The organism is Tepidamorphus gemmatus (assembly GCF_004346195.1).
GTDB classification, from domain to species: domain Bacteria; phylum Pseudomonadota; class Alphaproteobacteria; order Rhizobiales; family Tepidamorphaceae; genus Tepidamorphus; species Tepidamorphus gemmatus.
Map to the genome: position 1 here is coordinate 1 of NZ_SMAK01000009.1, position 56,519 is coordinate 56,519.

The 56,519-nt window shown below is 67.0% G+C and carries 52 protein-coding genes and 1 other RNA gene (1 of these 53 running past the window's edge); 16 read left to right on the plus strand and 37 right to left on the minus strand.

All coding sequences use genetic code 11. The features are described 5' to 3' along the window. A partial coding sequence (locus EDC22_RS13760) for a GNAT family N-acetyltransferase (protein WP_132807256.1) occupies positions 1-419 on the minus strand: 419 nt, incomplete at its 3' end. A gap of 133 nt (positions 420-552) precedes the next feature. After that, positions 553-1,572, minus strand: coding sequence for a ketol-acid reductoisomerase (gene ilvC / locus EDC22_RS13765; RefSeq protein WP_132807257.1), 1,020 nt, complete (start codon positions 1,570-1,572; stop codon positions 553-555). Positions 1,573-1,905: 333 nt separating this feature from the next. Here ilvC and folP point away from each other — a divergent pair, with 333 nt between their 5' ends. The 3 genes from folP to folK are packed head-to-tail and all read left to right on the plus strand — an operon-like array spanning position 1,906 to position 3,621. Next, complete coding sequence (folP, locus tag EDC22_RS13770; protein ID WP_132807258.1) at positions 1,906-2,739, plus strand: dihydropteroate synthase; 834 nt, start codon at positions 1,906-1,908, stop codon at positions 2,737-2,739. After that, a complete protein-coding gene (folB, locus tag EDC22_RS13775; protein WP_132807259.1) occupies positions 2,732-3,118 on the plus strand; it encodes a dihydroneopterin aldolase in 387 nt (128 codons plus the stop codon). Before folP ends, folB begins: the two co-directional genes overlap by 8 nt. Then, positions 3,115-3,621: a 2-amino-4-hydroxy-6-hydroxymethyldihydropteridine diphosphokinase gene (gene folK / locus EDC22_RS13780; RefSeq protein WP_132807260.1), complete on the plus strand. Its 507-nt coding sequence runs from the start codon at positions 3,115-3,117 to the stop codon at positions 3,619-3,621. The genes folB and folK overlap by 4 nt, the downstream gene beginning before the upstream one ends. Here the strand turns inward: folK and EDC22_RS13785 are convergent. The 5 genes from EDC22_RS13785 to EDC22_RS13805 form a co-directional block, all read right to left on the minus strand. After that, the gene (locus EDC22_RS13785; RefSeq protein WP_132807261.1) at positions 3,603-4,736 is read right to left on the minus strand and encodes an ATP-dependent DNA helicase; all 1,134 of its coding nucleotides are present in this window, start codon (positions 4,734-4,736) and stop codon (positions 3,603-3,605) included. The genes folK and EDC22_RS13785 overlap by 19 nt on opposite strands. Before the next feature lie 148 nt (positions 4,737-4,884). Further along, the gene (locus tag EDC22_RS13790) at positions 4,885-5,799 is read right to left on the minus strand and encodes an aminotransferase class IV (protein ID WP_132807262.1); all 915 of its coding nucleotides are present in this window, start codon (positions 5,797-5,799) and stop codon (positions 4,885-4,887) included. Beyond that, entirely contained in the window at positions 5,799-6,314 is a 516-nt protein-coding gene (ilvN, locus tag EDC22_RS13795; protein WP_132807263.1) for an acetolactate synthase small subunit, read from the minus strand. Before ilvN ends, EDC22_RS13790 begins: the two co-directional genes overlap by 1 nt. Positions 6,315-6,327: 13 nt before the next feature. After that, a complete protein-coding gene (locus EDC22_RS13800) occupies positions 6,328-6,999 on the minus strand; it encodes a glutathione S-transferase family protein (protein WP_132807264.1) in 672 nt (223 codons plus the stop codon). 165 nt (positions 7,000-7,164) lie between these two features. Continuing rightward, positions 7,165-8,931, minus strand: coding sequence for an acetolactate synthase 3 large subunit (locus EDC22_RS13805; RefSeq protein WP_132807265.1), 1,767 nt, complete (start codon positions 8,929-8,931; stop codon positions 7,165-7,167). A gap of 65 nt (positions 8,932-8,996) precedes the next feature. Between EDC22_RS13805 and EDC22_RS13810 the strand changes: the two genes are divergently transcribed. Continuing rightward, a complete protein-coding gene (locus tag EDC22_RS13810) occupies positions 8,997-9,311 on the plus strand; it encodes a hypothetical protein (RefSeq protein WP_132807266.1) in 315 nt (104 codons plus the stop codon). A 114-nt stretch (positions 9,312-9,425) separates the two neighbouring features. On the opposite strand, the gene miaA is transcribed toward EDC22_RS13810, so the two are convergent. Next, a complete protein-coding gene (miaA, locus tag EDC22_RS13815) occupies positions 9,426-10,358 on the minus strand; it encodes a tRNA (adenosine(37)-N6)-dimethylallyltransferase MiaA (RefSeq protein ID WP_132807267.1) in 933 nt (310 codons plus the stop codon). A gap of 2 nt (positions 10,359-10,360) precedes the next feature. Between miaA and serB the strand changes: the two genes are divergently transcribed. Continuing rightward, positions 10,361-11,254, plus strand: a complete 894-nt coding sequence (gene serB, locus EDC22_RS13820; RefSeq protein WP_132807268.1) for a phosphoserine phosphatase SerB — start codon at positions 10,361-10,363, stop codon at positions 11,252-11,254. A gap of 46 nt (positions 11,255-11,300) precedes the next feature. Here serB and EDC22_RS13825 read toward each other — a convergent pair whose 3' ends face one another. The 8 genes from EDC22_RS13825 to EDC22_RS13860 form a co-directional block, all read right to left on the minus strand. Beyond that, on the minus strand, positions 11,301-12,818 hold the full coding sequence (locus EDC22_RS13825) for a DegQ family serine endoprotease (RefSeq protein ID WP_207903787.1): 1,518 nt from the start codon (positions 12,816-12,818) through the stop codon (positions 11,301-11,303). 118 nt (positions 12,819-12,936) lie between these two features. After that, positions 12,937-13,122, minus strand: coding sequence for a DUF2065 domain-containing protein (locus tag EDC22_RS13830; RefSeq protein WP_132807269.1), 186 nt, complete (start codon positions 13,120-13,122; stop codon positions 12,937-12,939). Next, positions 13,119-14,114: a protease modulator HflC gene (gene hflC, locus EDC22_RS13835; protein WP_132807270.1), complete on the minus strand. Its 996-nt coding sequence runs from the start codon at positions 14,112-14,114 to the stop codon at positions 13,119-13,121. The genes EDC22_RS13830 and hflC overlap by 4 nt, the downstream gene beginning before the upstream one ends. Next, positions 14,111-15,238, minus strand: a complete 1,128-nt coding sequence (hflK, locus tag EDC22_RS13840; protein ID WP_132807271.1) for an FtsH protease activity modulator HflK — start codon at positions 15,236-15,238, stop codon at positions 14,111-14,113. Before hflK ends, hflC begins: the two co-directional genes overlap by 4 nt. A 243-nt stretch (positions 15,239-15,481) precedes the next feature. Next, a complete protein-coding gene (locus tag EDC22_RS13845; protein WP_132807272.1) occupies positions 15,482-16,609 on the minus strand; it encodes an S-(hydroxymethyl)glutathione dehydrogenase/class III alcohol dehydrogenase in 1,128 nt (375 codons plus the stop codon). A 110-nt stretch (positions 16,610-16,719) separates the two neighbouring features. Further along, positions 16,720-17,238, minus strand: a complete 519-nt coding sequence (locus EDC22_RS13850; protein WP_132807273.1) for a dihydrofolate reductase — start codon at positions 17,236-17,238, stop codon at positions 16,720-16,722. Further along, a complete protein-coding gene (locus EDC22_RS13855; RefSeq protein ID WP_132807274.1) occupies positions 17,235-17,549 on the minus strand; it encodes a GNAT family N-acetyltransferase in 315 nt (104 codons plus the stop codon). The genes EDC22_RS13850 and EDC22_RS13855 overlap by 4 nt, the downstream gene beginning before the upstream one ends. A 16-nt stretch (positions 17,550-17,565) precedes the next feature. Then, positions 17,566-18,360 carry a thymidylate synthase gene (locus EDC22_RS13860; RefSeq protein WP_132807275.1) on the minus strand — a complete coding sequence of 265 codons (795 nt, stop codon included), beginning with the start codon at positions 18,358-18,360 and terminating at the stop codon, positions 17,566-17,568. 181 nt (positions 18,361-18,541) lie between these two features. Here EDC22_RS13860 and EDC22_RS17945 point away from each other — a divergent pair, with 181 nt between their 5' ends. Further along, positions 18,542-18,787 carry a PepSY domain-containing protein gene (locus tag EDC22_RS17945; RefSeq protein WP_165926906.1) on the plus strand — a complete coding sequence of 82 codons (246 nt, stop codon included), beginning with the start codon at positions 18,542-18,544 and terminating at the stop codon, positions 18,785-18,787. Between the two features lie 175 nt (positions 18,788-18,962). Here EDC22_RS17945 and EDC22_RS13870 read toward each other — a convergent pair whose 3' ends face one another. Next, positions 18,963-19,748, minus strand: a complete 786-nt coding sequence (locus tag EDC22_RS13870; RefSeq protein ID WP_132807277.1) for a crotonase/enoyl-CoA hydratase family protein — start codon at positions 19,746-19,748, stop codon at positions 18,963-18,965. A 58-nt stretch (positions 19,749-19,806) separates the two neighbouring features. Here EDC22_RS13870 and ssrA point away from each other — a divergent pair. From ssrA to EDC22_RS13895, 5 genes are all read left to right on the plus strand, one after another. After that, positions 19,807-20,163, plus strand: a transfer-messenger RNA (tmRNA) gene (ssrA, locus tag EDC22_RS13875). Positions 20,164-20,230: 67 nt separating this feature from the next. Continuing rightward, positions 20,231-20,809, plus strand: coding sequence for an SspB family protein (locus tag EDC22_RS13880; protein ID WP_132807278.1), 579 nt, complete (start codon positions 20,231-20,233; stop codon positions 20,807-20,809). Between the two features lie 95 nt (positions 20,810-20,904). Next, on the plus strand, positions 20,905-22,296 hold the full coding sequence (fumC, locus tag EDC22_RS13885) for a class II fumarate hydratase (RefSeq protein WP_132807279.1): 1,392 nt from the start codon (positions 20,905-20,907) through the stop codon (positions 22,294-22,296). Positions 22,297-22,379: 83 nt separating this feature from the next. After that, positions 22,380-22,583, plus strand: a complete 204-nt coding sequence (locus tag EDC22_RS13890; RefSeq protein WP_132807280.1) for a DUF4169 family protein — start codon at positions 22,380-22,382, stop codon at positions 22,581-22,583. Further along, positions 22,580-22,822: a ribbon-helix-helix domain-containing protein gene (locus EDC22_RS13895; protein ID WP_132807281.1), complete on the plus strand. Its 243-nt coding sequence runs from the start codon at positions 22,580-22,582 to the stop codon at positions 22,820-22,822. Before EDC22_RS13890 ends, EDC22_RS13895 begins: the two co-directional genes overlap by 4 nt. Here the strand turns inward: EDC22_RS13895 and EDC22_RS13900 are convergent. Both EDC22_RS13900 and EDC22_RS13905 read right to left on the minus strand, forming a co-directional pair. Next, positions 22,819-26,808: an AsmA family protein gene (locus EDC22_RS13900; protein WP_132807282.1), complete on the minus strand. Its 3,990-nt coding sequence runs from the start codon at positions 26,806-26,808 to the stop codon at positions 22,819-22,821. The genes EDC22_RS13895 and EDC22_RS13900 overlap by 4 nt on opposite strands. Before the next feature lie 54 nt (positions 26,809-26,862). Next, the gene (locus EDC22_RS13905) at positions 26,863-28,269 is read right to left on the minus strand and encodes an FAD-binding oxidoreductase (RefSeq protein WP_132807283.1); all 1,407 of its coding nucleotides are present in this window, start codon (positions 28,267-28,269) and stop codon (positions 26,863-26,865) included. 131 nt (positions 28,270-28,400) lie between these two features. On the opposite strand from EDC22_RS13905, the gene EDC22_RS13910 reads away from it, so the two are divergent. Beyond that, entirely contained in the window at positions 28,401-28,901 is a 501-nt protein-coding gene (locus tag EDC22_RS13910) for a thioesterase family protein (protein WP_165926907.1), read from the plus strand. Positions 28,902-28,939: 38 nt separating this feature from the next. Here EDC22_RS13910 and clcA read toward each other — a convergent pair whose 3' ends face one another. After that, the gene (clcA, locus tag EDC22_RS13915; protein WP_132807285.1) at positions 28,940-30,286 is read right to left on the minus strand and encodes a H(+)/Cl(-) exchange transporter ClcA; all 1,347 of its coding nucleotides are present in this window, start codon (positions 30,284-30,286) and stop codon (positions 28,940-28,942) included. A 341-nt stretch (positions 30,287-30,627) separates the two neighbouring features. On the opposite strand from clcA, the gene EDC22_RS13920 reads away from it, so the two are divergent. Next, on the plus strand, positions 30,628-32,247 hold the full coding sequence (locus EDC22_RS13920) for a peptide chain release factor 3 (protein WP_132807286.1): 1,620 nt from the start codon (positions 30,628-30,630) through the stop codon (positions 32,245-32,247). A 199-nt stretch (positions 32,248-32,446) separates the two neighbouring features. Here EDC22_RS13920 and EDC22_RS13925 read toward each other — a convergent pair whose 3' ends face one another. Then, a complete protein-coding gene (locus tag EDC22_RS13925; RefSeq protein WP_132807287.1) occupies positions 32,447-33,112 on the minus strand; it encodes an extensin-like domain-containing protein in 666 nt (221 codons plus the stop codon). A 70-nt stretch (positions 33,113-33,182) separates the two neighbouring features. Next, the gene (locus EDC22_RS13930) at positions 33,183-34,118 is read right to left on the minus strand and encodes a branched-chain amino acid ABC transporter permease (RefSeq protein WP_132807288.1); all 936 of its coding nucleotides are present in this window, start codon (positions 34,116-34,118) and stop codon (positions 33,183-33,185) included. A 90-nt stretch (positions 34,119-34,208) separates the two neighbouring features. Here EDC22_RS13930 and EDC22_RS13935 point away from each other — a divergent pair, with 90 nt between their 5' ends. Both EDC22_RS13935 and EDC22_RS13940 read left to right on the plus strand, forming a co-directional pair. After that, positions 34,209-34,841, plus strand: coding sequence for a CGNR zinc finger domain-containing protein (locus EDC22_RS13935; protein WP_132807289.1), 633 nt, complete (start codon positions 34,209-34,211; stop codon positions 34,839-34,841). Then, on the plus strand, positions 34,831-35,328 hold the full coding sequence (locus tag EDC22_RS13940; protein ID WP_132807290.1) for a hypothetical protein: 498 nt from the start codon (positions 34,831-34,833) through the stop codon (positions 35,326-35,328). Before EDC22_RS13935 ends, EDC22_RS13940 begins: the two co-directional genes overlap by 11 nt. Positions 35,329-35,346: 18 nt before the next feature. On the opposite strand, the gene EDC22_RS13945 is transcribed toward EDC22_RS13940, so the two are convergent. The 10 genes from EDC22_RS13945 to katG form a co-directional block, all read right to left on the minus strand. After that, positions 35,347-36,405 carry an extensin family protein gene (locus tag EDC22_RS13945; RefSeq protein WP_132807291.1) on the minus strand — a complete coding sequence of 353 codons (1,059 nt, stop codon included), beginning with the start codon at positions 36,403-36,405 and terminating at the stop codon, positions 35,347-35,349. A 635-nt stretch (positions 36,406-37,040) separates the two neighbouring features. Further along, a complete protein-coding gene (metH, locus tag EDC22_RS13950; protein ID WP_132807292.1) occupies positions 37,041-40,766 on the minus strand; it encodes a methionine synthase in 3,726 nt (1,241 codons plus the stop codon). A gap of 31 nt (positions 40,767-40,797) precedes the next feature. Beyond that, positions 40,798-41,703, minus strand: a complete 906-nt coding sequence (gene metF / locus EDC22_RS13955; protein WP_132807293.1) for a methylenetetrahydrofolate reductase [NAD(P)H] — start codon at positions 41,701-41,703, stop codon at positions 40,798-40,800. Further along, positions 41,703-42,704, minus strand: coding sequence for an ArsR/SmtB family transcription factor (locus EDC22_RS13960; RefSeq protein WP_132807294.1), 1,002 nt, complete (start codon positions 42,702-42,704; stop codon positions 41,703-41,705). Before EDC22_RS13960 ends, metF begins: the two co-directional genes overlap by 1 nt. Positions 42,705-43,131: 427 nt before the next feature. Continuing rightward, positions 43,132-43,773 (minus strand): DNA-3-methyladenine glycosylase I, encoded by a 642-nt coding sequence (locus tag EDC22_RS13965; RefSeq protein ID WP_132807295.1) that lies wholly within the window; start codon positions 43,771-43,773, stop codon positions 43,132-43,134. Between the two features lie 82 nt (positions 43,774-43,855). After that, the gene (locus EDC22_RS13970; protein ID WP_132807296.1) at positions 43,856-44,488 is read right to left on the minus strand and encodes a LysE family translocator; all 633 of its coding nucleotides are present in this window, start codon (positions 44,486-44,488) and stop codon (positions 43,856-43,858) included. Between the two features lie 345 nt (positions 44,489-44,833). Further along, a complete protein-coding gene (cls, locus tag EDC22_RS13975; RefSeq protein WP_165926908.1) occupies positions 44,834-46,297 on the minus strand; it encodes a cardiolipin synthase in 1,464 nt (487 codons plus the stop codon). 277 nt (positions 46,298-46,574) lie between these two features. Further along, positions 46,575-47,180: a 3-isopropylmalate dehydratase small subunit gene (leuD, locus tag EDC22_RS13980; RefSeq protein WP_132807298.1), complete on the minus strand. Its 606-nt coding sequence runs from the start codon at positions 47,178-47,180 to the stop codon at positions 46,575-46,577. Between the two features lie 85 nt (positions 47,181-47,265). Beyond that, positions 47,266-47,799, minus strand: a complete 534-nt coding sequence (locus EDC22_RS13985) for a hypothetical protein (RefSeq protein ID WP_132807299.1) — start codon at positions 47,797-47,799, stop codon at positions 47,266-47,268. Positions 47,800-47,958: 159 nt separating this feature from the next. Next, a complete protein-coding gene (katG, locus tag EDC22_RS13990; RefSeq protein WP_132807300.1) occupies positions 47,959-50,148 on the minus strand; it encodes a catalase/peroxidase HPI in 2,190 nt (729 codons plus the stop codon). Positions 50,149-50,414: 266 nt separating this feature from the next. Between katG and EDC22_RS13995 the strand changes: the two genes are divergently transcribed. Beyond that, positions 50,415-51,302: a LysR substrate-binding domain-containing protein gene (locus EDC22_RS13995; RefSeq protein WP_132807301.1), complete on the plus strand. Its 888-nt coding sequence runs from the start codon at positions 50,415-50,417 to the stop codon at positions 51,300-51,302. A gap of 32 nt (positions 51,303-51,334) precedes the next feature. Here the strand turns inward: EDC22_RS13995 and cydB are convergent, their stop codons facing one another. The 5 genes from cydB to EDC22_RS14020 form a co-directional block, all read right to left on the minus strand. Beyond that, positions 51,335-52,351, minus strand: a complete 1,017-nt coding sequence (gene cydB, locus EDC22_RS14000) for a cytochrome d ubiquinol oxidase subunit II (RefSeq protein ID WP_165926909.1) — start codon at positions 52,349-52,351, stop codon at positions 51,335-51,337. A 4-nt stretch (positions 52,352-52,355) separates the two neighbouring features. Continuing rightward, positions 52,356-53,762, minus strand: a complete 1,407-nt coding sequence (locus EDC22_RS14005) for a cytochrome ubiquinol oxidase subunit I (protein ID WP_207903791.1) — start codon at positions 53,760-53,762, stop codon at positions 52,356-52,358. 95 nt (positions 53,763-53,857) lie between these two features. After that, positions 53,858-54,418, minus strand: a complete 561-nt coding sequence (locus tag EDC22_RS14010) for an ABC-type transport auxiliary lipoprotein family protein (RefSeq protein ID WP_132807303.1) — start codon at positions 54,416-54,418, stop codon at positions 53,858-53,860. A gap of 100 nt (positions 54,419-54,518) precedes the next feature. Further along, the gene (locus tag EDC22_RS14015; RefSeq protein WP_132807304.1) at positions 54,519-55,844 is read right to left on the minus strand and encodes an MlaD family protein; all 1,326 of its coding nucleotides are present in this window, start codon (positions 55,842-55,844) and stop codon (positions 54,519-54,521) included. Positions 55,845-55,863: 19 nt separating this feature from the next. Next, on the minus strand, positions 55,864-56,519 hold the 3' portion of the coding sequence (locus EDC22_RS14020) for an ABC transporter ATP-binding protein (RefSeq protein ID WP_132807305.1). The gene runs 133 nt beyond the window's last position; the window shows 656 of its 789 coding nt (coding positions 134-789); its start codon lies beyond the right edge, outside the window; its stop codon occupies positions 55,864-55,866.

Here is a 56,519-nt window from a genome sequence, read left to right on the forward strand (position 1 = left end):
CCGACACGGCGCGGGCGGCATAGGCCACACATCCCGACGCCGCCCGCGCCATGTCGGATCGCGAAAACCGCTTGCGCAACGTGACGGCATCTCACGGCACTGGCACCGGCGGCCATGGCCAGCGCCTCGGCATGGCGCCAGAGCGCGCGCCCGACGCCGCGGCCGATCGCGTGCGGTTCGACGAAGCAGGCACGCACCTCGGCCTCGCTGTCCGCGATGGCGAGCTCGAGCACGCCAGCCGCCATACCGTCAAGCTCGGCAACCCACACGGCACCGGCAGCGATCTGCTCGCTGCGAACGCGCAGATCATCGCGGCAGGCCTCGAGGAAGGCCGCATCATAGCCCCAGTGGGCTTTCGCCCGCATCACGAGAGCCGACAGCTCATCGGCCTCGTTCCGGCGTGCGAGGCGGATCAGCATCGCGCCACCTTGCCCGGCCCCCTGCCTTCGGCCGCGGAAGTGTCTCGAACGACGGACGAACGGACGTTGCCAAGCCCGGTGCGCCCGACCGGAAGTCCGGCGCCGGCGCCGGACCTCGCTGTTTCGGTCGCGCTCAGTTCTTGGCCTTGTCGACCAGCGCGTTGGCCTTGATCCACGGCATCATGCCACGCAGCTTTTCACCGACTGCCTCGATCGGATGGGCGTCATTCATGCGCCGTGTCGCCTTGAACTTCGGCTGCCCGGCCTTGCATTCGCGGATCCACTCGGACGTGAAGGCGCCGGTCTGGATGTCCTTCAGCACGCGGCGCATCTCCGCCCTGGTCTCCTCGGTGATGATGCGCGGCCCGGTGAGATATTCGCCGAACTCGGCGGTGTTGGAGATCGAGTAGTTCATGTTGGCGATGCCGCCCTCGTAAATGAGGTCGACGATCAGTTTTACCTCGTGCAGGCATTCGAAGTAGGCCATCTCCGGTGCATAGCCGGCCTCGACGAGGGTCTCGTAGCCGGCCCGGATCAGTTCGACCAGTCCGCCGCACAGCACCACCTGCTCGCCGAACAGGTCGGTTTCGCATTCCTCCTTGAAGGTGGTCTCGATGATGCCCGAGCGCCCGCCGCCGATCGCCGAGGCATAGGACAGGCAAAGGTCGTGCGCGTTGCCCGAAGCGTCTTGGGCGATCGCCATCAGGCAGGGAACGCCGCCGCCACGCTTGTATTCGGACCGGACTGTGTGGCCGGGCCCCTTCGGCGCGATCATGATCACGTCGATGGTCGGCTTCGGCTCGATCAGATTGAAATGGACGTTGAGGCCGTGCGCGAACGCGATTGCGGCGCCGTCGCGGATGTTCGGCTCGATGTGGTCGCGCCAGATGTCGGCCTGAAGTTCGTCGGGCGTGCACATCATCAGCAGGTCGGCCCACTTGGCGGCATCGGCGACGCTCTTCACCTGGAGTCCTTCAGCTTCGGCCTTCTTCGCCGACGGCGAGCCCGGCCGCAGCGCGATGCACAGATCCTTCACGCCGGAATCGCGAAGATTGAGCGCATGGGCATGACCCTGGCTGCCATAGCCGACGATCGCGACCTTCTTGCCCTTGATCAGGTTCAGGTCTGCATCTCGATCATAATAGACGCGCATTGAACTGCCTTTCCTTGGGAGTCTGCGGTGTTGTGCGATGCGACCGGGACCTGGTCGCCCGAGGGTCGGGCGGTTTTTACCGTCGTCATCTGTGCGTTGGAAGAGGAATTTCCGCCCAATCGCGGTAAACCGTCGCGAAGCCATGCATGCGGCGCAGCCCTCAGACCAGTCGCTGCCGCGAAGCGATACCCTGGCTGGCGCTCCACAGCCTATGCAGACGCGATGCACCGACAGCGGTCGAGGCACCGACGTCAGCGGAGAGGAGCCTTGCAGCCGTCAGGCAGCCCGGCTACGCGTACGGCGCTCAGGACGTTTCGCCGATACGGAGCAGCAATGTTGGCACCGCCCGGTGAGGACCGATCGTCGTCGCTGCGCGGCGGCAATGGGCGTTCGCGCACGCGGATCATGGGGATCCTCAACGTGACGCCGGATTCCTTCTCCGATGGTGGCCGCTTCAATCGCCTCGACGCGGCCGTCGCCCAGGCCCGGAAAATGGCCGCGGAAGGGGCCGACATCATCGATGTCGGCGGCGAATCGACCCGGCCGGGCTACCTCCCCATCGACGCAGACGAGGAGCTGGCGCGCGTGCTGCCGGTCCTGGAGGCCATCGTGCCGATCGTCGGCATCCCGGTCTCGATCGACACGCGCAAGTCCGCGGTCGCCCGGGCGGCCCTGCGCGCCGGAGCACGCATGGTCAACGATATCTGGGGCCTGCAGCGCGACCCGACTCTTGCAGAGCTGGCGGCAGAGGCCGACGTCGAAACGATCGCCATGCACAACCGCGATACCGTCGATCCGGCGATCGACATCATCGACGACATGCTGAGGTTCTTCGAGGTGACGATCGACATCGCCCGGCGGGCCGGCATCCGCGAGGACCGACTGATCCTCGATCCCGGCATCGGTTTCGGCAAGACCCTGGAACAGAACCTCCGGGCCGTTAAGCATATCGGCGCGATCCGCGCGCTCGGCTTTCCGGTCCTGCTCGGCGTGTCGCGCAAATCCTCGATCGGCAGGATAACCGGCCGGGAGGTTGGCGACCGGCTCGCCGGCACGATCGCCATGAATGCCTGGGCGCTGCGCGATGGTGTCGACATCATCCGCGTCCACGACGTTGCCGAACACGTCGATGCGCGTGCGATCAGCGAGGCGCTCCGCGATGCGTGACCGACGACGCGACGGCGGCGACCGCGTCTTCTTCCGCGGAATTGTCCTGTTCGCCCGCCACGGCGTGAAGGCCGAGGAGGAGCGGCTCGGCCAGCGATTCGAGATCGACCTCGATTGCCATCTCGATCTGGCGCCGGCGGGCAGCACTGACGACGTGACCCTGACAATCGACTACGGCGAGGTCTATACGCTCGTCCGCGACATCGTCGAGGGCGAGCGCTTCTATCTGATCGAGGCGCTCGCCGAGCGCATCGCCGGCGGCCTGCTCGCCCGCTTTGCCCGGATCGACGATGTCCGTGTCGAGATCCGCAAGCCGGCGGCCCCCGTGGCAGGCGTGTTCGACACGGTCGGCGTCGAGATCATCAGGCGCCGGCAATGATCGAGGTGGGGTTCAGTCTCGGCAGCAATGTCGGTGACAAGCTCGGCAATCTCGAACGCGCGCTGACGCTGCTGTTCGACGGACCGACCGTCAGCTTCGGCGCCTGCTCGTCATTCTATCGGACGGCACCGTGGGGCTATGCGGCGCAGGACTGGTTCGTCAACCTCTGCGCCGTCGGGCGGACCGACCTCGCCCCCGATGCCCTGCTCGCCCGCTGCAAGGCGGTGGAGGCAGCGGTCGGGCGGGAGAAGACATTCCGCTGGGGACCGCGGATCATCGACGTCGACATCCTCTATTACGGGACCGACGAGATCGAGGAGCCAGACCTCGCCATCCCGCACCGAGAACTGTTCAATCGCGGTTTCGTGCTCGTGCCCCTTGCCGAGATACGTCCGGACCTCATCCTGTCCGGGCGTGATGTTGGCGCGGAGGCAAGGCGCTTCGCCGGCGAGCCGATGCCGGTGGTCGCGCCGCCATGGACTCCTCAGTCTGCGCCGGACTGAACGATTGTGATCCGCTCCGCCGCCCGCGTGATTGCGGTGTAGAGCCAGCGCTCGCGGGTGTCCTTGAAGGCGAAGCTCTCGTCGAACAGCAGGATGTCATCCCATTGCGAGCCCTGCGCCTTGTGGACGGTCAGCGCATAACCGTAGTCGAACTCGTCGAAATTGCGCCGCTGGGCCCACGGCACCTCCTCGGCACTCTCAAACATGGCCTTCAGCACCCGGATCTTGGCGAGACTGCCATACGGTCCCTCGTCCTCGGCCTTGACCATCATCGACAGCGCCTGCGCCTTGCCCGTGCCGACCGACATGACCCGCCACAGGCTGCCGTTGAGCAACCCCTTCTCGGAGTTGTTGCGGAGGCACACGAGCTTGTCTCCCGCGGCCGGCAGCGCACCGTCGAAGCCCTTGAGCTCGCGGATGCGCTGGTTGTAGCGCCGGCGGGTGCGGTTGATGCCGAGCAGTACCTGGTCGGCGGAGAGCACCTGCGCTGCATCGATCTCGGACTTGCCGATCACGCGGCTGTCGCCGTAGCGCCCCGGCTCGAGACGGCCGCCCTCGCGGACGATCTGCGCGAGCGCCACGATCGGATTGTCGCGCGCCTGACGGTGCACCTCGGTCAGCAGGATATCCGGCTCATGCTCGGTGAAGAAGCCACCGCCGGAGATCGGGGGAAGCTGACCGGGGTCACCGAGCACCAGCACCGGCGTGCCGAACGACAGCAGATCGCGGCCGAGCGCCTCATCGACCATCGAGCATTCGTCGACGACGATCAGCTTCGCCTTGGCGACCGGGCTCATGCGGTTCAGCGAGAAGGTCGGCGAGACCACCGTCTTGCCGCTCTCCTCGTCCTCCAACGTCTCCTCGCCGCGCGGCCGGTAGATCAGAGAATGGATCGTCCGCGCCCCCTCGCAACCGCGATTGCGCATCACCTGCGCCGCCTTGCCGGTGAAAGCGGCGTAGAGCACCTCGCCGTCCACCTCTTCGGCGATCCGCCGGGCAAGCATGGTCTTGCCCGTCCCTGCATAGCCGAACAGCCGGAACACCTGCCTGTCGCCGGACCTGAGCCAGCGCGAGACGGCCCTCAGGGCATCGTCCTGACCAGGCGAGAGCTTCACCGGCGGCTCATCCGTTCACGCGCGCGGAGCCGCCGCGCCACAGCATCTGTTGCCCAACCGCGAAGGTGCTGGGCCCATGCATCCCCTCCACACGCGCCGCAATAGCACCGCGGCAATCGGAACAAGACAGGAACAAACCCCAGTGATGTCAAGCCATCGACCGGGGCGCCGGAATGTCCTTGACCGCGACGGTCCAGTCCGGACGCGTGTGCGCGGCCCAGTAGGCCTCGATCAGCTTCGAGGTGATCGGCCCTGGCCGGCCGTCGCCGACCTTGGCGCCATCCAGACTGGTGACCGGCATGATCCCGCCGGCCGTCGAGGTCGCGAACAGTTCGTCGGCAGCCCTGGTCTCGGCGAGGCTGACCGGCCGCGCCACGGCCTCGATGCCCGCCTCAGCAAGCAGGTCCAGCGCCGACAGACGGGTGATGCCGTGCAGCACACCGCTGTCGGGCGTGGCGACGCGACCGTCCTTGACCACGAACAGGTTGAAGCCCGGCCCCTCGGTGATGTTGCCGGCACCGTCGGGCAGGACGACCGTGCGGGCACCACGCTCATAGGCCTCGAACATGCCCCTTACCAGGTCGAGCCAGTGATAGTTCTTCACGGTCGGATCGACCGACAGCGGCGAGATGCGCTGGGTTTCGGCAATCGCGACCGACAGACCGGCATCGCGCTCCTCAGGTCTCAGGATCCAGCCGAACGGGATGACGAAGGCTATGAAGCGGTTGATCGCATCGCGCGGATCGCGGCTGAAGGTCGGCGAGACACCGCGCGTCATGATCATCTCGACATAGGCGTCCTCCAAGTCCGCCCGGCGCACGCATTCGGCAAGGATCGCCGCGACCTCGTCCCTGTCGTAGGGGCACGCCATCCTGAGCTTGTCGACGGAGGCGAAGAAGCGGTCGAGATGCCTGTCCAGCCGAAAGAACCGCCCCTTCCAGACATGCACCACGTCATAGGTTGCGTCCGAACGCAGGAAGCCCCAGTCGAGCACGGATATCTTGGCATCCTCGATGGCGCAGAACGCGCCGTCCAGGAAGGCACAGCCGGGCGGATACTGCATCACAGCGCCTCGGGCCCGCGCTGGATGGCGGCCACGCCGCTGCGCGAGACCTCGACGAGCCCGAGCGGCTTCATGATCGCAATGAACTGGTCGATCTTCGCGGATCGTCCGGTGATCTCGAAGACGAAATGCTCGGTGGTTGCGTCGACCACCTGCGCCCGGAAGGCATCGGCCAGCCGCAGCGCCTCGACCCTCAGCTCACCCTTTCCCGCCACCTTGATCAGCGCCAGTTCGCGCTCCAGCGGCTTGCCGCCGGCCGTCAGGTCTATGACCCGGTGCACCGGCACCAGCCGTTCGAGCTGATGGCGGATCTGCTCGATCACCATCGGCGTCCCCGTGGTGACGATGGTGATGCGCGAAAGATGCTTCTCGTGCTCGGTCTCCGACACAGTCAGCGAATCGATGTTGTAGCCGCGGCCCGAGAACAGACCGATGACCCGCGCGAGCACGCCTGGCTCGTTGTCGACCAGCACCGAGAGCGTATGCTGTTCGAGCGCTTCAACCTTCTGCAACATTCTTCCTTCCGCGCTATCGAGCTTCGGCGATCGCCGGCTCGTCCACCTCGTCGATATCGAGCACCCACGGCTCGACGATCCCTGCCGCCTTCCAGGCCCTGAAGGCGGGAAGATCCATCACCGCCGCCATGTATGCACCGGCTTCCTCGTCGACAGGAATGGAATATCCGTCGAAGCGGGCGACGACCGGCGCATACATCGCATCCGCCGCCGTGAAGTCGCCGAACAGGAACGGTCCGTCGTGGCCGAACCGCCGCCGGCAATCGCTCCAAAGCTGCTGGACCCGCGCGACGTCGCGCGTCACCTCGGCCCCTCGGTCGCGCCAGCCGAAGCGCTTCCGGAGATTCATCGGACAGGCGCTGCGCAGCGCGGAGAAACCGGCATGCATCTCGCTCGAAATCGCCCGCGCGTGCGCCCGCGCGGCCGGATCGGCCGGCCAGAGTCCGGCGTCGGGAAACCGTTCGGCAAGGTATTCCAGGATCGCGAGCGACTCCCACACGGTAACGTCGCCGTCGATCAGGATCGGCACCTTCGCGGCCGGCGAGCGCGCCAGCAGCCGGGTCCGGGTGTCGGGCTGATCGAGGGGAACGAGGTCCTCCTCGAACGCGATCCCGGCAACGCTCATCGCCAGCCACGGCCTCAGCGACCACGACGAGTAGTTCTTGTTGCCGATGACGAGCTTCATGGCGATCGACGTCCCGATGGCTTCAACCCGCCGATTCCTGCCCAGGCGTCATTCCGTTCGGCGCGCAACGCGGGGCCGGGATCGGACCGCGCAGACCGATCAGCGCGACCCTATCCGGGCTCGGCCGTCCGGTCGTCAGGAATGACATGCGATGGAGCGCCCACATTACACCAGCATCTTGCCTTCTTCATCGATCGCAGTCGCGATATCCTCGTCGTCCACCTCGGCGCCGAGCAGCATCTCGTTGTGGGCCTTGCCCGAGGGGATCATCGGAAAGCAGTTGGCGAGCGCGGCGACCCGGCAGTCGAAGATCACCGGGCGCTTGACGTCGATCATCTCGCGGATCGCATCGTCGAGCTCGTCCGGTTTCTCCGCTCTCAGGCCGACGGCTCCATAGGCCTCCGCCAGCTTCACGAAATCGGGCAGCGACTCGTTGTAGGAGTGCGAGATCCGGTTGCCGTGCAGCAATTGCTGCCACTGCCGGACCATGCCCATGTACTGGTTGTTGAGGATGAAGATCTTCACCGGCAGCTCGTACTGAACCGCCGTCGAAATTTCCTGCATCGTCATCAGCACCGAGGCATCGCCCGCGATGTCGATGACGAGCGCGTCGGGATGGGCGAGCTGGACGCCGATGGTGGCCGGCAGACCGTAACCCATCGTGCCGAGGCCACCGGACGTCATCCAGCGATTGGGATGCTCGAACTTGTAGAACTGCGCCGCCCACATCTGGTGCTGACCGACTTCGGTCGTGATATAGGTCTCCCGGTCCTTGGTCAGCTCGTAGAGACGCTCCACCGCATATTGCGGCATGATCACGTCGGTGCTGGGCCGGTAGCGCAGGCAGTTGCGCGCCCGCCAGGCGTCGATCTGCGTCCACCAGACCTTCAACGCTGCCTTGTCGACCTGCGCGGCATTCGACCGCCAGATCCGGATCATGTCCTCGAGCACATAGCCGACGTCGCCGACGATCGGGACGTCAACCTTGACGTTCTTGTTGATCGACGATGGGTCGATGTCGATGTGAATTTTCCTCGAGTTCGGCGCGAAAGCGTCGAGCCGGCCGGTGATCCGGTCATCGAAGCGCGCCCCGATGCAGATCATGACGTCGCAATCATGCATCGCCATGTTGGCTTCGTAGGTCCCGTGCATGCCGAGCATTCCGAGCCACTGCTTGTCGGAGGCCGGATAGGCGCCGAGGCCCATCAGCGTCGAGGTGATCGGAAAGCCGGTCATGCGCACCAGCTCGCGCAGGAGCTGGCTCGCCTCGGGCCCGGAATTGATGACGCCGCCGCCGGTGTAGAACACCGGCTTTCGCGCCCCCGCCATCAGGTCGACGGCAGCGCGGATTGCCTCGAGATCGCCCTTGACGCGCGGCTTGTAGGTCTTGTGCTCGATGTTCTTGGGCCCGACATAGGGGCCGACACTGAGCTGGATGTCCTTCGGGATGTCGACCAGCACCGGGCCGGGCCGGCCGTTCTGCGCGACGTAGAAGGCCTCATGCAGAATGCGGGCGAGGTCGCGGACGTCCTTCACCAGCCAATTGTGCTTGGTGCAGGGCCGGGTGATGCCGACCGTATCGCACTCCTGGAAGGCGTCGTTGCCGATCAGATGCGTGGCGACCTGACCGGAGATGCACACCAGCGGGATCGAATCCATCAGCGCGTCGGTGAGGCCGGTGACCGCGTTCGTCGCACCGGGACCGGAGGTGACGAGCACCACGCCGACCTTGCCGGTGGAGCGGGCGTAGCCCTCCGCCGCATGGGTCGCGCCCTGCTCGTGGCGCACCAGGATGTGCTCGATCTGGTCCTGCTGGAAGATCGCATCGTAGATCGGCAGTACCGCGCCGCCCGGATAGCCGAAGATGAACTCGACCCCCTGGTCCTTCAGCGCCTTGAGGACGATTTCCGCGCCGGTCAGTTCCTCGGTCATTACGGCAGCCCTTTCATCTCGTGCTCGTCGTTCGGCCAACAAAAAAGGCCCTCGAAGGGCCTGTCGTGCGCGCCAGCGTCCGCGACGGTCAGACCACCGTCACGCTCCTGGCGCGCCTGCGTACGATAAGGATGTTTCCGGACACGCCGGGACTCCATTCGGATCGTTTCGTGACGGGCACGTTAGTCGCGATGGCGGAGCCGGTCAAGCGGGATGGCGCGAGTTCCGGCGCGACGGTCCGCCGTCCTCGCGTCTCCTCCGCCATCACCACGCGCCTGGTCGCGAACTCCCTGAACGTCCCCTCCGTCACCTTGAAGTTGGTCGCAAGAAGCAGGTCGGCCTGGGCCGCCATCCATGCGGCGATCGAGATCGATTGGTAGCCGGGATTGTTGCGTGCCGGCGGGATGACGAGGGCCTCGTGACGTCTGCCAGGTATGCCCCGTTCCCGGCGGAAGGCCGGACCGCTTCGCTCTACCGCACGACAGGAGATTCCGTCACGGGGGAACGGCAGCGAGACGATCCGCCGCCCGGTCGGGATCGAGCCGCTCCCAGTCGGGCATCTGATGTCGGAACCAGGTGAACTGACGCTTGGCATACTGGCGCGTCTCGGCGCGCGTCCGCTCGGCGGCCTCCTGCAGCGGCAGTTCGCCCCTCAGATGCGCCATGAACGGCCGCAGCCCGTGCGCCCGGTAGCCGGGCAGCGACGGATCGAGGTCCATCGCCATCGCCGCGCGAACCTCGTCGAGCGCACCGGCCGCCAGCATGGCGCCGACACGCGCGTCGATGCGGGCGCGTACCGCCTCCCGATCCGGCCACAGCACCAGACGCAGCACCGACGGCGCTGGCGGCAGCAGCGGTAGCGCCGGCTCGCGCTGCCACTCCGACAACGGTCTTCCGGTCGCGACCGCCACCTCGAGCGCGCGGACGATGCGTTGCGGATCGGAGACATTGATGCGTCGCGCGGACTGAGGATCGAGCACCGCGAGCTCGGCATGGAGTGCGGCCGATCCTTCCAGTTCCAGCCGGCGGCGAACCTCCCCGCGCACGGCTTCCGGGATGTCGGGCATTGGCGGAAGTCCCCCGGTCAGCGCCTTGAAGTAGAGCCCGGTGCCGCCGACGATGATCGCAGGCCGCCCCGCGGCGGCAGCCTCGGCAAGGGCTGCCCGGACATCCGCCAGCCAGGCGCCGACAGAATACGCCCTCGTCAGCGGCACATGCCCGTACAACCGGTGCGGGACTGCCGCTTCGTCCTGCGGCGACGGCCGCGCGGTGAGAATGCGCAGAGTGTCGTAGACCTGCATGGAATCGGCGTTTATGACGGTGCCGCCGAGCCGGTCGGCGAGCATCAGCGCGAGCGCCGACTTGCCGCTCGCGGTTGGTCCGGCGATCAGGAATGCCCGCGGAGCCTCACCCTCGCCCGATGCCACCGATGTCCTCCACGCTTGTCCTGATGTCCGCCACCGATCACCCCGCGGTCGATGCGGCGCTGGCCGGACGTGTGCGCACTGCCGTCGGCGCCGACGAGATCCGCTGGCTGAGCCGAGGTGTCGCCTGCGACATGCGTCTACCGCTCAATAGCGCCGCGCCGGACGAAGCGGAAGCTGCCGCCCGAGAAGCCATCGCTGGCCGTCCGGTTGATATCGCCATCCTGCCGGAGGCGACACGCCGCAAGGCGCTGCTGATTGCCGACATGGACTCGACGATCATCGGTCAGGAATGCATCGACGAGCTGGCCGATCTCGTCGGATTGAAGTCGCATATCGCCGCGATAACCGAACGCGCCATGCGTGGCGAGATCGCCTTCGAACCGGCACTGCGCGAGCGGGTCGCGCTGCTCGGGGGGATCGACCTCGATCAGATCCGCCGGGTGCTCGAGGAGCGCATCACCCTCACCGCCGGCGCCCGCACGCTGGTCGCGACCATGCGATCGACCGGAGCCTACACCGCGCTCGTTTCTGGCGGGTTCACGCTGTTCACCGAGGCGATCGCCCGCCGCGTCGGCTTCGACGAGAACCGAGCCAACGAACTGTTGCTCGACGGCGATCGCCTGTCCGGCCTGGTACGCGAGCCGATCCTTGGCCGCGACGCCAAACGCGAGGCGCTGGCGGAGCTCGTTGCGAAGCTTGGCATCGACGCACAGGCGGCGATCGCCGTGGGTGACGGAGCCAACGATCTGGCGATGCTGGAGGCCGCGGGACTGGGAGTCGCGTTCCATGCCAAGCCAGCGGTAGCCAAGGCGGCCGACGTGCGCATCGACCACAGTGACCTCACCGCCCTGTTGTTCCTGCAGGGCTACAGCGACTCCGAGATCATCGCCGGCTGACCCTTCGCCCCCGCACCATGGCGCAGGGGCGAGACTGATCCCTGCGTCAGTCCTGGAACGGCACCACGACGAAGCGCAATTCGCCGGCCGGATTGGCAACCAGCAGCAACGCCGATTTCTTGCCCCTGGCCTTGAGGGCGTCCAGCTCGCGACGCACATCCGCGGCCGTCGTGACCTTCTCTTGCGCGACCTCGACGATAACGTCGCCGGCGCTGATCTGGCGAGCCGATGCGGGACCGTCCGGCGCCACATCGGTGACGACCGCACCCTCAACGGAGTCGCCGATCGCGTAGCGGCTTCGCAATTCGTCCGTCAGATCGGACAGATCGACCCCGAGCGCGCTGATCGTGACGGTACCATCCTCGCCGGCGAGCTCGTCGGACTCCCCCGCGTCGAGCGCGGCCATCTGCTCGCCTTCCTCCAGGCGGCCGACCGTCACCTTGAACGTCTCGCGCTCCCCCTTTCGCAACACCAGGACATCCACCGTCTTGCCGATTGCAGTGTCCGCGACGATACGCGGCAATTCCCGCATCTCGCCAACCCGGCGTCCGTCGAATTCGAGGATGACGTCGCCCGTCTCGATTCCGGCCGCCTCGGCCGGTCCGCCGCTGCTCACCCCGGCGACGAGCGCACCCTCGGCACGGTCCATCCCGAGGCTCTCGGCAATCTCGTCGGTAACCGACTGGATCCGAACGCCGAGCCAGCCGCGACGCGTCTCGCCGAACTCGACCAGCTGGCGGATGACATTCTGCGCGATGTTGGCGGGAACGGCAAAACCGATGCCGATCGAGCCACCGGTCGGCGAGATGATCGCGGTGTTGATGCCCACCACCTCGCCGTCCATGTTGAACAGCGGACCGCCGGAATTGCCGCGGTTGATCGAGGCGTCGGTCTGGATGAAGGAGTCGTAGGGACCGGCATTGATGTCGCGGTTGCGCGCCGACACGATGCCGGCAGTCACCGTGCCACCGAGGCCGAAGGGATTGCCGATCGCGAGCACCCAGTCGCCGACCCTCAGCGCCTCTGAATCGCCAAAGGACACCGCGGTCAGCGGCTTGTCGGGCTTCACCCGGAGAACCGCGATATCAGTCTTCTCGTCGCGTCCGACCACCTCGGCCGGCAGCTTGGTGCCATCGTTGAAGTTGACGATGATCTCGTCGGCCTCGGCGATGACGTGGTTGTTGGTCACCACCAGACCGTCGGGATCGATCACGAAGCCGGAGCCGAGCGAATTCACCCGGTGCGGACGCCGCGACTCCCCGTCGTCGCCCTCGCCACGGCGGTTGAAGAATTCCTCGAAGAACTCCTCGAAGGGCGATCCCGGCGGCACGCGCGGCGTGGGAATCCGTTGGGAGGTGGTGACGCGCTGCGAGGTCGAGATGTTGACGACCGCGTCGATGAGCCGTTCCGACAGATCGGCGAAGGACTCCGGGGCACCTCGCGCCTCGGCGGCAGCGAAGCTCCCCGCGCCCAGCGAGCCGAACATTGCCGCTGCCAGGCACAGCGCGGCAATCCGCCCGGTGCGGGCAATGCCTCCCCGGGCCGATGCAGTCACATGCCACATTGAAAAGCCTCCGATGGCGATGCCGGTCCATCGCCCGATGGGCGAGAGCAGTCCGGTATCGAGTCGACTACATCACAGATAGCGCCTGCGCGACCCGCGGTCACGCATTCGTGACGCGTTAACCGCGCACCAGCCAGACGATGAGAAGCCCGGTCGCGGCGGCGACCAGCCCCCCTGCCCGCAACGTTGCATCGGGCATCGTCAGGGCAGATTCCATCATCCGCTTGAGCCCACCGGGGAACGCGGCGTAGACGACCCCTTCGATCACCAGGACGAGCCCGATCGCAACAACAAGGTCGCTCATTGCGCCAAGGCGGTGCCGGTCGCCGACGGCGCCTGGGTGGTGCCGCCGGCCGACGCCTGCGGGATGACGGCGGGTCCACCGCTTTCCGCAGCGGTACCGCCAGCCGGAGGCCGGGCGGTCTGCACGGTGCCGGAACCGTTGCCGAAGTAACGGAAGAACTGCGAATCCGGCGTCAGCAGGAACCGCGTGCCGTCCTTGGACAGCGCGGCGTCGTAGGCGAGGAGCGACCGGTAGAACGAGAAGAATTCCGGGTCCAGGCTGTAGGCTTCGGCGAAGATCGCCGCGCGCTGCGCGTCGCCATCGCCGCGCACCTCCTCGGACTCCCGGTTGGCCTCCGCGACGATGACAATCGCGTCACGGTCGGCCCGGGAGCGAATGCGGCGCGCCTGTTCCTCGCCCTCGGCGCGGATCTGCGAGGCTTCCTGCTCGCGCTCGGTCTGCATACGCCGGAAGATCGCTTCGGAATTTGCCTGCGGCAGATCGGCGCGGCGGATGCGCACGTCCACGACGGAAATGCCGAAGCCCTGCGCCTCGCGATTCACCTGCTGGGTTATCTGCGACATCAGTTGTTGGCGCTGGTCACGGACGACCGCCAGGAAGGTGGCTTCACCGAGCACGCGCCGGACCGCCGAATTGAGGATCGTGGCGAGCCGCGAATCGGCCACCGCGATCGACCCCGCCGCCTGGTAGAAGCGCAGCGGATCGGTGATGCGGTAGCGGGCGAAGGCATCGACCACCAGGCGCTTCTGATCGGAGGCGATCACCTCCTGCACCGGCGAATCAAGCGCCAGGATCCGCTTGTCGACGAAGACCACCTGGTCGGCGATCGGCATCTTCCAGTGCAGGCCGGGCTCCGAGATCACCCGCTGCGGCTGGCCAAAGCGAAGCACCAGCGCCTGCTCGGTCTGGTAGACGACGAACAGCGACGAATAGATCGCGAACAGGCCGATGGCGAGCAGGACAAGCAGTCCGCCGACGATGGACTTCCTCACTGCGAACCTCCCGCGCTGCGCGGCGCGGCACGCCCGCCGAGCTCCTGGAGCGGCAGATACGGCACGATCCCCGAGCCGCCGGCGTTGCCGTCGATGATGATCTTGTCGGAATTGCCCAGTACCCGCTCCATCGTCTCAAGGAACATGCGCTCGCGCGTGACGTCCGGCGCCTTGCTGTACTCGGCGTACACCGCCGAGAAGCGGCTGGCCTGGCCCCGTGCCTCGTTGATCGTCCGCTCGCGGTAGGCCTCGGCCTGCTGGATGATCTGCGCGGCCTGACCGCGTGCCTCGGGTACCACCCGGTTGGCATAGGCCTGCGCCTCGTTGCGCAGCCGCTCCTGGTCGGCGCGGGCCGCCTGGACGTCGCGGAACGCATCGATGACCTGGGCGGGCGGATCGACCTTTTGGAGCTGAACCTGCGTCACCAGAATGCCGGCCTCGTAGCTGTCCAGCGTCGTCTGCATCAGCTCGAGCACGTCCTGCTCGGTGATCGCACGCGCCTGGGTCAGGACCGGCTGCAGCTGGCTGCGGCCGATCACCTCGCGTACCGCGCTCTCGGCGACGGCCTTCACGGTGGTCTCGGGATTCTGGATATTGAACAGGTAGTTTGCCGCGTTGTTGATGACCCAGAACACCGACACGTCGACGTCGATGATGTTCTCGTCGCCGGTCAGGATCAGGCTCTCCTCGGGCACGTCGCGGACCGTCTCGCCGCGGCCGTCCTCGATCACCCGCATGCCGATGTCCACCCGGTTGACGCGGGTCACCTTGGGGGTCAGCACCGTTTCGATCGGATAGGGGAGATGGTAATGCAGCCCCGGGTCGGTCTGGCGCACGAACTTGCCGAAGCGCAGCACCACGCCCTGCTCGTCGGCCTCGACGCGGTAAAGACCGCTGAACCCCCAAAGCACGACGAGGACCAGCAGCCCGAGAACCATCGCCTTGCCGCCCATGGAGCCGCCGGGCAGGACGGATTTCAGCTTGTCCTGGCTGCGCTTGAGGATCTCCTCGAGATCCGGCGTCTGTGGACCGCGCGGCCCGGGCCTGCCGCCGCCGGGCGGCACGCCCCAAGGACCGCCGCCACCACCGCCCCCCCAAGGGCCGCCTTGATTGCTCCAGGGCATGAATGCTCCTCGTTGTCTGGTGGGGCGGCCCCGCGATCCGCATGGCCGCCCGGCCGTGCCGCCCGGGTCGCCCGTCAGGCGGCGTTATAGGTCAGGCCTGACGGCCCTTCAACGAAAGTCGATTTGAACGACACGTGGGAAACGGGGCTGGCTTTGTCAACGCCAACCGGCGCCGGGGATCCGGATTTTCGCCCACGTCCGGCTGGCCAGCCATGCCATCGCGACCATCTGCAGCCTCGCGCCTCAGAAGACGACGACCGAACGGATCGATTCCCCGGCATGCATCAGGTCGAAGCCCCTGTTGATGTCGGCGAGCGGCAGGATGTGGGTGATCATCGGGTCGATCTCGATCTTGCCGTCCATGTACCAGTCGACGATGCGCGGCACGTCGGTACGGCCACGCGCCCCGCCGAAGGCCGTGCCCTTCCACACCCGCCCGGTCACGAGTTGGAACGGACGCGTCGCGATCTCCGCCCCCGCCGGGGCGACGCCGATGATGATCGACTGGCCCCAGCCGCGGTGGCAGGCCTCCAGCGCCTGTCGCATCACCGTGACGTTGCCGGTGCAGTCGAAGGTATAGTCTGCCCCGCCGATCTGGTCGGCGCCGCGCTTGGTCATGTTGACCAGATGCGTCACGATATCGCCGTCGATCTCGTTCGGGTTGACGAAGTGGGTCATGCCGAAGCGCTCGCCCCACGCCTTCTTGGCGTTGTTGATGTCCACGCCGATGATCATGTCGGCGCCGGCGAGCCTCAGCCCCTGGATGACGTTGAGGCCGATCCCGCCGAGCCCGAACACGACCGCCGTCGCGCCCGGCTCCACCCCCGCCGTATTCAGAACCGCACCAACTCCGGTGGTGACGCCGCAGCCGATGTAGCAGACCTTGCCGAACGGCGCGTCCTCGCGGATCTTCGCCACCGCGATCTCCGGCAGCACGGTGTAGTTCGAGAAGGTCGAGCACCCCATGTAATGGTGGATCGGCTTGCCCTGGTAGGAGAACCGCGTGGTGCCATCCGGCATCAGGCCCTTGCCCTGCGTGGCGCGGATCGCCGTGCACAGATTGGTCTTGCGCGACAGGCAGGACGGGCATTCGCGGCATTCGGGCGTGTACAGCGGGATGACGTGATCGCCCTTCTTCACGCTCTTCACCCCCGGGCCGACATCAACGACGACTCCCGCGCCCTCATGCCCCAGGATCGCCGGAAACAGTCCCTCCGGGTCGGCGCCGGACAGGGTGAATTCGTCGGTGTGGCAGATGCCGGTCGCCTTGATCTCGACCAGCACCTCGCCATCCTTCGGACCCTCGAGGTCGACCTCGACGATCTCGAGTGGCTTGCCGGCCTCGAAGGCAACCGCGGCGCGTGACTTCATGCGAATGCTCCTTGGGGCATCGGATCCGATCTGCGCCGCACTTTGCCTGCGAAGTCGCGGTCAGGGCAAGATCGCCAGGGCAAGATCGGCAGGGCAAGATTGGGCGGGGATCAGGTCGCGATGCGCTCGTAGACGACGAATGTCATCGCCGCCGTATCGGTGGCACCGCGCATTGGCCCCTGACGCGACACTGCCCGCCAGATCGCCGGATCAATTTCGGGAAATCGCGTGTCGCCGTCCGGCTGTCCGGCCACTTCGGTGATGTAGAGACGCCGCGCACGGCCGATCGCCTCGGCATAGAGCTGGCCGCCGCCGATCACGAAGATCTCGTCGACCCCGCGCCTCCTGGCGAAATTCGCTGCCAGCCTCTCCGCCTCGTCCAGCGAACGGGCGGCATGGACCTGCGCCACATCGAAGGTCTCGCTGCGCGTCACCACGATGTTGTCGCGGCCCGGCAAAGGCCGGCCAATCGATTCGAAGGTCTTGCGTCCCATGATGACCGGCCTTCCCATGGTGACGGCCTTGAAGTGCTTCAGGTCCGACGGCAGCCGCCAGGGCAGTTCGTTGTTGCGGCCGATCACGCCGTTCCCGGCGACGGCCGCGATCAGGCTGAGACGGGGCGCGGTCATGCGGAGCCCTCCGCGAGTCTCTCGAGCGCCTCGCCGGAGAGCCGGAACACGGTCCATTGGTCCATCGGCTGGGCACCCAGCGACGTGTATACCCCGATGGCCGCTTCGTTCCAGTCGAGCACCCACCATTCGAGCCGTCCCAGCCCCTCGGCGACGCAGCGCCGGGCGAAGTTCGCCAGCAGCGCAGCGCCGATCGCCGCCTCGTCCGCCTCCACCTCGTGCGCGAGCCTCTCATAGTCGGCAAGCGCGCGGATGAATCCGAGCACCAGCCCCTCTTCGCCGGGTCGGGCGGGGCGGATGGTGATCGTCATCGTCCACGCCGGCCGCTCATACCGCCACCTCGGCCTTGATATGCGGATGCGGGTCGTAGCCCTCCAGCGCGAAATCCTCGTAGACGAACCCGAAGATGTCGGTGACGGCCGGGTTGATCAGCATCCTCGGCAGCGGGCGCGGTTCGCGGGTGAGCTGCAGGCGGGCCTGCTCGAGGTGGTTGGAATAGAGGTGCGCGTCGCCCAGCGTATGGATGAATTCGCCCGGCTTGAGCCCCGTCACCTGCGCGACCATCATCGTCAGCAGCGCGTAGGAGGCGATGTTGAACGGCACGCCGAGGAAGATGTCGGCCGAGCGCTGATAGAGCTGACAGGACAGCCGCCCCTCGGCGACCCAGAACTGGAAAAGGCAGTGACAGGGCGGCAGCGCCATCCGGTCGATATCTGCCGGGTTCCAGGCGGTTACGATCAGCCGGCGTGAATCCGGATTCGACCGGATCTGGCCGACCACCTCGGCAATCTGGTCGATCGTGCTGCCGTCACGCGCCGGCCAGGAGCGCCACTGATGGCCGTAGACGGGGCCGAGTTCACCGGTCTCGTCGGCCCATTCGTCCCAGATGCTGACCCCGTTCGCCTTCAGATAGGCGATGTTGGTGTCGCCCTTCAGGAACCACAGGAGCTCGTGGACGATCGACTTCAGATGCAGCTTCTTGGTGGTCAGCAACGGAAAGCCGTCGGCGAGGTCATAGCGGCTCTGATGGCCGAACACGCTCAGCGTTCCGGTACCTGTGCGGTCGGATTTGCGGATTCCGGTCTCCAGAACGAGGCGCAGGAGGTCGTGATACTGCCGCATGGCGAATCCCTTCATCGACGGTCGGCGAGTTTACAGGCCCGGCAAGCCGGGCGGCAAATTTGCGACAGCGGCGGTCCTCCTCTACACTCACCGGGCTCGGAGGACGCTTTGCCGCCGCCCGCGTTGCAGTCATGCGATCCGGGCAGACAAGAGGACAGCCCAGCAGACGGGAGGACCGCCGATGCGCATTCCAACGCCCCTCCTCGCCACCTTCGCATGCCTTGGCCTTCTGGCCGGCACTGCGCATGCCGACATACTGGCCGAGGAGGCGATCCGCATTGCCCGGGAGAATGGCGTCGTAACGGTCACGGACGTCGACCGCGACATGAGCAAGTGGGAGGTCGAGGGGCGCGCCGCCGACGGCCGCGAGATCGAGGTCGACATCGACGCAACCTCCGGAGCGGTGCTGAAGGTCGAGCGCGACTGAGCGGGGTGGACGTGAAACCCGCCTCATCCTGACTCTGAACATGAGCCGGTTGAATCGGCGTGCGAGGATTCGGCCGCAAGCCAGGCGCGATCCTGCCACGGCGCCTGAACGGGCTGATTCGGGATGCCAACACCCAGGCGCAAGCGATTCACCGGACTCGGATTTCCCGCGCCGTTCAGATCCCGTTGAAGTCGCCGCCGCGGCCGCTGCCGCCGGCAAACCGTGCGGCTCCCTTGAGGCCTTCCGCCTCGAGCGCTGGCAGGCCACCACGGTATTCCGCCGCAAGCGCCGCATCCATCGGAAGAGTCCATTGGCCGTAGGCCGACCGGCGGTCGGCCCGCAGACACAACTGCGGAAACCGCGCAATCTCGTGCGCGAGGTCTTCTGCCGCCTGCCGTGCCATGCCAGACCCGACGACCCGCTCGCACAGGCCGATGCGCAGCGCTTCCTCCGCCGCCACCTTGCGGCCGGTGAGGATCAGGTCGAGGGCACGGCCCATTCCGATCAGACGAGGCAGCCTGACCGTTCCTCCGTCGATCAGCGGCACGCCCCAGCGCCGGCAGTAGACGCCGAAATAGGCGTCCTCTTCCATCACCCTGAGGTCGCACCACAGGGCCAGCTCCATCCCGCCTGCCACTGCGGGCCCGGCGATGGCGGCGATCACCGGCTTCGACAGGTCGAGCCGCGTCGGGCCCATCGGCCCGCGGGCACCGGCCTCCGGATCCAGCTCCGCAATCTCCAGGGCTCCCGATGCTGCGTGCTTGAGATCATAGCCTGCACAGAAGGTTCCCCCCGCGCCCCAGAAGACCGCGACCGCGGCGCCCTCATCCGCCTCGAAGGCCTCGAAGGCGGCAAGAAGTGCCCCAGCCGTCTCGGGATCGACCGCGTTGCGGGCGGCCGGCCGGTCGAGGATCACCGTCCAGACCGGTCCCTGTCGCTCGGTGCGCACACTGCCTGACATGGTTGCATCCTTTCCGTTCCGGCCGGACTTGCGGTTTCGATGATTGCCGCGCCCGACGAGGCTTTTCAGCCGAGTGTTTCGTTCCTATATTCCGCGTTGTCGGCGCAAGCTGACTATGGCGATACACGGTCGTTGGAATAAGCCCATCGGACCCGGGGGCGGTACCCGGCGCCTCCACCAGAACCGATCCGGACGGGTCGGCTGTGGCGGGGGCGAAACAGGATCGACGAGGGTGTAAAGAACGCGCCGTCGCCCGGCATGGTACCGCCGTTATCGGGCCGTACAATAGTTGCGAACGACAACTATGCTCCGGTTGCTCAGGCCGCGTAACGCGGTCTGAAAAGCCGATCCAAGCCCTGACGGGTTAGCTCCGTCAGGCGGGGTTCGGAGGCACCTGGCAACAGAAGCCTCCACTTCGCCTTCGTTCCCGGCCGCCTGGCCTGTCACGGTCACAGGCGTCAGTCGCAATTGCCAGCTTCCGGATGCCGCAGGATCTGATTCGCTACGACCTACTGACCCAGGAGGCGCTGCGCGGCGTGGTCCGATCGGTGCTGGCCGATGTCGCCAGGGCCGGTTTGCCCGGCGACCATCACTTCTTCATTGCCTTCGCCACCCAGGCGCCGGGCGTACGCATTTCCAAGCGTCTGCGGGAGACCTATCCCGACGAGATGACGATCGTCCTGCAGTATCAGTTCTGGGATCTGGAAGTGACCGACGGCGCGTTCGCGGTGAGCCTGTCGTTCAACGGCATACCCGAGCGTCTGCACATCCCCTTCGCTGCGATCAAGGGCTTCTTCGATCCGAGCGTCCAGTTCGGGCTGCAGTTCGATCCCGGAACCCCGGTCGAGGCCAACGACGACGCTCGCCCCGAGTCTCGGGACCCCGCGACACCGGCCAAGGGAACGGACATGCCGGCCGATGCGCAGCGCTCGCGGACAGCACCGAAATCCAAGCCGAAACCGGACACCGCCGCCCCCGCCGACAGCCCGGCCGCGCCGTCGCGCGAGACGGCTCCCGGCGCAGACGTCGTATCGCTTGACGCATTTCGCAAGAAGACCTGACAGTCCCTGCCGCACCCGCGCGCCAGTCGGTTTGCGTGGCCTGACGTGCATGCTATGAGGCCCGCCAGAACAGGCTCAACCGGCAGGACTCCGGCATGTCAAACACCCGTATCGAAACCGATACCTTCGGCCCGATAGAGGTCGATGCCACCCGCTACTGGGGTGCTCAGGCGCAGCGCTCGCTCGACAACTTCAGGATCGGCTGGGAAAAGCAGCCACTGCCGATCGTGCGTGCCCTTGGCATCGTCAAGCGCGCGGCGGCCGAGGTCAACATGAAGCTCGGCAAGCTCGATCCGAAGATCGGCGAGGCGATCGTCGCCGCCGCCCAGGAGGTGATCGACGGCAAGCTTGACGACCATTTCCCGCTGGTGGTCTGGCAGACCGGCTCCGGCACCCAGTCGAACATGAACGCCAACGAGGTGATCGCCAACCGCGCCATCGAGATCCTTGGCGGCAAGCTCGGCTCCAAGACGCCGGTCCATCCGAACGACCACGTCAACATGAGCCAGTCGTCGAACGACACCTATCCGACGGCCATGCACGTGGCCTCAGCCGAGGAGATCGTCAACCGGCTGCTGCCGGCGCTGCGGCATCTGCATGCCGCGCTCGACGCCAAGGCCAAGGCATGGGCGGACATCGTCAAGATCGGCCGCACGCATACCCAGGATGCGACCCCGCTCACCCTCGGTCAGGAATTCAGCGGCTACGCACAGCAGGTCGCGAACGGCATCGCCCGCATCGAGCTGACACTGCCGGGCCTGATGGAACTCGCCCAGGGCGGCACGGCCGTCGGCACCGGCCTCAACGCTCCTGTCGGATTCGACGTGGCGGTTGCCGAGCGGATCGCGGAGATCACCGGCCTTCCCTTCACCACGGCACCAAACAAGTTCGAGGCCCTCGCCGCCCACGACGCCATGGTGTTCGCGCATGGCGCCATCAACACCCTCGCCGCGGCGCTCTTCAAGATCGCCAACGACATCCGCCTGATGGGATCCGGACCCCGCTCCGGTCTCGGCGAACTGGCGCTGCCGGAGAACGAGCCGGGATCCTCGATCATGCCGGGCAAGGTCAACCCGACCCAGTGCGAGGCGATGACCCAGGTGTGCGTTCAGGTGTTCGGCAACCACGCCGCCATCACCTTTGCCGACAGCCAGGGCCATTTCGAGCTGAATGTGTTCAATCCCGTCATGGCCTACAACATGCTCCAGTCGATCCGGCTGATCGCCGACGCGTCGATCTCCTTCACCGACAACTGCATCGTCGGCATCGAGCCGCGCCTCGACAATATCAAGGCAGGGGTCGAGCGCTCGCTGATGCTTGTCACAGCGCTCGCCCCGAAGATCGGTTACGATGCGGCCGCCAAGATCGCCAAGGCCGCCCACGTCAAGGGCACCACCCTGCGCGAAGAGGCCGTAGGCGGCGGCTATGTCACCGAGGCCGAATTCGACGAGATCGTGCGGCCGGAGAAGATGACACGGCCGGGGTGAGGATCCTCGCCATGTCGGCCGGATGCCTGCATCGCATCGCCGCGCCCGCTCGCCGTTCCCACCGCGGCTGACAGTCCATCGCCATGCCGGAGATCGTCAACCTCAACCGCGTCCGCAAGCAGAAGGCCCGCGCCGGGCGCAAGGCGGAAGCAGCCGCGAATCGTGTCCGCTTCGGACGTACCAAGGCCGAGCGGGCCGCTGCCAGAGCCGCCGAGGACAAGGCCGGGCGCGACCTTGCCGGTCATCGCCTTGGTGCGGATGACCCCGACACGGACCGGGGCCGGTGAGCGCGGGCCAGCGCAAGCGCTCGATCACCATCGCCGGCCACCGGACCAGCATCTCGCTGGAGGGCGCGTTCTGGGAGGCCCTTGGCGAGATTGCCGGGGAGCGCGGAGTGCCGATAGCCACCGTCGTCGCCGAGATCGACCGCGCCCGTGCCGGCATCGGCCTGTCGTCAGCGATCCGGCTGCATGTGCTCGATCATTACCGTCGCCGCGCGCGGCGGGCGGCCGGTCTGCCGGGCTAGCGGAACGTCCGCTGGCCCTCATCGCCCGACACCGTCGGGCGCGGATCGGTCGGCAAGACGACCTGCGAGTCGCCGCGAGTCTGGCCGGCGCGGACCGGAGCAAGCGGTACGACGGGCGCCGGCGTGATGACGATCGGCTGACCGATCGGCGGCAGATCCGTCGGCGACTGCTCGTCCGTCGTGACGGGCCCGGAGGTGGACGGCAGCCCATCTGAGGCCGACGAACCGGGGGGCGGCGAGTCAGCGGGCGGCAGTTCCCTCAGGATCTCCTCGATCCGACGCGTGAACTCGCTGTTGTCGAGCTGCGTCCCCGCAGCCTGAGGCAGCTCATCCGCCGGCTGCGTCTCCTCGGCGCTCGGTTCGGGCGCCGGTTCCTCCGACTGGGAGCGCCGGTCGCGCTGCTCGGCTTGACGCCGCTGCTCCTCCTCGGCCTGAAGGCGACGCGCCTCCTCCTCGCTCTGCCGCGCCGCTTCCTCCGCACGGCGCTGCGCCTCCTCGGCGGCCTCGCGCTCGCGCCGAACGCGCTCCTGGCCCTGGCGGATCAGTTCGCGGCCCAGTCGCTGGCGCTCCAGGATCTCCGCCTGCAGCGCCTCGAGCCGTTCGACCTCCTGCTCGAAGGCACGGACGGTGAGATAGCCGAGTAGCGGATTGACGTCGATCAGCCGCTGCGGATGCGCCAGCGGGCCGGCAAACACCACACCGACCTCGCGGACGCGGCTGTCCCCGCCGTCTGCCTCGAGCCTGAGGGTCCATTCGGAATCGATGGCCAGTTCGCCGAGGTCGATGGTCGCCGAAGCGAAGCTCGACAAGGCCTCCGACCGGATGCGGACATTGTTCGCCCTCAGCACCCCCGAAGAGATCGAGAAGGCACCTTCGATCGACTCGAAGGCAAGACTCCCTGCGTCCAAATGGCCGGCGAACACGTCGCCGACCCGTTCCTCGGTCAGCTCCAGCCCGGCATCGGCAGCGCTGATGATGAGGTCGAAGGCCGCCGGGTTCATCCGCCGCAGCACACCGTTCGTGACGCCGAACGAACCCGTACCGCTCAACGCCGAGACGAGGGCCAGCGGGCTGCGGCCGGCCCCCTCGAACGCGGCACCGAACGAGAGCGCGCCGGTGGCGACCGGCCTGCGGCCGTCGCTCCAGACGAATTCCTCGAGCCGCGCGTTCGACAGCTCGACACGGCCGGAGGCGGTGATGGTACCGTCGAGCTCGATGAGATCGAGGCTCGCCTGCAGCCGACCACCGAACAGGTTGCCGACGATATTGTCGACCGAGAACCGCACCGCATCGAAGCCGACCTCGAGCCGGGCGTCGGTCAGCCGCGCCCCCGGGAACAGCGTCGCTACCGGGGTTGCGACCGACACGCGGCCCCGCCAGCCAGGGCGGGCGGTCGCCTCGAACGGCGCCTCAGGCCAGGCCGCTTCGATGCCGGGACGGCCGATCTCCCGACCGGCCTCACCAACCGCAAGACCAAGCAGCCAGGGAAGATCGAGGCGATTTGTCTGCAGCTCGCCGTCGAGAACCCACATGCCGGCGCCCGCATCGAGGCTGATCCGACCCGCGGCGGTCACGCCGTCTGCGGCAAGTTCGAGCCCCGATACCGACCAGATGTCGTCGGTTGCCGACAGGCCAGCCGTGATCTGCAAAGGTTGCGCCGGCGGCGCGGACAGGTCGAGCCCGATCATGCGCAACAGCCGGCCGGGATCGCTCACCTGCCCGGCGATCTTGCCGGTGATTTCGCGCCCGCCCCGCTGCGGCCAGCGGCCGCTTCCGACGAATGTGCCGTCGATGCCGATCCCCGCGGCTTCCAGATCGAAGGAAATCGACGCCTCCGGCCTTCCCTCGGCGCGAATGGCGATCCTGCCCGGCTGCTGGCCAGGGGTGGGTTCCAGTCCGACCTGGGCGGCCAACCGCGCTCCATCGGGATTGCGTGCCTGTGCATCAAGCGAGACAGCGGCAGCATGAAAGGCCTCGACCGCCCCCTCGAAGCTCGCCTCGGCACGGATGTCGGTGCCGCCCGTGACCCCGGTCAGATCCAGACGTATGCGGCTGCCATCGGCGGTTCTGACCGCATGCACATTCGCCTCCAGCCGGGCCGGCACCAGCTCGGCCCCGCGCGCCGACAGCCAGTCGCCGCTGGCACGATAGCCGAGCGCACTCAGGAGCCGCGCCACCCCGTCGAGCGCCTCCGCCGAGGCCGCAAGGGTCAGGGAGCCATCGGGCGTCTTGGCAAAGGACCTGACCGCGCCGCTGCCCTCGACCCGGGCACCGCCGATGTCGCCAACCGTCAGACGGTGAATCGTCAGGTCGCCGTCGGCGATCGCCAGCTCCGCCACGACTCCGCTTGCCTCCACGTCGCCGAGCGCAAGCGCATCGGCAGCAAGCTCGATATCGACGTCGATCCCCTCGACGGTGGCCGCCGCAGCACCCAGCAGCCGCGAGCGGTCCGGACCGCCCGTACCCGACGACACGGCGAGCGCCAGACGGTCGGCCGTCAGCTGCGCCGACAGCCGTCCGCGCGTCGTTTCCGTGCGCGGCCAGAAGCCGACTGCCCCCTGCAGCCGGGTATCGGCGGTTGCGATGTCGATCGATTCGGCGACGATCCTGCCGTCGCCCAGCATGACCCGCGCCGAGGCCGTCAGGCGGGCCCCTGAAAGGTGCACTGCGGGCAGTCGGAGGTTCGGGCCGAGCAGCCAGTCGCCGAACATCGGGGCCTGCGCCGCGTTCACCCGGATCGCGCCGTCGAAGCGCGGTGAACCGCTGTCGAAGATCACCCGGCCCGCCATCGACACGTCCGTTCCGCCAGGCGCAGCCGCAACCGCTCGTTCAATTGCCAGGCCGCCGCCATCGGCGGCGAGATCGACCGACAGCGCCTCCACCAGCCCGCCCGACAACACGACGGACTCGATGTCGATCGCCGCGTGTCCGGGGATCGGCAACAGCTCCGGCTCGAGCGCCGCGCCGATGCGGCGCACCACCTCGACGAGGTCGACCGGCTGTTCGGCACCGCTGCCGAGCAGTCGGTCGAGATCCAGCTGCCGGGCCGACAGCACCGCGTCGAACCGCGGCCGGGCGCCAAGATCGATGTTCACGGCGCCCGCGAATGTGACGCTGCCGACCTCCGGTCCGATCCTGAGGCTCCCCTTGTCGACGACGACATGCTCCGGCGATGCCGACACCTGGCCGTCGATCCGCCACGGCAGCGCGCCGTCGTCGGTTTCCAGACGTTCGAGCACAGCCATGCCGGTGAAGGTCGGTACCGCCTCGGGATCGCGCACCAGGGTACCGTCGAGCTCCAAGCCGAGCGGCGCATCCGCGGGCAGCAGCGACAGTTTCATGCGGATACCGCCGCGCTCCTCCTGCAGCCGGCCGGTCGCCAGCCGAAGCGTCAAGCGGCGGCCATCGGCGAAGAGGCCTCCCTCGGCGCGGAATGGTCCGATCAGCGAGGTCGCGGAGCCGCCGAGATTGATACCGGTCAGATGGATGGTTCTGCCGGCCTGGTCGTCGTCGACATCGAGCGCGCCGTCAACGATCTCGAAGCGGTCGATGCGAACCCGCTCCGGGGCGAAGGGCACCGACGGACCGGTGTCGTTGCTCCAGACCAATCTGCCGCTCGCGTCGAGGCCGACCACCGCGAAGGGGCGACGAACCGTCATCCCGGTGATCAGCAGCTCGCCGCTGAGCAGCGGCGTCAGGGCCGCATGGATCTCGACCGACTCGGCCCCCTCACCGCCACCGGCGTCGCCGATGCGCACATCGGTTGCCGCAAGGCGCGGGAACGGCACGAGCCGCACGTCAAGTTCACCGGCGAACACCACCTTGCGACCGATGATCTCGCTCGCACGCGCCTCGAAGTAGCCGCGGTAAGACGACCAGTCGATGAAGAACGGCGCCGCGAACGCCGCAACCAGGGCCAGCGCGATGGCGATACCAATGGACAGGAGGATCGAGTTCACCGCCCGCGCCCTCGCCGCCAGCGGCATCCTCTCCGGATGCCGGCTGCCGGCCCGTTGTTTAGCCCTGCCCCGTGATCCTTGTCAGATACGGACAATTTTCCCCGGGTTCATGATGTTCTTGGGGTCGAGCGCACGCTTGATCGCCCGCATCACCTCGACCGCCGCGCCGAGTTCGGCATCGAGATACTTCATCTTCCCCTGCCCCACCCCGTGCTCACCGGTGCAGGTCCCGTCCATGGCGATGGCTCGCTCGACGAGGCGGGTCATGAACTCCTCGACCCGGGCGATATCGGCCGGATCACTCATGTCGACGAGCACCGAGGTGTGGAAGTTGCCGTCGCCGACGTGGCCGACGATCGGCGCCAGCATCCCGAGCCGCTCGATGTCGGCCTTGGTCTCGAGGATGCATTCGGCCAGGCGGGAAATCGGCACGCAAACATCCGTCGCGAAGGTCTCCAGCCCGGGACGCAGGCCGCGGCAGGCCCAGTAGGCGTCGTGACGCGCCTGCCACAGCGCGGTCCGCTCCTCGGCATTCTGAGTCCACTCGAACGGTCCGCCGCCGAATTCGGCGGCGATCTCGCCGAAGCGTTGCGACTGCTCGGCGACGCCAGCCTCGGAGCCGTGGAACTCGACGAACAGCGTCGGCGTCTCGGCCAGCGACAGCCGCGAATAGGCATTGGAGGCGCGGACCTGCACCTCGTCGAGGAGTTCGATACGGGCAACCGGAATTCCCGACTGGATGGTCGCGATCACCGCGTTGCAGGCCCCCTCCAGCGTCGTGAAGGGGCAGACGCCGCCCGCGATCGCCTCGGGAATGCCGTGCAGCCTGAGCGTGATCTCGGTGGCGATGCCGAGCGTCCCCTCCGAACCGACGAGCAGGCGGGTAAGATCATAGCCCGCCGACGATTTCTTCGCCCGCCGCGCAGTGCGGATGATGGTGCCGTCCGCCATCACCGCCGTCAGCGACAGCACCGCATCCTTCATCGTGCCGTAGCGAACCGCGTTGGTGCCGGAGGCGCGGGTCGCCGTCATGCCGCCGATGCTGGCGTCCGCCCCGGGGTCGATCGGGAAGAACAGGCCGGAGGCGCGCAGTTCCGTGTTGAGCTGCTTGCGGGTGACGCCCGCCTGCACCGTGCAGTCGAGATCCTCCGCGTTCACCTGCAGGACCCGGTTCATCCGGCTCATGTCCACACAGATCCCGCCGAACGGCGCGTTGACCTGCCCCTCCAGCGAGGTTCCGGTGCCGAACGCGATCACCGGGACGTCGTGACCGGCGCAGACGCGCACGATATCGGCGACTTCCTCCGTCGTCTCGGCAAAGACCACGGCATCCGGCGGTTGGTTGGGATGCCAGGTCGTGGTGTTGCCGTGCTGCGCGCGTACCGCCTGCGCCATCGACAGTCGCTCGCCGAAGCGTCCCTGCAGCGCCTCGATCGCGGCACGGACATCGCCGACGGCTCTGACGTTCGACTGCGCGGTAACAGGCATCGCAGGGAATCCTTCCAACACGTCCGGATTTCGGTAGATTTGCTCTCACACTAGCAGAAACACCAAGGACGCCAAATCACCATGCGACCGTGCGACATGCTGCAGCGGGCATCAGGCAAGCGGACTTCATGATGACTCTCCCCGGCACCGACCCGATCCCGGCCCCGGTCGTGACGCGGCGCATGGCGATTGAGCCCGGCTGGATCGACTACAACGGCCATCTCAACATGGCCTACTATCATGTCCTGTTCGATCGTGGCCTCGACGAGGCCTTCCTGCTGTTCGGCCTCGGCCCGGACTATGCCGCGACGCAGAACGCCTCGTTCTTCACCCTCGAGGCGCATGTCTGCTACCTGCGCGAGCTCAGGCTCGAGGATCCGGTGCAGCTGCGGTTCCGGCTGCTCGATCATGACGCCAAGCGGGCCCACATCTTCATGGAGATGGTACAGGCCGACATGGGGTGGTTGGCTGCGACTCTGGAGATGATGTCGATACATGTCGACCTGGCGACCAAACGCTCCAGCCCATGGCCGGCTGCGGTGGCCGAGCGGATGGCGGCGATGCGGGCGGCGCATGCGATGCTGCCGCACCCTGAACAGGCGGGCAGCACGATCGGCATCCGCAGGGGTTGATTGCCGCAGGCGTTGGTCGCCACCTGGCCGACCGTCCGTCAGGCAAGCCCGGTGTGCTGCCGCGCGTCGATCGTCGGCCGCCGGAGCCCGGCACGGTCCAGGGTCCGGTCGAGAAGCTGTTCGTAGATCGGCTTGCCGCCGAGCCATTCCGCCGTGACATGGGCGATGCCGCAGGTGATCAGCAGCGGCAGCGCCACCTCGTAGGCGCCGGTCAGTTCCAGCACCAGCACGACGCCGACCAGCGGCGCCCGCACCGAGGCGGTGAACAACCCACCCATCGCCGCAACCGCGAAGGCAACGGGCAGTGCGGGGTCCGGCACGAGCGCGGTCAGGAAGACGCCGACCGCAAGCCCGGTCGCCGCCGCAAGCGTCAGCAGCGGCGCGAAGATGCCACCCGGAACGCCTGCGACGTAGCTCGCCACCGACATCACCAGCCGGATCGCCACCAGCAGGAGCAGCAGCAGCGGCCCGTTGGTCTCCGTGACCAGCCGACGGATCAGCGCCTCGTTGCCACCGGTGGCTTCCGGCAGCACGATCAGCAGTACGCCGACCAGCAGCCCCACCGCGACTGGCACCGCGTATCGGACGCGCCGGTCGGCCAGATCGACGAGTTCGAGGCCGTGCAGGATCATGCGGTTGAAGAGCACGCCGAGCCCGCCGATGACAGTTCCGAGCACCGGGAACGCTGCCAGTGCCCATAGCGGCACCCGGCTGGTCTCGACGGCGAGGTTCGGCCCGACACCGCCAATCCGCTCGGTGATCACCGCCGACAGCACGGAGGCGACAATCACACCGCCAAATGTCCTGAACGTGTAGGGAAACTGCCGCCGCGTCTCCTCGATGACGAACAGGACGGCAGCGATCGGCGCGTTGAAGGCAGCGGCAAGTCCGGCCGCAGCACCCGCAGCGATCAGCCCGCGGCGCTCGCGCAGCGCGACACGGCCCCAGTCGGCCAGCGCGCCGCCGAGGCTCGCGCCCATGTGGATGGTCGGCCCCTCGCGGCCGAGCACCAGGCCGGACGACAGCGACAGGATGCCGGCGAAGAACTTGACCGGCAGCACACGGCGCCAGCGCAGCGGCCTCAGCCCGTCGAGCGTGCCCTCGACCTCCTGCACGCCGCTGCCGGAGGCTTCCGGCGCGAACCGTCCGACGATGACGGCGGAGGCCAGCGCCATCGCCGCCGCGACCAGCGCGGCCACGACCACCGCCGCGACACCCCGTCCGAGTTGCGCCTGCAACCAGACCGGCCAGGCCAGCAGCGCGTCCACGATGAGATGGAAGACCGTGCCGATGGTGCCGGTGGCGATCCCGACGCCCGCTGCCAGCGCGAAGAAGGCTGTATCGGCCCGTCGGTCCGGGTATGGTCGTTCCGCCGAATCCGGCACGTTATGCCCCCCCGTGGGCCGCCCGGATCACCCTTCCCCGCCCTGCCGCCGGCCGCCACTGCCGGATGGCGCGGACAACCGCCGAACTCTAACCAAATCGCCAGGCCGGCAATTACCCCGTTGACGGAGCAGCACGTTCGCCGTCCGCGCCACGGCTGCCGGCGCTGAGGCCGTCGCGCGCGTCGTCGTCCGGGATCCACTCGACAGGCCGTTCACCATTGCGATGCTAGCCTGTGGGCGATTCCCTCGCATTTGCAACAGGCTTCCCCACATAAGTTGGGGTACACACGGGCGCGCGGCTCCCCTATGGTCCGCGCGCCCTTTCCGTTCAGGCCGAGGACATGACCGAGACGCTCGACACCGCAACCGCGCCGGCCGCCGCCCGCAGACCGGACCGGCAGGCTGCCTACCGCAGCCGCCGCACCTTCGCGATCATCTCGCATCCGGACGCCGGCAAGACGACCCTGACCGAGAAGCTGCTGTTGGCCTCCGGCGCCATCCGCATGGCCGGCCATGTGCGCGCCCGCGGCGAGCAGCGCCGCACCCGCTCGGACTGGATGGAAATCGAGCAGAAGCGCGGCATCTCCGTCACTTCGTCGGTGATGACCTTCGAGCGCGACGGGTTGACCTTCAACCTGCTCGACACGCCCGGTCACGCGGACTTCTCGGAGGACACCTATCGCACGCTCACCGCGGTCGATTCCGCGATCATGGTTATCGACGTCGCCAAGGGCATCGAGAGCCAGACGCTGAAGCTGTTCGAGGTCTGTCGGCTGCGCGACATTCCGATCATCACCTTCGTCAACAAGGTGGACCGGGAGGGCCGCGACCCGCTCGAATTGCTCGACGAGATCGCCTCGACTCTGGCCCTCGACGTTGCACCCGTCCTGTGGCCGCTCGGCATGGGCGTCGACTTCAAGGGCTGTATCGACCTTGCTGCCCACCGCCTGATCGGCAGCAACGGCGCGCCGGGCCGCCCGATTTCCGCCGATATCGATGCCCTGTCGCGCGACACCGAGCTGATGGCCGACCCGAATGCCGCCCGCTCTGTCGAGGAGCTGCAGCTGGCTGCTGCCGCGCTGCCGCGATTCGATATCGACGCCTATCGGGCAGGTCACATGACGCCGATCCTGTTCGGCTCGGCATTGAAGGGCATCGGCGTCGCCGAACTGCTGCGCGCCGTCGCCGAGTGGGCGCCGCCGCCGGCACCGCAGCCCGCAAAGCCGGAGCCGGTCGCGCCCGGCGATCCCGACGTCACCGGTTTCGTGTTCAAGGTCCAGGCCAATATGGACCGGAACCACCGCGACCGCGTCGCCTTCGTGCGGCTGTGCTCGGGCATCTTCGCGCGCGGCATGAAGCTGAGAAATGTGCGCGCCGGGCGCGATCTCGCCATTTCGAATCCGATGTTCTTCTTCGCCCAGGACCGCGAGACCGTCGACGAGGCGGTGGCCGGCGACGTCATCGGCATCCCCAACCATGGCACGCTGAGCGTCGGCGACACGCTGACCTCGGGCCGCGAGGTGCGCTTCACCGGCATTCCCAACTTTGCCCCGGAGATCATCCGCCGCGTCCGCCTGTCCGACGCCATCAAGGCCAAGCAGCTTTCCAAGGCACTCGGCGATCTCGCCGAGGAGGGCGTAACCCAGGTGTTCCGCCCGATGATCGGCGCAGACTGGATCGTCGGTGTTGTCGGCCCGCTGCAACTCGATGTGCTCGGCACCCGCATCGAGGCCGAATACGGGGTGCCGGTGGGCTTCGAGCCGATCGGGTACGACACCGCCCGTTGGGTGGCAAGCGCGGATCCGGCGGAACTGAAGAGGTTCATCGCGCTCAACCGCGCCAACATGGGCGAGGACCGCTACGGCGATCCGGTGTTCTTCGCCGCCAGCGCCTGGGCGCTGCAACGCGCCGAGAAGAACGCCCCCGCCATCCGCTTCCTCGCCACCCGCGAGATGGGCTGACGCCGGCCGTCCCCACCCGGCCGGGTCATCGCAGACGTCACCGGCGCAGGACGGAAGCGGCGAACCGGGCGAACACGGAGAGACTCCGCGGTCCCGCAGGTGCCCAGGCATTCCGGCCCCGACCAGGCGTCATTCCGGATGCCCGCAGGTCGATGGCAGATCGGAAGGAAACGCCGGCCGCACTGAGCAATCCCGATGCTCAGCGGCAGTACCGGTAGCTGTTGCCGGCATTGTGCCGCGCCAGATCGATGTGGAAATGATCCCGGTGCGCGGCATCGGCGTTCGGACCGAGGACGGTCGTGAACATGCCGCATGCGCCCTTGTGCACCTCGCGCAGGAAGGCACGCGCCGCCGGATCGCTGCCGTTCCAGTCGTTGAGCACGCTGATCGTGCGTCCGTCCGACAGGGTGAACGAGCCGATGTCCAGCGCGTTGCCGAAGGCATGCTCGGACATCTTGGCGCCGAACTTGTGATTGCGGGTACGGCAGACATACGATCCCATGTTGCTGATGCCGGTCACATAGGCGCCGAGGTAGCGGACAGCCGCCGGCTGCACGCTGTGATACATCCAGCCGTCCACGGCATGGGTCATCGGACATGTCAGTATGGCTGGCGTGGAGAAGCCGACATAGCCACGCAGCGCCGCCGAAACCCTGATCGGTTGCCAGACCCCGCAAACCCCGCGATCGTTGATCCGCGACATCGGCTCGGCGTAGCTGGTACGCCGGATCGGCGTCTTGGCCATGCAGATCGCCTCGAAATCCTTGCGCCACGCCTGCTCGCGGTAGGCATAGCGCGAGCTGGTGCAGCCAGCGAAGACGAACAGGATCGTCGCAAGGACGACTGTGAGGGAGATGCGCGCCATGACGGCCGCATCATTCGACTTCGAGACAAATGCGACGTTAAGCGGAAGGGTAAATGTTCGGTTGACGCGCTCAGCCGGGGCGCGCCTGTCCCGCCGCGCCGGCGAACAGGCCGGTCGGCCGCAACACGAGCAGGAAGGTGAGCACGGCGAACACCGCCACGTCGCGGAAATCTCCGGGAAACCAGGCAGACCAGAAGGATTCGAACACGCCGAGCAGCAGCGCCCCGGCGAAGGCCCCGCGCACCGATTCGAGCCCGCCGAGGATCGCCACGAACAGCGCCTTGGTGCCGATCATGAAGCCCATGTAGAAGCTTGCGCTGCCGTAGTAGAGCCCGATCAGCGCACCCGCCGCACCCGCATAGGCCGACGACAGCAGCATCGTCGTCGCGAAGACGCGGCCGGCATCGACACCGAGCAGTTCCGCCATCCTGAGATCCTGCGCGCAGGCCCGCCACAGCCGCCCGAAGCGCCTGCGGTCGATCAGCCAGACCAGCGCCGCCGCCAGAGTCACGCAAAGCCCGAACACTGCCGCCTGCATGAACGTCACCTGCACCAGGAAGCCGGGCGCCTCGATGCTGAAGAGCGGCCGGACGAGCAGCGGCCTGATCCAGAGTTCGCGGCTTCCCGCGGCAAGCCGCATCGCCTCCTCCAGCATGATCGCAAGCCCGATGGTGGCAACCAGCATCGCCAGCGGCGGATGCCGGAGAAGCGGCCGTGCGACGAGGCGCCCGGCGACCGCTCCGGTCAATCCGGTCGACAGGACCGCGATCCCGCCGACGGCGAGGATCAGCACGCCGGTCGGCAGTCCGCTGCGCCCGATGAGGCCGCCCAGGCCACCGACCATCAGATAGCCGGCCCACATTGCCAACGCGCCGAAGGCCAGATTGAAGCGGCCGGTCATGCCGTGGAACAGCACGTAGGCGACCGCCACGAGCGCATAGAATGCGCTGACCTGAAGCGCGTTCAGGGTCTGCTGCAGCAGATAGGCCGCCTCCGCCGCACTCATCTCGGCACCTGCCCCCTGCGCCGCCCCTTGCGGCAACCATGCCGGGTATCGTATCTAACTATCAAAGTGGAAGACAATAGTTATATCATCATGCCATTTCCCTGGACCCGACGCCAGTTCGTCGGCGGCGCGCTGTGCCTGGATTTCACCAACACCGTCTACTATGCGGACGATCCCGCCCGACGCGGCGACAGGCTGCACTCCGGCGAGGATCTCGCCGATTGGCTCCGTGCGGCCTGTCGCTTCGGCACCGCCGGCGCCTATCATCCGATGCTGGAACTGACGGGCGACGCCTTCGATGCGGCCGCATTCGCCGATCTGCTGGTGCTGCGGCAAGCGGTCGACGACATGTTCCGATCCTGCGTCGCAGGGCGATCGCCGCCCCCTCTCTCCCTGCGCTTCATCCTCTATGCACTCGGCAGCACGATGTCCGCCGTCGAGATCGTCGCGACTGGCGATGGCTTCGCCCCTGCCACCGCCAGGTCTGTGGCAGCGTCGGCGGCGACCGCCCGCGCGGCGATCGCGCACTCGGCCCTGTCGCTCGCGCTATCGCCCGCCATCCGTCGCATCAAGCGCTGTCCCGCCTGCCACTGGCTGTTCGTCGATCGCTCGCGCAACACGAGTCGGGTCTGGTGCGACATGCTCACCTGCGGCAACCGGGCCAAGGCACGACGGCACCATCAGGTCCGCGCATCCAACCAGGATAACCACCATGACCAGTGACATCGGTTCATTCCTTCATCGGCTGGCCATGCTCGTCGCCCTCGTTGCGCTGCTGGCCCCTGCCGGCTGCGGCGACAGCGACGATGGCCCCTATGTCGAGATCGTCGGTGGCGGCTTCGTGTTCAACTACCGCATCGCCGAGGTCTTCTACGGCGTGACTGTGGTGGCGCACCGGCCGTTGCCGCCCGGTGCCGAACTCACCGCCGAATTCGAGAATCCCGCCGGCGGGTCGCCGATCCGCGTCAGCCGTCAGGCCCGCGACAACCAGACCCGCTTCTCGCTCGACTCCGGACCGTTGCAGGGAGTGATGGCAGATCGGGACTATACCGTGGTCGTGACCCTGAGTGTCCCGTCGGGCGAGGTGCTGGAGACCCATACACGGGTGATCCGATCGAAGCTCGACCAGTCCGTGCTGCCAGAGCGCCCCCTGACCATCGGTCCCGGCTACACGCCCAATCCCGAAAACGCCGATGTGCGCGGCGAATAGCCGGAGCCTTGCTCGCGCCTACTGGCAGAAGGTCGTGCGCCCGTCGGCGCCGCGCCGCTGCAGGTCAAGATGCAGATGATCCTGGTGAAAGGCGTCGGCTTCGGGGCCGAGCACCGTCGTGAACGGACCGCATGCGGCTGCGTGGACACGCCTGAGGAACTCGCCTTCAGGCCCGTCGCCGGTCCAGTCGGATCCGACCGCGACAATCCGCCCGTCCGCAAGCTCGAAGGCGGAGATGTCGATCGCGTTGGCGAGCCCGTGCTCGCTCGGGCGGGTGTCCGGCTCGCCGTTGCGCGTGCGGCAGACATACGACCCGGCGACATGCAACGTCGCAAGAGACGCATCCAGTAGCTCGACGGCGGCCGGTTCGACGACCCGTTCGACGAATTCGTCGAGCCGCTCCGCGATGGCGCAGTTGACCACCGCTTCGGGCTCCAGCCGCACCGACCGGCTCGAGCCGACGAACGATATTGCATAGATCGCCGGCACCGGACAGGCGCTGTCGCGAACGGGCGGCAACGGACGCCCGGACACGCGCGCCTCCTCGATCGCCGGACAGGCGGGCGAAAGCCCCTCCCCGAGGTCCTCCAGCGGTGGCGGCTGCGACGGCTCGTCCTCGCCGGCGGTATGATCGGGCGGCTCGGACGGACCCGCCGAAGCGGGCGCCTCCGCTGCCTTGGCGCCGTCGGCTGGCGTGGCATCGGCTGCCGGCGCGTCGGGGGACCCCGCCGTCCCGGAAACCGCGTCCCGCGAACCTCCGGCATCCGACCCGGAGTCGGCCGGCGCGACGCCGGGCGTGTCGGTCGGACTCGGTCCATCGCCGGTGCCGGCGGGGCGTTCTGCGGGCAGGGGCACGCTGCCCGGCCGCGCTTGCGGCAATGGTGGCCCGCCTGCGGGCGCGCGGTCCGTGTCGCGGTCAGGACGCGGTTGCGGCAGCGGCGGCGCGGTGTCGGACTGAGCCAGCCGCACATCGCCGAAGGTCGGCCGCTCCGGCGGCAGCGGCACATCGGCCTCGCTGCCGGCGACCTCGAGCGGCAATACCAGGGCCAGGATCACTCCCGCGACACGCGCGCGCATGGCCGTCCGTCCGCGCCTGATTCGCCAGAGCGGACCATCGTGCGCCGGGCTCGAAGATTCGCTCCAACTCTCTGTTTCGTCACACTTCCTGACGGAGAACCGGTTTCCTCGTCTCCGGGAATTGCTCCTTCCGGGGCAATAGCATGGCCCAGGTCATGCACAGCTTCCACCCTGAAAAGCCTGGATTGCTGCAGTGCAATGACGAATCCTTTTCGTCTACCTCTCCGATCGGGTTACAGTCTTGTAACAACGACAGGCGGAGACGCACGACGATGATGGCCTTCATCAGGCGCGCCGAATTTCTCGCCACCTGTGCGGTATTCGTATTCGTCGCGGCGATCGTGGTCGGCGCTTTCTGACGGGTACGCAGATGGGTCGCACGCCTTGCCGAGGCAGGGAAGGCGCCGGGTTCGCCGTGCGCTCGTCCTTCCCCGGGCCGTCTGGCGGCTGAGCGTCGCGGAGTTGCCCTGACCGCTTGAGCAGATCTGACTGCTTGGGCAGATCACTGACCGTCCGGCCTGCCAGTCGCGGCTGCTGCTGCCGACATCACGTCCGCCGCGTCCGCGTCGCCGGGCATCCTGCACCAGGCTGCGCGCGCAGCGAAGGATCCATCGGCTGAACCTGTCGCCGGCGGCTCAGGCGGCCCGAGCCGCCGGCAGATAAGCCAGTACCGGCGCCAGCCACCGCTCCGCCTGCTCCACGCTCCAGCCCTTGCGCGCCGCATAGTCTTCGACCTGATCGCGCTCGATCTTGCCGAGCCCGAAATACCGGCTCGCCGGATGCGAGAAGTAGATGCCGGCGACCGAAGAACCCGGCTGCATCGCGAAGGATTCCGTCAGCCGCACGCCGGCCGCCGCCTCGGCATCAAGCAGTGCAAACAGCGTCCCCTTTTCGGTATGGTCGGGCTGTGCGGGATAGCCGGGCGCCGGCCGGATGCCCCGGTAGGCCTCGGCAATCAGCTCTGCGTTGGTGAATGCCTCGTCCGGCGCATAGCCCCAGAACTCGCGGCGGACCCGTTCGTGCATGTGCTCGGCGAAGGCCTCGGCCAACCGGTCGGCGAGCGCCTGGAACAGGATCTTCGAATAGTCGTCGTTGGCCCGCTCGAATCGCGCCAACACCGCCGTCTCGTTGTGGCCCGCCGTCACCACGAAGCCGCCGACATGATCGGCAAGTCCGCTCGACAACGGCGCGACAAAATCGGCGAGCGCGAGATTGGCCCGCTCCGAGCCGCGCCGCGACATCTGCTGGCGCAGGGTGTGCAGCACCGCCCGCCGAGTCGTGCGCTGCTGATCCGCGAAGACCACGATATCGTCCCCGTCCGCATTGGCCGGCCAGAAGCCGATCACTGCACGCGCCTCGAGAAGCCTTTCCTCGACGATGCGTGCCAGCATCGCCTCGGCGTCGGCGAACAGCTGGCGGGCAGCTTCGCCCTGGCGGGGATCATCCAGAATCTCGGGATAGCGGCCGGTCAGCTCCCAGGTCTGGAAGAACGGCGTCCAGTCGATGTAGCGGGCGAGCGTGGCAAGATCATAGGAGGCGAACGCCCTGGTGCCGAGGAAGGTTGGAACCGGCGGCACGTAGCCGGTCCAGTCGAGCGCCAGCCGGTTGGCGCGGGCATCGGCAAGCGTCTGCCGCGCCTTGTTGTCCTGCGCCCGCGAGTGGCCCTCGGCGATCCGCGCATACTCCCTGCGCGTTTCCTCATAGACACGCAGGCGTTGCTCCTCCGACAGCAGGCTGGAAACGACGCCCACCGCGCGGCTCGCATCGGTCACATAGATTGCCTGTCCCTTGCGATAGTTCGGGTGGACCTTGACGGCGGTATGTACCTTGCTGGTCGTCGCCCCGCCGATCAGCAGCGGCAGGTCGAAGCCCTGACGCTCCATCTCGGCCGCAACATGGCACATCTCGTCGAGCGAGGGCGTGATCAGTCCCGACAGGCCGATGATGTCGGCCTTTTCGGCTCGCGCCGTCTCGAGGATCTTCTCGGCCGGCACCATCACGCCGAGATCGACGACCTCGTAGTTGTTGCACTGGAGGACAACGCCGACGATGTTCTTGCCGATGTCATGGACATCGCCCTTCACCGTCGCCATGACGATCTTGCCGGCGGCGGGACGGTCGGTGATGCCGAGCAGCCGCTTCTCCGCCTCCATGAACGGCTCGAGATAGGCGACCGCCTTCTTCATGACGCGGGCCGACTTCACCACTTGTGGCAGGAACATCTTGCCGGCGCCGAACAGGTCGCCGACCACGTTCATACCGGCCATCAGCGGGCCTTCGATCACATCGAGAGGCCGCTTCGCGGCCTTGCGCGCCTCCTCCACGTCCTCGTCGATGAAATCGGCGATCCCCGCAACGAGCGCATGTTCGATGCGCTTCTCCACTGGCCAGGATCGCCATTCGAGCGTCCTCGCCTCCCTTTCGGCGCCGCCCTGCTTGAAGCGCGCTGCGGCCTCAACCAGCCGCTCCGTCGCGTCCTCGCGGCGGTTCAGCACAACGTCCTCGCACAACTCCCGCAGTTCCGGGTCGATATCGTCATACACGGCCAGCTGGCCGGCATTCACGATCGACATGTCGAGTCCCGCGGCAATCGCGTGGTAGAGGAACACCGAATGCATTGCCTCGCGAACCGGCTCGTTGCCGCGGAACGAGAACGACAGGTTGGACAGCCCGCCTGACACGTGCGCATGCGGCAGATTGGCGCGGATCCAGCGCGTCGCCTCGATGAAGTCGACGCCGTAGTTGTTGTGCTCGGCGATCCCGGTCGCGACGGCGAACACATTAGGATCGATGATGATGTCCTCGGGCGGAAAGCCGGCCTTGTCGGTCAGCAACCGGTAGGAGCGTTCGGCGATCTCGATCTTGCGGGCCAGCGTGTCGGCCTGACCGGCCTCGTCGAAGGCCATCACCACCACCGCCGCGCCATAGCGCCGGACCTTGCGCGCCTGCTCCAGGAACGCGGCCTCGCCTTCCTTGAGCGAGATCGAATTCACCACCGGCTTGCCCTGCACGCACTTCAGCCCCGCCTCAATGACGCTCCACTTCGAGGAGTCGATCATCACCGGCACGCGGGCAATGTCCGGCTCTGCGGCGAGCAGATTGAGGAAGGTGACCATCGCCGCTTCAGAGTCGAGCAGACCCTCGTCCATGTTGACGTCGATGATCTGGGCACCGTTCTCCACCTGCTGGCGCGCGACATCGAGCGCTGCCGCGAAGTCGCCTTCCCTGATCAGCTTGCGGAAGCGCGCCGAGCCGGTGACGTTGGTGCGCTCGCCGATATTGACGAAGTTCGTCTCCTCGGTGAGCGTGAACGGCTCGAGCCCCGACAGCCGCATGTAGGTCTTCAGCGCCGGCACCTGCCGCGGTGGGAACCGCCGGACGGCCTCGGCGATATGCGCGATATGGTCAGGTGTCGTGCCGCAGCAGCCGCCGACGATGTTGACCAGCCCGGCCTCCGCGAACTCCGCGATATGCTGTGCGGTCTCGCACGGACCCTCGTCGTAGCCGCCGAAATGGTTGGGCAGGCCGGCGTTCGGATAGGCGCAGACCAAGGTGTCGGCGACCCGCGAGAGCTCGGCCAGATGCGGTCGCATCTCCTTGGCACCGAGCGCGCAGTTGAGACCGATCGACAGCGGCCGGGCGTGACGCAGCGAGTACCAGAACGCGGTCGGCGTCTGGCCCGACAGCGTCCGGCCGGACAGGTCGGTGATTGTGCCCGAGAGCATCACTGGCAGCCTGCGGCCAATCTCGTCGAAGACCGTCTCCAGTCCGTAGATCGCCGCCTTGGCGTTGAGGGTATCGAAGATCGTCTCGACCAGCAGGATGTCCGCACCACCCTCGATCAGCGCCCGTGCCGCTTCCGCGTAGGCGGCGGCCAGCTGGTCGAAGGTGACGGACCGGTAGCCCGGATCGGTGACGTCTGGCGAGATCGACGCGGTGCGGTTGGTCGGGCCGAGCGCCCCGGCCACGAAGCGCGGCCGCCCGTCGGCCTTCGATGCCTCGTCCGCCGCTGCGCGTGCCAGACGGGCGCCCTCGCGATTGAGGTCGGCGACGAGGCTTTCGGCGCCGTAGTCCGCCTGCGCGATCGCCGTCGATGAGAAGGTGTTGGTCGAAACGATGTCGGCGCCGGCTGCAAGATAGGCGTAGTGTATGTCGCGGATCGCCTCGGGTTGGGTCAGGTTGAGAATGTCGTTGTTGCCCTTGAGCGGGTGACCCCAGTTCTTCAGGCGCCGACCACGGTAGCCCTCTTCGTCGAGATCCAGGGACTGGATCTGCGTTCCCATGGCGCCGTCGAGCACCAGGATGCGCTCGGCGGCGAGCGCACGGATGCGCCGCTCGGTTTCGGACGGATACGCGGTCATGTGTCGGTCCTGCTGTGGGCAAGGTCAACGCTCAGGCAGCCGCCGAGGTCGTCAGCGCGGGTCGCAGCCCCAGCATGTGGCAGGCAGCGTAGACCAGTTCGGCGCGGTTGAGCGTATAGAAGTGAAAATCCGATACGCCGTTGTCGAGCAGGTCGAGGACCTGCTCGGCGACCACGCTCGCCGCCACCAGCAGGCGGGTTTCCGGATCCTGATCCAGTCCCTCGAAGCGGGCGGCGAAGCTTTCTGGGATATGGGTACCGCACCGCTCGGCGAAGCGCGCCGCCTGGGCAAAGTTGGAGATCGGCAGGATGCCGGGTACGACGGGGATGTCGATACCGCGCGCCGCCAGCCGGTCGCGGTAGCGGTAGAAATACGCGTTGTCGAAGAAGAACTGAGTGATCGCGCGGGTGGCGCCGGCGTCCACCTTCGCCGCCAGCACATCGATGTCAGTGTCGAAATCGGGCGATTCGGGATGCTTCTCCGGATAGGCCGACACCGAAATCTCGAAATTGCCGATCCGGCGGATGCCCTCGACAAGCTCGGCGGTGGTCTGGAAGCCGTGCGGGTGCGGACGATAACGGGCACCGACGCCCTCGGCCGGATCGCCGCGCAGCGCCACGATGTGGCGCACTCCGGCATCCCAGTACGCGTAGATCACCTCTTCGATTTCCTCGCGGCTCGCATCGACGCAGGTCAGGTGCGCGGCGGGACGCAGATCCGTCTCCCGCGCGATGCGGGCGACGATCTGGTGCGTCCGGTCGCGCGTCGACCCGCCGGCGCCATAGGTGACCGAGACGAAGTGCGGGCAGAGCGGCGCTAGCCGCTCGACCGCCTTCCACAGCGAAGCCTCCATCTCGGCGGTCTTCGGCGGAAAGAACTCGAAGGACACGGCAAGGTTCGGGCCGCCGCCAGGGCGCTTGCCACGGGTCGCTTCCATCACGCGGCCTCCTCTGAAATGGGTGTCTGACGCGCCCGGTGGCCCGTCTGCCGACCAAGCCAGATCGAAACAGTGAGCCGGTCGCCGGGCGCGTCGCTGTCGGGCGGCAGATCGACCTGCTCGAGCGGATCGACGCCGGCTGCACGCATCCAGGCATGGATCTGCTCCTGCGCGAAGCCAAGCCGGCGATGGGCATGCTGCTCGCGCAGGAACTCGAGTCCGTGCGGGGCGAAATCGACGATGATCAACCGGCCGCCGCGGCGGAGCAGCCGCGCGGCCTCGGCGATCGCCCGGGCCGGATCGTCGAGATAGTGCAGCACCTGGTGGAGGATCACTGCGTCCGCAACGCCGTTGTCGAGCGCCAGATTGTAGATGTCGCCGTGCCGCACCTGGCAGTTGGTCAGCCCCTTCTGCTCCAGCCGGTTGCGCGCATAGGCCAGCATGTCGTGCGACAGGTCGATGCCGATGCCGCGACCGACCTTCGGCCCCAGCATCTCCAGCATCCGGCCGGTGCCGGTGCCGAGATCGACGACGGTACCGAGCCGGGCATCGTTGAGCAGACGCGAGATCGCGGTCTCCACCTGCTGCTCCTCGACATGCAGCGAGCGCAGCCTGTCCCACTCACCGGCATGACGGCGGAAATAGGCGGCAGCGGCCTCGGCGTGCGCCCGGCGCACAGCCTCGAGCCGGGTGCGGTCGCGCACAAGCACCGGATCGGTACGATCGAGACGGTCGACGATGTCGCGGGCGATCTCGGCCACCGGCCCGTGCTCCGCCAGCCGGAAGAAGGCCGACGCACCCTCTGCGTTGCGGCGCAGCAGACCGGCCTCGACGAGCAGTTTCAGATGTCGGCTGAGGCGTGGCTGGCTCTGCCCGAGGATGTCGGTGAGGTCCTTCACGTTGCGCTCGCCCTCGGCCAGCAGCGCCAGGATGCGCAGCCGCGTCGGCTCGCCGGCGGCGCGCAGCGCAGAGAGAAGCTGATCGGACGAGATGGGCAGCATGTGTCGGCACTCATTATCCTGAGACGTTCATATAAAGATATCTTTATGAAGTCAATCGATACTGACAAACCGCCCGTCCTGGCCGGACTGACCGCCTGCAAAGGCGGCGCGGCCCGTGAAGTGAGCAGTCCGCCATGACGCGGCGAACGGCCTGATCGAAAACCCTGTCCTCACCCGGCAGCGATCACGGCGCGGCGGTCACGGTGCGGTAGTGTCGGAGGGGCGTCACGGCGCGGCTTGGATTGACGAACCCTCACCGAGACCGGCGAGGATCTCCATCCGCATGACAGCTCGCCGGTCGGATCAGGTCTGGGGGAAGGACAGGCATGACCGCCGGGATCGCCATCCCCTCCGCACCCGCGACCGCCACCCGACGCTCCGGGAAGTCGACGGCATTGCCGGGAAATCGATGCGCTTGATTCCTCTGTCACACCGGCCGCTGGAGCGCCGCGCGTTCGGCTTCGACCGCCTCCCGGCAGTGGCAGCCCTCGATGTGGTCGTTGACGAGCCCCATCGCCTGCATGAAGGCATAGATCGTTGTTGGCCCGACGAAGGTCCAGCCGCGCCGTTTCAGGTCCTTCGACAGCGCAGTCGATTCCGCGGTCGTCGTGATGGGCTTGAGGCTTGCCAGATCGAACCGCGCCGGGCGGCTGTCCGGCTGCGGCTCGTAGCGCCAGACGAAGGCCGCGAGCGACCCTTCCCGTTCGATCAGCTCGATCGCCCGCCGTGCGTTGTTGATGGTCGACTCGATCTTGCCGCGATGGCGCACGATGCCAGTGTCGGCGAGCAGCCTCACGACGTCCCGCTCGCCGAAGCGTGCGAGCTGTTCGACGTGGAAATTCGCAAAGGCCGCCCGGAAATTCTCCCGCTTCCTGAGGATCGTGAGCCAGGACAGCCCCGATTGAAACCCTTCGAGGCACAGCTTCTCGAACAGCGTCCGGTCGTCCGTCACCGGTCGGCCCCACTCGGTGTCGTGATAGGCTGCGTAGACCGGATCGGCGCCATGCCACCAGCACGACAGCCGCCCATCCTCGCGGCGCAGCAGCCCCTCGGCAATGGACTCGGACATGGCACTCCGAACCGTGTTGCGAACCGCCGACGACACTGCCTGCAAGCCGCCGGCCGATCAAGAACAAAAGCGGAACAATCGTCTATGCCGCCTGCGGCCGCCGCGCGAAGGCCAGCATGATGCCCGCGCCGATCAGCGCGCCGCCGGAGATCCGGTTGACCCAGCGCATTCGCTGGACAGTGCCGGCAAGCGCGCCGACCCGGGCGCCCGCGAAGGCGTAGACCGCCACCGCCATCGCCTCGAACAGGATGAACGCGGCGCCCATCAGTGTCATCTGCAGCACGAAGTCGCCGCCCGGCACCAGGAACTGCGGGAAGAAGGCCGTGAAGGTGACAATCGCCTTGGGATTGCTGGCGGCGACGAGAAATTCGCGTGTGGCGAGTCGGCGCAGCGGCTCCTTCACGCCCGCGCCGGACAGCGACGACAGAACGACCGGAGACCGCATCATGCGGATGCCGAGCCAGACCAGATAGGCCGCGCCGAGCCATTTGAGTAGGGTGAAGAACAGCTCGGAGGCCGACAGCACCACGCCGAGCCCGACGGCCACCATCGCGATCATGAGCGCGAAGGCCGGCACCCGGCCGAGCGAGGCGAGATAGGCGTGTGCGAAGCCAAATCGGGCCGAGTTGCCGAGCGCCACCATGTTGTTGGGGCCCGGATACATGTTGATGGCGAAGCAGGCGGGGGCGAACAGCAGCCACATCTCAAGCGTCATGGGCGGAACCTCCGGGCCGGGCCAATCCCTAACGCGCCACCGCCATCCGTGCAAAGGGGAACTTCACGGACGGATTCGACGGATTCATTGCGGTTGCGATCGGCCGCCCAGCCTGATCTGACGAGCTTCGTTGGGCGGTCCATGACGGCGTGCCGGTCGCGCGTCCGATGCCTGCGCCTCTTGGAAGCGTCGATCACCCTTCGGGCGATCTGCGGCCGATCCGCCATGCCGCGCCCTTGCGGACGTGCTGCCTTGACGGCCCCATCGGCCATTGCGTCCGTCGAACCATCATCCGGCCGGGACAAACCGGTCGCAGGCCATTCCGCAGCCGCTTGCTGCCGGGCGCTACAGCAACGGACTGATCAACCTTACCGTGTTGTCGATGAGACGCTCGCGGAAAGGACGCGACGCGAAGCTCTGGGGATCGAGAGGCACCGAGTCGGCGATGTAGCCTGCCTGAAGCGCGGCAAGACTGGCGGTGAAGGCCTTTCCGTAGACGAACAGTGACACCTCGTAGTTCAGCCAGAGGCTGCGCATGTCGAGATTTGCCGTGCCGAACATCGCCATCACTCCGTCGACACTGATCGACTTGGTGTGCAGCAGTCCGCCGCGGAATGCGTGGATTTCCACCCCCATCGCGAGCAGCTCGTCGAAATAGGACCGGCTCGCATGGCGACTGAGCCGCGAATCGATCCGCTCGGGGAGCACCAGGGCAACGCGAACACCGCGGCCTGCTGCTCCGCGCAGCGCCCGTAGCAGCGACTCGTCAGGGACGAAATAGGGCGTGGTGAGAATCAGTTCGTGCCTGGCGGCATTGATCAGGGCCAGCAGCATCAGCAGCAGACCGTCGCCGGTCTCCCCGGGCCCCGACGAGACCACCTGCAGGTCGGTCTCGCCCTTCGGCTCGCCGAACCGCAGGCCGACATCGGCGATCAGCTTCTCGATTGCCTCGCCCGTCTCAAGCACCCAGTCGCCGATCGCCGTGGCACCCAGCAGCGCCACCGCCGGCCCCTCGATCCGCACCATCGCGTCGATCCACTCGCCGACGCCGGCGTCCTGCTTGAAATGGCGCGGATCGACGAGGTTCATGCTGCCGGTCCAGCCGATACGCCCGTCGATCACCACGATCTTGCGATGCAGTCTCAGGTCCGTGCGTCCGAACACCGAACGCACGAGCCCGACCGGCAGCGCCTGCGCGATGGAGACGCCGGCCGCGCGCAACCGCGCCGGCTGGTTCGACCGCCACCAGGGGCGGCCGCCGAGCGCATCCACCAGCACCCGGCACGACACACCGCGCCGCGCCGCCCGGATCAGCGCCTCGAGCACGAGATCGGCCTTGCCGCCCTCGTTCCAGATGTAGAACTCCATCAGCACGCTCGTCTCGGCAGCGTCGATGTCTTCGGCCAGACGATCGAGCATGGCGAGCGTGTCCGACATCAATTCGAGATCGCTGCCGGCCACGGTAGGTGAGGCTGCGACCATCCGGCCGAGCCGGTCGAGTCCCCGTGCCTCCCCGGCATGACGGGACCAGTCGACCACGGCCACCCCGTCGCGCAGGGCGGCTTCGCTCATCCTGCGGTAATGGGCCCGCAACGCTCCCATGGCGCGGGCGCGCCGGCCGCCGATGCGCCGTTCCCCGAGCAGGAGGTAGATCAGTCCGCCGAGAAACGGCAGGATCGCCACGAGGAACAGCCATGCCAAGGCCACGCCGGTGGACGGCCGGCTCATGATCACCCTGATGGTGATCAGCAGGACGATGACCGCATGCAGGGCGGCCGAGATGGTCAGCGAATGCAGGAAGACGTCCATCGCGGCATGCGAACAGCACGGCCAACCGCAAGTCAAACGCAATCGGATGCAACGCCGCCCGGCATCCGATACGGTCCGTTCGGCAAGGAACCGAACGACCATCGGCCCGACGCCCCCCCCGCGTGCCGGCGCGGGGAGCGGATCGCGGGATCGCCCCTCTAACCGAAAGGCCGCGCCGCGCGATTCGGTACCGACGGGAGGATCTGCGAGCCCGTTCGAGCAATGGTGGCGGCCGTAATCGTACCGGAGGTGCGCGCACTCCGGCCGTCTGACCGCATCACAGCCAGGGACGCTGCTCGGTGACCCGCGCCTCGAACGCGGCGATGCTGTCGACCTTCTCGAGCGTCAGGCCGATGTCGTCGAGCCCATTCAGAAGGCAGTGCTTCTTGAAGGGATCGATGTCGAAATGGATCGTTCCGCCGTCCGGCCCGGTAATCGTCTGGCTCTCCAGATCGACCGTGATCGTGGCATTGGCGCCGCGGCTGGCATCATCCATCAGCCTGTCGATGTCCTCCTGCGGCAGCCGGATCAGCAGCATCCCGTTCTTGAAGGCGTTGTTGTAGAAGATGTCGCCGAAGGACGGTGCGATCACGCAGCGGATGCCGAAGTCGCTGAGCGCCCAGGGTGCATGCTCGCGGCTCGAGCCGCATCCGAAATTCTCGCCGGCGATCAGGATCTTGGCGTTACGGTAGGCGGGCTTGTTCAGAACGAAATCCGGGTTCTCGTTGCCCTTCTCGTCGAATCGCTGCTCGTAGAACAGTCCCTTGCCGAGCCCGGTGCGCTTGATCGTCTTGAGGAACTGCTTGGGAATGATCATGTCGGTGTCGACATTGATCACCGGCAGCGGCGCGGCAACGCCGGTCAGGGATGTGAACTTCTCCATTCGTCGCGGCTCCCGCAAGCTAGGCGTCGCAGATCTCGGCCCCTTCTCTAGGGCGTTCGGGCGGGGCAGATCAAGTCCGCTCGGTCTATCGGAAGTCCCGGTCCTGGGGGGCCAGCACCGGTGCAGCGGCCGGAACGGCCGCGCTGTCAAAGCACGAACGGATCGCCGCGCAGCGCTCGGCCCGGTTCGGATGCTCGGGGCTGCGGCTCTTGTGCGGGAAGATCATGCAGATCTGGTCGATATCGCTTTCCAGCAGCCAGCCCTCTGCCTTGCCGCGCCTCGCCGCATAGCAGTCGGCCTGCTCCTCGCCCGGTCCATAGAGCTGGTGCGCACATTCGTGGCTGTAGACGAACAGCCGCGTGGCGGCCGACAATCGATCGAGCCTGACCGGATTGAGCACGATGAACCCGCCGATCGACGCGCCATAGTCGCCGAGATCGGCCGTCACCACGGTGCGCGTGCGTCCGCAGACGGGCATGCGCGTGCCGATCTGCAGCTTGCCGGGCTCGTAGAGGGTTCCGCGCAAGACGATCTCTTCCGCCACGACCGGTCGCGTCGCGGCGGTCAGCAGTGATGCGAGAATCAGGCAGGCACCCGTCGCCCAGGCCGGCATACGCATCCGTATTGACCCTCCCGATCCCGACAATAGCTTGCCGCGGGCGGGCGCGAAACGGGCCTTCGGTGCCTGACGCGGGATCCTGCCCCGTCAGAACGATGGCAGGCCGCCCGCCTTGCGGCGGACGGCCTTCCCTTCGGTCGCGGAAAGGGGTCCGGACAATTATCGGGCGATGTCGAACCTGTCGGCGTTCATCACCTTGGTCCAAGCCGCCGCGAAATCGCGCACGAACTTCTCCTCGGAGTCGTCCTGGGCATAGACCTCGGCCAGCGCGCGCAGCTGCGAATGCGAACCGAAGATCAGATCGACTCGCGTCGCCGTCCATTTCAGCTCGCCGGTGCGCCGGTCACGTCCTTCGTACACGCCCTTCTCCACGGCCGACGGCTTCCAGACCGTACCCATGTCGAGCAGGTTCACGAAGAAGTCGTTGGTCAGCGTGCCCGGCCGGTCGGTGAACACGCCATGCCTGGATTGCTGGAAGTTCGCATCGAGCACACGCATGCCGCCGACGAGCACCGTCATTTCGGGCGCGGTGAGCGTCAGGAGCTCCGCCTTGTCGATAAGCAATTCCTCCGGCGAGACATCGAAATCCCCCTTCATGTAGTTGCGGAACCCGTCGGCGATCGGTTCCAGCACCTCGAAGGCGGCCACGTCGGTCTGGTCCTGCGAGGCATCCGTCCGGCCCGGCGTGAAGGCGACCTCGATGTTGTGACCGGCATTCCTGGCGGCCTGTTCCACCGCCGCCGTGCCCGCCAGCACGATCAGATCGGCCAGCGAGATCTTCTTGTCGCCGGTCTGCGCGTCGTTGAAGTCCGTCTGTATTGCCTCGAGGGTGCGCAGGACATGGGCGAGCTGCTCGGGCTGGTTGACCTCCCAGTCCTTCTGCGGCGCCAGGCGGAGGCGACCGCCATTGGCGCCGCCGCGCTTGTCGGTTCCGCGGAACGAGGCGGCCGCCGACCAGGCCGTATAGACCAGCTGCGGGAGGGGAATGCCCGAGGCGAGAATCCTCTCCTTCAGCTCGGCGATGTCGCGAGCATCGACCAGCTCGTGGTCGACCGGCGGTACCGGATCCTGCCACAGCAGATCCTCGGCCGGAACTTCCGGGCCGAGATAGCGCGACTTCGGCCCCATGTCGCGATGGGTCAGCTTGAACCAGGCCCGCGCGAAGGCGTCGGCAAACTGATCCGGATTCTCGAGGAAGCGCCGCGAGATCTTCTCGTAGATCGGGTCGAAGCGCAGCGCCAGGTCGGTGGTCAGCATCGTCGGGCGATGCCGCTTGTTCGGATCAAAGGCATCCGGAATCTCGTTGTCGCCGCCCTTGGCCACCCACTGATAGGCGCCGGCCGGGCTCTTGGTCAGCTCCCACTCGTACTTGAACAGGTTCTCGAAGAAGTAGTTGTTCCACTTGGTGGGGGTCTGCGTCCACGTCACCTCGGGGCCGCCGGTTATGGTGTCGCCGGCCATGCCGCTCCCGTAGGCACTGATCCAGCCGAGGCCCTGCGCCTCGATCGGCGCGGCCTCGGGTTCGGGGCCGACCAGCGACGGATCGCCCGCACCATGGGCCTTGCCGAGCGTGTGGCCGCCGGCGATCAGCGCCACCGTCTCCTCGTCGTTCATCGCCATGCGCGCGAAGGTCTCGCGAATGTCCTTGGCCGCAGCAACGGGATCCGGCTTGCCGTCCGGGCCCTCCGGATTGACGTAGATGAGCCCCATGTGGGTGGCGCCGAACGGCTTGGCGAGCTCACGGTCACCGGAGAAGCGCCGATCGGTCCCCAGCCATGCGGTCTCGTAGCCCCAGTTGACCTCCTCCGGCTCCCACACGTCGACGCGGCCGCCCGCAAACCCGAACGGCTTGAAGCCGGCCGATTCCAGGGCGACGTTGCCGGCGAGCACCATCAGGTCGGCCCAGGAGATCTTGTTGCCGTACTTCTTCTTGATCGGCCACAACAGCCGGCGCGCCTTGTCGAGGTTGGCATTGTCCGGCCAGGAGTTGAGCGGCGCGAAGCGCTGCTGGCCCGAGCCAGCTCCGCCCCGGCCGTCGAAGATCCGATAGGTGCCGGCACTGTGCCAGGCCATGCGGATCATCAACCCCGCGTAGGAGCCGAAATCGGCCGGCCACCAGTCCTGCGAATCGGTCATCAGATCGAGCAGGTCCTTCTTCAGGGCCTGGTAGTCGAGCTTCTTGAACTCCTCGGCATAGTTGAACCCCTCGCTCATCGGATTGGACAGGGAGGAGTTGCGGTGCAGGCCGGAGAGATCGAGCTGGTTCGGCCACCAGTCCCTGTTCGTCCTGGCACCGGACCTATGTCCGAAGGGGCATTTGCCCATGCTGTCATCTACCTTCGCATCCATGTCGCTCTCCGTTTCGATCGCGTTGAGGGTCTCAAGCTGTTGCCGCCGCCGGATGGCCATCGCAACTGGCCACGCCGGGCCACACCGCTCCCCGGCGTTGGCCCGATCGAGGCTCCCGGCGGACCAGGCGGGCTGGCCTGTGTCGCTGGCGGTCGCTGGCGGGCAATCGGCGCCTTCTCGTTCTTTGAAGCATTCTAAGGAGACATTGACCCGCCGCGACGATCAGCGCAAATTAGAAATTCCTAGACCAGAATAAGGAAATCTTATTGCCGACGCTCAAGCAGCTGAGATATCTCCAGGCCCTCGCCCGCGAGCGCAACTTTGCCCGCGCCGCGGCATCCTGCCACGTCAGCCAGCCGGCCTTGTCCATGCAGATCAAGGAGCTCGAGGCCGAGCTTGGCACCCCTCTCGTCGAGCGGTCGCGCGGCACGTTCTCCCTCACCCCGGTCGGCCGCGAGGTGGTGCAGCGGGCACGCCAGATACTGATTGCGACGGACGATCTCGTCGCCTATGCGCGCCATGCCGCCCGACCGATGTCGGGGCAGCTTCGGCTCGGAGTCATCCCGACCATCGCTCCGTATCTGCTGCCACGCGCCCTGCCGCTCATGCGCGAGCGGTTTCCCGAAATCGCGCTCGAGCTTCGCGAGGCCCATACGCTGGCACTGCTCGATGAACTGTCCGACGGCAGCCTCGACCTCCTGCTGATGTCGATGCCGGTCGAGATTGCCGGCATCGACACGCTGCCGCTGTTCGACGACCGGTTCCTGCTGGCCGTGCAGACCACCCCCGGCATAGACGAGCGCCGCCGCGTCGACCCGGCGAGTCTTGCGTCGGAACGGCTGCTGCTCCTCTCCGAAGGTCATTGCCTGCGCGACCAGGCGCTTGCCCTGTGCCGCCACGCGGACCGCGAGGCACTGGGCGAACTGGGTGCGACCAGCCTCGCGACGATCGTCCAGATGGTCGCCAACGGTCTCGGCACGACACTGCTGCCCGAGATGGCCGTCGATGCGGAGATCCGCGACAATCGCATTACACTGCTGCGCTTCCAGGATCCCGAGCCAGTCCGCACGATCGGACTGGCCTGGCGGCGCGCGTCGTCGCGCCGGAGGGAGTTCGTGATGATCGGCGAGGCACTGCGCGAGTTGGTCGGCTGAGCCGGTCCCTCGCGGTCGGGACGGCCTGCCCGTCAGTGATAACCTTCGCCCGGACGGACCTTGCCGCGGAAGGTCCAGTAGACGAACACGGTGTAGCCGAGCACGATCGGCAGCATGAAGGTCACGCCGATCAGCGAGAAGATCTGACTCGCCGGAACGGCGGCCGCCTCCCAGATCGTGACGCTCGGCGGCACCAGCAGCGGAAACGTCGAGATGGCGAGTCCGAGATAGGAGAGCAGGAACAGGCCGATGCTGAAAAAGAACGGACTGTATCCGGCCGGCCGGTGCAGCCCGACCCACAGACCGAGGCCGAGCAGCGCGGTCAGCACCGGCACCGGCCACAGGAAGTAGATGTTCGGGGTCGAGAACCAGCGATCGGCGATCGGCTCGAAGGCGAGCGGTGTCCAGATGCTGACCGCCGCGATGAACGCCAGCACGGCCAGCATCGCCCGCTTGGCGAGATGCGCCGCGCGATCGGCGACCGGGCCTTCGACACGGCCGCGAAGCCACGTCGCCCCCAGCAGCGCATAGCCTGCCACGAGGCCGACTCCGCACAGCACCGAGAAGGGGGTCAGGAAATCCCAGCTGCCGCCCACGTACTGGCGATCCTGCACCTCGATACCCTGGATCAGACCGCCGAGGATCAGTCCCTGGCAGAACGCCGCCACCGTCGATCCCGCGGCGAAGGCAATGTCCCAATGGCGGTGCTTGGGCTTGGCCACCCAGCGGAACTCGAATGAGACTCCGCGGAAGATCAGCGCCAGCAGCATGACGATGACCGGCAGATACAGCGCCGGCATGACGATCGAGTAGGCGAGCGGAAAGGCGACCCACAACCCGCCGCCGCCAAGGATCAGCCAGGTCTCGTTGCCGTCCCAGAACGGGGCGACCGAATTCATCATCAGGTCGCGATCCTCCTCCTTCCTCGCGAAGGGAAACAGGATGCCGATACCGAGGTCGAAGCCGTCGAGAATGACGTAGAGACCGACCGCAGACGCGATGATGACCGCCCAGATGACCGGCAGGTAGTAGTCCAGCGTCAGGTCCATCGGATCACACCTCCACCTCGGCGATTTCGGATCCGGGCCTGCGCCCCATGCCGGTGATCGGACGACTCGGCAGTCCCGTCGCTCCGACCGGTGGAGCGTCGACGGGACCGCGATTGATCAGGCGGTTGATGTAGTAGATGCCGAACGAGAACACGACCGAATAGACCACGACGAACAGGATCAGCGTGGTCAGCACCGCAGTGTAGGAGACCGGGGAGGCGGCATCCGCCGTGCGCAGGATACCGGTGGCAACCCATGGTTGCCGCCCATTCTCCGTGACCAGCCAGCCGGCCAGCACCGCGATGAAGCCCGTCGGCCACATCAACGCGGCGACACGGGTAAACAGCGTCACCTCGCCCAGCCGCCCCCTCCGCCACAGGTAGCCGCCCCACCAGGCGACGAGGATCATCAGGACGCCGATCCCGACCATGACGCGGAATCCGAAGAACGGCCCCCAGACCGGCGGCCGGTCTTCCGGGGCAAACTGCTTCAGGCCGGGGAACGTCCCATCCAGCGAGTGGGTGAGGATGATGCTGCCGAGATAGGGCACCGCGATCTGGAAGTCGTTCCGCTCCTCCTTCTCGTTGGGGATGGCGAACAGGATCAGCGGTACCGGACCGGGCTCGTCGCCGTCCCAGTGCCCTTCGATGGCGGCGAGCTTGGCCGGCTGATGGACGCGTACCGACTGACCCGAGGAATCCCCGAAGAACGCCTGCAGCGGCGCCAGCACCATCGCCATGCCGAGCCCCATTCGCAACATCGTCAGCGCATGCTCGCGATGCTTGCCGGCGATGAGATAGCGGGCACCAACCGCAATGACCACGAAACAGGTGGTCAGGTATGCGGCGGTCAGCATGTGCAGGAACCGCCAGTGGAAGGTCGGGCTGAAGATGATCTTCAGCCAGTCGTCGGGATAGGCGATGCCGTCCCGCACGACGTGGCCAGCCGGAAACTGCATCCAGCTGTTTGCCGACAGGATCCAGAACGCCGACAGCGTCGTTCCGACGGCGACGCAGATCGCCGCGGTCACGTGCAGCCAGGGCGGCAACCGGTTCCAGCCGAACAGCATGATGCCGAGGAACGTCGCCTCTAGGAAGAACGCGGTCAGCACCTCATAGCCGATTAGCGGCGCGACGACGTTGCCGACCACGTCGGAGAAGCGGCTCCAGTTGGTGCCGAACTGGTAGGAGAGCACGATCCCCGAGACCACGCCCATCGCGAAGGACACGGCGAAGATGCGGGTCCAGAAGCGCGCAAGGTTGTAATAGTGCTCGCGCCCGGTGCGCCGCCACATCACGAGAAGCGTCGCGATCCAGGCGGCGAGGCCGATCGTCAGGCTGGGAAAGATGATGTGGAACGATACCGTGAACGCGAACTGTATCCGCGCCAGCATGACCGCATCCATGTCCACGTCCATGGCGATCGCTCCATTCGCAATGCCGGCGTCCGATCGACCCTAGCACGCAGGCAGCGAGTCGCCAGTCCTGCCATAGCGACAAGGCGGATTCAGATCCGGTCGAGCGTCCACACCACCAGGTCGGTGGCGACCTTGTCGAACGAGGCGTTGAGCGCCGCGACCATGTCCTCGGCCCGGCTGCCGGAGATCGGGGTCGACGCGGTAAAGGTACGTGAGGCGATGACGCGGCCGGACTGATCACTGACGATCCGCACGGCAATCGTCACGACCGCAATGCCCTGCTGCGCATCGATATGGAAGTCTTGGAGATCCGTGACCAGCCCGATGTCGTTGACGACGGCGCCGCCCGGCATCCCGACCGACCGTACCCGGCCTGAATTGCGGAACGTATCGATCAGCCGCGCCTGCACGAGCTTCGGTGCCCGGTCGCTCCATTGCGCGCCGCTCAGATAGGTGATCGCGGCGGGTGCCGGCCGAACGACGATGCGCTCGCTATTGAGCGCGCCGACCACCGTCGGCTCGGTCACGGCGAACTGGATGCTGGTCGAACCGGAGCCCGGAACGGACCGAGGCGCCGCGAGGTCGAATGTGGCCGGCGCCGGCTTGGCGCCGAGCGCACACCCGCCCACCATCAGGACGCAGGCGAGCATTGCCGATGCCACCCCCGCACGCCGCACTTCAGCCCCCCTGCCCCGCGCCACAAACCGGACCCTGATCGACACCGGACCGTCTTCGTTCACCTGGAACCATTCAGAACCGTCGGCCCGGATTGTATTCGGGCACCGGCGAGCGTCCAGAAATGAATCCGGCCGGATTGCGTTCGATGTTCGAGATCATCCGGTCGATGTTGCTCAGCGTCTGGCGCCCTTCCGACATGAAGGCCTGGAAGTCGCGCAGTCCCCCGCCGCCATAACGCTCGATCGAGGCTGTGATCGTGTCCAGCCGCGAGTTGAGGTTGTCGGCGAGCGTGCGGAACGATTTTGCCGCCTCGCTGATGTTGGTCATCACGCTGTCGCCGTCTTGTCCCACCATGCCGTCGACACGAGCGAGCAACGCGTCGAGCCGCTGCGAGGTCTCGCGCAACTGCGCCGCGGTCGCGGTGGCGTCGTCGATGAACTGGGCGATCTCCTTGTCCTTGCCGGCCAGCGTGCCGGTGAACCGGTCGACATTTGCGACCAGGCGCGACAGCGCCTCCGGATCGACGGCTGAAACCACCTTGGCAACGTCCTCGGCGACACCGTCGAGCCTGGCAGCGAGGCTGTTCAGCCGCTCGGCAGCCTCGCCGGCATTCTCAGCGAGCCGCGAAACCTGACTGGAGTTGGCGGCCAGCGCGTCGGTGAACGTCTTCACGTCGCCGACAATGGCGCGCACCTCCTCGGGGCGGATCGCAGCCACGATGGTGTTGAGGTTCTCGGCGAGCGTGTCGATCCGCGCGCCGACCTCGTTGAGGCGGCGCGCCGCCGCGCCGGCGTCGGCCAGGAAGCCGGACACCGCGTCGGAATTCTCGGCCAGTGCACCCGAGAATGTCTCGATGTTGCGGATCGTATTGGTGACCGCAGTGGCATTGTCGGCGATCAGGTTGTCGAGGCGGCCGGCAATGGTATCGATCTTCGTCATCAGCGACTGTGCGCCCTCCAGCAGATCCTGGAAGGTCGATTTCTGGGCATAGATGATCGGCGGCTCGTCGGATTCGCCCCACGCCTCGGTGAGCGGCTTGGCGTCGGGCTGGGCGGTCTTCAGCTGGATGAAGGCGACCCCCGTGATGCCCTGGAACTGCAGCTGGGCGGTCGTGCTGACATTGATCGGGTACTGCCGATCCACCTGGATCAGCGCAACCACCTGGGCGGGGTCGTCCCTGGCGACCGACAGATCGACGACATCGCCGGCCTTGATGCCGTTGAACAGCACGGAACTGCCCTTGTTCAGCCCGGTCACCTCGTCGGAGAACACCACACGGTAGCTGACCCGACCGGCCGCATCGCCATAGGTGCCGATCCAGAAGACGAAACCGAACGCGCCGGCGACGACGGCCAGCGTGAACAATCCGACGATGAACGGGCTGGCCCGTGTTTCCATGACCCAGAGCTCAGTCCTGTCAAGCCAAGTCCGGGACCTTCACGGCCCGGGCGCGCTTTCCCTGGAAATACTCATGTATCCAGGGATCGGGGAAATCCATAACAGTTCTCAGGTCGCCCGCGACCAGGATGCGCTTCTTGCCGAGCGCGGCAATTCGGTCACAGATCGAGAACAGGCTGTCGAGGTCGTGGGTTACCATGAAAACCGTCAGACCCAAAGTCTCGCGCAGCTTGGAGATGAGGTCGTCGAAATCGGCCGCGCCGATCGGGTCGAGACCGGAGGTCGGCTCGTCGAGGAACACGAGATCCGGATCGAGCGCCAGCGCGCGCGCCAGTGCCGCCCGCTTGATCATGCCGCCGGACAGTTCGGACGGGTATTTCTCGGCTGCGTCCGGCTGCAGCCCGACCATGGCGATCTTGAGCATTGCCAGTTCGTCCATCAGCCGCTGCGGCAGGTGCAGATGCTCACGCATCGGCACCTGGACATTCTGCTTGACGGTCAGCGACGAGAACAGCGCGCCCTGCTGGAACAGGATGCCCCAGCGCCGCTCCACGGCCCGACGCTCGGCAAGCGAGACCGCATCGATGTCGGTGCCGAACATCTCGACACGGCCGGCCCGCTTTGGCACCAGTCCGACCAGGGTGCGCAACAGCACCGACTTGCCGGTGCCCGATC

Bases quoted from the DNA above. Each gene is read 5' to 3' on its own strand.
- EDC22_RS13905 (WP_132807283.1), bottom strand. From the start codon at position 28,269: ATGCCTGTTACCGCGCAGTCGAACGTCAGAGCCGTCGGCGATGTCCGT.
- EDC22_RS13930 (WP_132807288.1), bottom strand. From the start codon at position 34,118: ATGAGTGCGGCGGAGGCGGCCTATCTGCTGCAGCAGACCCTGAACGCG.
- folB (WP_132807259.1), top strand. From the start codon at position 2,732: ATGCGTGACCGACGACGCGACGGCGGCGACCGCGTCTTCTTCCGCGGA.
- EDC22_RS13805 (WP_132807265.1), bottom strand. From the start codon at position 8,931: ATGACCGAGGAACTGACCGGCGCGGAAATCGTCCTCAAGGCGCTGAAG.
- EDC22_RS13800 (WP_132807264.1), bottom strand. From the start codon at position 6,999: ATGAAGCTCGTCATCGGCAACAAGAACTACTCGTCGTGGTCGCTGAGG.
- cydB (WP_165926909.1), bottom strand. From the start codon at position 52,351: ATGGACCTGACGCTGGACTACTACCTGCCGGTCATCTGGGCGGTCATC.
- ilvC (WP_132807257.1), bottom strand. From the start codon at position 1,572: ATGCGCGTCTATTATGATCGAGATGCAGACCTGAACCTGATCAAGGGC.
- EDC22_RS13830 (WP_132807269.1), bottom strand. From the start codon at position 13,122: ATGAGCGACCTTGTTGTTGCGATCGGGCTCGTCCTGGTGATCGAAGGG.
- EDC22_RS13860 (WP_132807275.1), bottom strand. From the start codon at position 18,360: ATGCGGCAGTATCACGACCTCCTGCGCCTCGTTCTGGAGACCGGAATC.
- EDC22_RS13945 (WP_132807291.1), bottom strand. From the start codon at position 36,405: ATGCGCGCGCGTGTCGCGGGAGTGATCCTGGCCCTGGTATTGCCGCTC.
- metH (WP_132807292.1), bottom strand. From the start codon at position 40,766: ATGACCGCGTATCCGTCCGAAACCGAGCGGCGCATCCGTGCGCTCGCC.
- EDC22_RS17945 (WP_165926906.1), top strand. From the start codon at position 18,542: ATGCGCATTCCAACGCCCCTCCTCGCCACCTTCGCATGCCTTGGCCTT.
- EDC22_RS13925 (WP_132807287.1), bottom strand. From the start codon at position 33,112: ATGGCGCGCATCTCCCTCACAGTCGTCCTTGCGACGATCCTGTTCGTC.
- fumC (WP_132807279.1), top strand. From the start codon at position 20,905: ATGTCAAACACCCGTATCGAAACCGATACCTTCGGCCCGATAGAGGTC.
- EDC22_RS14010 (WP_132807303.1), bottom strand. From the start codon at position 54,418: ATGCTCGCCTGCGTCCTGATGGTGGGCGGGTGTGCGCTCGGCGCCAAG.
- EDC22_RS13910 (WP_165926907.1), top strand. From the start codon at position 28,401: ATGACTCTCCCCGGCACCGACCCGATCCCGGCCCCGGTCGTGACGCGG.
- EDC22_RS14015 (WP_132807304.1), bottom strand. From the start codon at position 55,844: ATGGAAACACGGGCCAGCCCGTTCATCGTCGGATTGTTCACGCTGGCC.
- EDC22_RS13870 (WP_132807277.1), bottom strand. From the start codon at position 19,748: ATGTCAGGCAGTGTGCGCACCGAGCGACAGGGACCGGTCTGGACGGTG.
- EDC22_RS13935 (WP_132807289.1), top strand. From the start codon at position 34,209: ATGCCATTTCCCTGGACCCGACGCCAGTTCGTCGGCGGCGCGCTGTGC.
- cls (WP_165926908.1), bottom strand. From the start codon at position 46,297: ATGGACGTCTTCCTGCATTCGCTGACCATCTCGGCCGCCCTGCATGCG.
- EDC22_RS13985 (WP_132807299.1), bottom strand. From the start codon at position 47,799: ATGCGTATGCCGGCCTGGGCGACGGGTGCCTGCCTGATTCTCGCATCA.
- EDC22_RS13965 (WP_132807295.1), bottom strand. From the start codon at position 43,773: ATGTCCGAGTCCATTGCCGAGGGGCTGCTGCGCCGCGAGGATGGGCGG.
- EDC22_RS13855 (WP_132807274.1), bottom strand. From the start codon at position 17,549: ATGACGATCACCATCCGCCCCGCCCGACCCGGCGAAGAGGGGCTGGTG.
- hflK (WP_132807271.1), bottom strand. From the start codon at position 15,238: ATGCCCTGGAGCAATCAAGGCGGCCCTTGGGGGGGCGGTGGTGGCGGC.
- EDC22_RS13845 (WP_132807272.1), bottom strand. From the start codon at position 16,609: ATGAAGTCACGCGCCGCGGTTGCCTTCGAGGCCGGCAAGCCACTCGAG.
- EDC22_RS13920 (WP_132807286.1), top strand. From the start codon at position 30,628: ATGACCGAGACGCTCGACACCGCAACCGCGCCGGCCGCCGCCCGCAGA.
- EDC22_RS13880 (WP_132807278.1), top strand. From the start codon at position 20,231: ATGCCGCAGGATCTGATTCGCTACGACCTACTGACCCAGGAGGCGCTG.
- EDC22_RS13960 (WP_132807294.1), bottom strand. From the start codon at position 42,704: ATGCTGCCCATCTCGTCCGATCAGCTTCTCTCTGCGCTGCGCGCCGCC.
- folP (WP_132807258.1), top strand. From the start codon at position 1,906: ATGTTGGCACCGCCCGGTGAGGACCGATCGTCGTCGCTGCGCGGCGGC.
- metF (WP_132807293.1), bottom strand. From the start codon at position 41,703: ATGGAAGCGACCCGTGGCAAGCGCCCTGGCGGCGGCCCGAACCTTGCC.
- EDC22_RS13850 (WP_132807273.1), bottom strand. From the start codon at position 17,238: ATGACCGCGCCCCGTCTCAGCCTGATCGCGGCCGTCGCCGGGAACGGC.
- katG (WP_132807300.1), bottom strand. From the start codon at position 50,148: ATGGATGCGAAGGTAGATGACAGCATGGGCAAATGCCCCTTCGGACAT.
- folK (WP_132807260.1), top strand. From the start codon at position 3,115: ATGATCGAGGTGGGGTTCAGTCTCGGCAGCAATGTCGGTGACAAGCTC.
- EDC22_RS13970 (WP_132807296.1), bottom strand. From the start codon at position 44,488: ATGACGCTTGAGATGTGGCTGCTGTTCGCCCCCGCCTGCTTCGCCATC.
- EDC22_RS13790 (WP_132807262.1), bottom strand. From the start codon at position 5,799: ATGCAGTATCCGCCCGGCTGTGCCTTCCTGGACGGCGCGTTCTGCGCC.
- EDC22_RS13825 (WP_207903787.1), bottom strand. From the start codon at position 12,818: ATGTGGCATGTGACTGCATCGGCCCGGGGAGGCATTGCCCGCACCGGG.
- EDC22_RS13900 (WP_132807282.1), bottom strand. From the start codon at position 26,808: ATGCCGCTGGCGGCGAGGGCGCGGGCGGTGAACTCGATCCTCCTGTCC.
- serB (WP_132807268.1), top strand. From the start codon at position 10,361: ATGTCCTCCACGCTTGTCCTGATGTCCGCCACCGATCACCCCGCGGTC.
- EDC22_RS13890 (WP_132807280.1), top strand. From the start codon at position 22,380: ATGCCGGAGATCGTCAACCTCAACCGCGTCCGCAAGCAGAAGGCCCGC.
- leuD (WP_132807298.1), bottom strand. From the start codon at position 47,180: ATGGAGAAGTTCACATCCCTGACCGGCGTTGCCGCGCCGCTGCCGGTG.
- EDC22_RS13940 (WP_132807290.1), top strand. From the start codon at position 34,831: ATGACCAGTGACATCGGTTCATTCCTTCATCGGCTGGCCATGCTCGTC.
- ilvN (WP_132807263.1), bottom strand. From the start codon at position 6,314: ATGTTGCAGAAGGTTGAAGCGCTCGAACAGCATACGCTCTCGGTGCTG.